54 protein-coding genes, 1 tRNA gene and 1 pseudogene (1 of these 56 only partly in view) are annotated in these 56,319 nt (G+C 69.1%); 45 read left to right on the forward strand and 11 right to left on the reverse strand.

The window, feature by feature from the left end:
- The 11 genes from BM228_RS00005 to phnE (BM228_RS00055) form a co-directional block, all read left to right on the forward strand.
- Positions 1 to 992, forward strand: a 992-nt coding sequence (locus tag BM228_RS00005; protein ID WP_139234026.1) for an autotransporter outer membrane beta-barrel domain-containing protein, incomplete at its 5' end; no start/stop codon positions are given.
- A 232-nt stretch (positions 993 to 1,224) separates the two neighbouring features.
- A complete protein-coding gene (locus BM228_RS00010; RefSeq protein ID WP_092036007.1) occupies positions 1,225 to 2,373 on the forward strand; it encodes a ceramide glucosyltransferase in 1,149 nt (382 codons plus the stop codon).
- Between the two features lie 25 nt (positions 2,374 to 2,398).
- A complete protein-coding gene (locus BM228_RS00015) occupies positions 2,399 to 3,085 on the forward strand; it encodes a DUF1045 domain-containing protein (RefSeq protein WP_092036009.1) in 687 nt (228 codons plus the stop codon).
- A complete protein-coding gene (locus tag BM228_RS00020; protein WP_092036011.1) occupies positions 3,078 to 3,710 on the forward strand; it encodes a DapH/DapD/GlmU-related protein in 633 nt (210 codons plus the stop codon). Before BM228_RS00015 ends, BM228_RS00020 begins: the two co-directional genes overlap by 8 nt.
- A gap of 122 nt (positions 3,711 to 3,832) precedes the next feature.
- On the forward strand, positions 3,833 to 4,681 hold the full coding sequence (gene phnC, locus BM228_RS00025; RefSeq protein WP_092036013.1) for a phosphonate ABC transporter ATP-binding protein: 849 nt from the start codon (positions 3,833 to 3,835) through the stop codon (positions 4,679 to 4,681).
- A 121-nt stretch (positions 4,682 to 4,802) separates the two neighbouring features.
- Positions 4,803 to 5,732, forward strand: a complete 930-nt coding sequence (phnD, locus tag BM228_RS00030) for a phosphonate ABC transporter substrate-binding protein (RefSeq protein WP_092036015.1) — start codon at positions 4,803 to 4,805, stop codon at positions 5,730 to 5,732.
- A 131-nt stretch (positions 5,733 to 5,863) separates the two neighbouring features.
- Positions 5,864 to 6,793 carry a phosphonate ABC transporter substrate-binding protein gene (gene phnD / locus BM228_RS00035; RefSeq protein WP_092036017.1) on the forward strand — a complete coding sequence of 310 codons (930 nt, stop codon included), beginning with the start codon at positions 5,864 to 5,866 and terminating at the stop codon, positions 6,791 to 6,793.
- A gap of 87 nt (positions 6,794 to 6,880) precedes the next feature.
- Positions 6,881 to 7,807, forward strand: a complete 927-nt coding sequence (gene phnD / locus BM228_RS00040) for a phosphonate ABC transporter substrate-binding protein (RefSeq protein ID WP_092036019.1) — start codon at positions 6,881 to 6,883, stop codon at positions 7,805 to 7,807.
- Between the two features lie 135 nt (positions 7,808 to 7,942).
- The gene (gene phnD / locus BM228_RS00045; protein WP_092036021.1) at positions 7,943 to 8,869 is read left to right on the forward strand and encodes a phosphonate ABC transporter substrate-binding protein; all 927 of its coding nucleotides are present in this window, start codon (positions 7,943 to 7,945) and stop codon (positions 8,867 to 8,869) included.
- A 7-nt stretch (positions 8,870 to 8,876) separates the two neighbouring features.
- Entirely contained in the window at positions 8,877 to 9,767 is an 891-nt protein-coding gene (gene phnE / locus BM228_RS00050; RefSeq protein ID WP_092036023.1) for a phosphonate ABC transporter, permease protein PhnE, read from the forward strand.
- Entirely contained in the window at positions 9,764 to 10,633 is an 870-nt protein-coding gene (gene phnE / locus BM228_RS00055; protein ID WP_092036025.1) for a phosphonate ABC transporter, permease protein PhnE, read from the forward strand. Before phnE (BM228_RS00050) ends, phnE (BM228_RS00055) begins: the two co-directional genes overlap by 4 nt.
- Before the next feature lie 6 nt (positions 10,634 to 10,639).
- On the opposite strand, the gene phnF is transcribed toward phnE (BM228_RS00055), so the two are convergent.
- On the reverse strand, positions 10,640 to 11,383 hold the full coding sequence (phnF, locus tag BM228_RS00060; RefSeq protein ID WP_092036027.1) for a phosphonate metabolism transcriptional regulator PhnF: 744 nt from the start codon (positions 11,381 to 11,383) through the stop codon (positions 10,640 to 10,642).
- Between the two features lie 79 nt (positions 11,384 to 11,462).
- Here phnF and phnG point away from each other — a divergent pair, with 79 nt between their 5' ends.
- The 9 genes and pseudogenes from phnG to phnN all read left to right on the forward strand — a co-directional run bounded on the left by phnG (position 11,463) and on the right by phnN (position 18,411).
- Positions 11,463 to 11,930, forward strand: a complete 468-nt coding sequence (gene phnG / locus BM228_RS00065; RefSeq protein WP_092036029.1) for a phosphonate C-P lyase system protein PhnG — start codon at positions 11,463 to 11,465, stop codon at positions 11,928 to 11,930.
- A 2-nt stretch (positions 11,931 to 11,932) separates the two neighbouring features.
- On the forward strand, positions 11,933 to 12,526 hold the full coding sequence (phnH, locus tag BM228_RS00070) for a phosphonate C-P lyase system protein PhnH (protein ID WP_092036031.1): 594 nt from the start codon (positions 11,933 to 11,935) through the stop codon (positions 12,524 to 12,526).
- Positions 12,527 to 12,581: 55 nt separating this feature from the next.
- A complete protein-coding gene (locus tag BM228_RS00075; protein ID WP_092036032.1) occupies positions 12,582 to 13,682 on the forward strand; it encodes a carbon-phosphorus lyase complex subunit in 1,101 nt (366 codons plus the stop codon).
- A 155-nt stretch (positions 13,683 to 13,837) separates the two neighbouring features.
- Positions 13,838 to 14,689: pseudogene (locus tag BM228_RS00080) on the forward strand (alpha-D-ribose 1-methylphosphonate 5-phosphate C-P-lyase PhnJ); the annotation flags it as partial.
- Positions 14,686 to 15,162 carry a GNAT family N-acetyltransferase gene (locus BM228_RS00085; RefSeq protein WP_092036033.1) on the forward strand — a complete coding sequence of 159 codons (477 nt, stop codon included), beginning with the start codon at positions 14,686 to 14,688 and terminating at the stop codon, positions 15,160 to 15,162. The pseudogene BM228_RS00080 and the gene BM228_RS00085, both read left to right, overlap by 4 nt.
- Entirely contained in the window at positions 15,159 to 15,932 is a 774-nt protein-coding gene (phnK, locus tag BM228_RS00090) for a phosphonate C-P lyase system protein PhnK (protein WP_092036035.1), read from the forward strand. The genes BM228_RS00085 and phnK overlap by 4 nt, the downstream gene beginning before the upstream one ends.
- Entirely contained in the window at positions 15,929 to 16,633 is a 705-nt protein-coding gene (gene phnL, locus BM228_RS00095) for a phosphonate C-P lyase system protein PhnL (protein WP_092036037.1), read from the forward strand. The genes phnK and phnL overlap by 4 nt, the downstream gene beginning before the upstream one ends.
- A 111-nt stretch (positions 16,634 to 16,744) precedes the next feature.
- On the forward strand, positions 16,745 to 17,881 hold the full coding sequence (locus tag BM228_RS00100; protein ID WP_092036039.1) for an alpha-D-ribose 1-methylphosphonate 5-triphosphate diphosphatase: 1,137 nt from the start codon (positions 16,745 to 16,747) through the stop codon (positions 17,879 to 17,881).
- Positions 17,881 to 18,411: a phosphonate metabolism protein/1,5-bisphosphokinase (PRPP-forming) PhnN gene (phnN, locus tag BM228_RS00105; protein ID WP_092036041.1), complete on the forward strand. Its 531-nt coding sequence runs from the start codon at positions 17,881 to 17,883 to the stop codon at positions 18,409 to 18,411. The genes BM228_RS00100 and phnN overlap by 1 nt, the downstream gene beginning before the upstream one ends.
- Positions 18,412 to 18,552: 141 nt before the next feature.
- Here phnN and BM228_RS00110 read toward each other — a convergent pair whose 3' ends face one another.
- Positions 18,553 to 19,416, reverse strand: a complete 864-nt coding sequence (locus tag BM228_RS00110; protein ID WP_092036043.1) for an outer membrane protein — start codon at positions 19,414 to 19,416, stop codon at positions 18,553 to 18,555.
- A gap of 311 nt (positions 19,417 to 19,727) precedes the next feature.
- On the opposite strand from BM228_RS00110, the gene tuf reads away from it, so the two are divergent.
- The 13 genes from tuf to rpoC all read left to right on the forward strand — a co-directional run bounded on the left by tuf (position 19,728) and on the right by rpoC (position 36,318).
- Positions 19,728 to 20,918, forward strand: a complete 1,191-nt coding sequence (gene tuf / locus BM228_RS00115) for an elongation factor Tu (protein ID WP_092036688.1) — start codon at positions 19,728 to 19,730, stop codon at positions 20,916 to 20,918.
- Between the two features lie 224 nt (positions 20,919 to 21,142).
- Positions 21,143 to 21,219, forward strand: a tRNA-Trp gene (locus tag BM228_RS00120).
- 184 nt (positions 21,220 to 21,403) lie between these two features.
- Positions 21,404 to 21,700 (forward strand): preprotein translocase subunit SecE, encoded by a 297-nt coding sequence (secE, locus tag BM228_RS00125; protein ID WP_092036045.1) that lies wholly within the window; start codon positions 21,404 to 21,406, stop codon positions 21,698 to 21,700.
- 54 nt (positions 21,701 to 21,754) lie between these two features.
- Complete coding sequence (gene nusG / locus BM228_RS00130; RefSeq protein WP_007566056.1) at positions 21,755 to 22,288, forward strand: transcription termination/antitermination protein NusG; 534 nt, start codon at positions 21,755 to 21,757, stop codon at positions 22,286 to 22,288.
- Positions 22,289 to 22,512: 224 nt separating this feature from the next.
- On the forward strand, positions 22,513 to 22,962 hold the full coding sequence (gene rplK, locus BM228_RS00135) for a 50S ribosomal protein L11 (protein WP_007566054.1): 450 nt from the start codon (positions 22,513 to 22,515) through the stop codon (positions 22,960 to 22,962).
- Positions 22,963 to 22,973: 11 nt separating this feature from the next.
- Entirely contained in the window at positions 22,974 to 23,672 is a 699-nt protein-coding gene (rplA, locus tag BM228_RS00140) for a 50S ribosomal protein L1 (protein ID WP_058194670.1), read from the forward strand.
- 169 nt (positions 23,673 to 23,841) lie between these two features.
- Complete coding sequence (locus BM228_RS00145) at positions 23,842 to 25,485, forward strand: B12-binding domain-containing radical SAM protein (RefSeq protein ID WP_092036047.1); 1,644 nt, start codon at positions 23,842 to 23,844, stop codon at positions 25,483 to 25,485.
- Between the two features lie 39 nt (positions 25,486 to 25,524).
- Complete coding sequence (locus BM228_RS00150) at positions 25,525 to 25,794, forward strand: type II toxin-antitoxin system ParD family antitoxin (protein ID WP_092036049.1); 270 nt, start codon at positions 25,525 to 25,527, stop codon at positions 25,792 to 25,794.
- Positions 25,784 to 26,098, forward strand: a complete 315-nt coding sequence (locus BM228_RS00155; protein WP_208611962.1) for a type II toxin-antitoxin system RelE/ParE family toxin — start codon at positions 25,784 to 25,786, stop codon at positions 26,096 to 26,098. Before BM228_RS00150 ends, BM228_RS00155 begins: the two co-directional genes overlap by 11 nt.
- A gap of 522 nt (positions 26,099 to 26,620) precedes the next feature.
- Positions 26,621 to 27,139: a 50S ribosomal protein L10 gene (gene rplJ, locus BM228_RS00160; protein ID WP_092036053.1), complete on the forward strand. Its 519-nt coding sequence runs from the start codon at positions 26,621 to 26,623 to the stop codon at positions 27,137 to 27,139.
- Between the two features lie 50 nt (positions 27,140 to 27,189).
- The gene (rplL, locus tag BM228_RS00165; protein WP_092036055.1) at positions 27,190 to 27,567 is read left to right on the forward strand and encodes a 50S ribosomal protein L7/L12; all 378 of its coding nucleotides are present in this window, start codon (positions 27,190 to 27,192) and stop codon (positions 27,565 to 27,567) included.
- 245 nt (positions 27,568 to 27,812) lie between these two features.
- Entirely contained in the window at positions 27,813 to 31,937 is a 4,125-nt protein-coding gene (gene rpoB / locus BM228_RS00170; RefSeq protein WP_092036056.1) for a DNA-directed RNA polymerase subunit beta, read from the forward strand.
- 172 nt (positions 31,938 to 32,109) lie between these two features.
- A complete protein-coding gene (gene rpoC, locus BM228_RS00175) occupies positions 32,110 to 36,318 on the forward strand; it encodes a DNA-directed RNA polymerase subunit beta' (protein WP_092036689.1) in 4,209 nt (1,402 codons plus the stop codon).
- 67 nt (positions 36,319 to 36,385) lie between these two features.
- Here the strand turns inward: rpoC and BM228_RS00180 are convergent, their stop codons facing one another.
- Positions 36,386 to 36,919 (reverse strand): helix-turn-helix domain-containing protein, encoded by a 534-nt coding sequence (locus BM228_RS00180; RefSeq protein WP_167367622.1) that lies wholly within the window; start codon positions 36,917 to 36,919, stop codon positions 36,386 to 36,388.
- A gap of 115 nt (positions 36,920 to 37,034) precedes the next feature.
- On the opposite strand from BM228_RS00180, the gene BM228_RS35225 reads away from it, so the two are divergent.
- The 6 genes from BM228_RS35225 (at position 37,035) to acuI (ending at position 42,141) form a co-directional block, all read left to right on the forward strand.
- Positions 37,035 to 37,241: a type 1 glutamine amidotransferase family protein gene (locus tag BM228_RS35225; RefSeq protein WP_244536970.1), complete on the forward strand. Its 207-nt coding sequence runs from the start codon at positions 37,035 to 37,037 to the stop codon at positions 37,239 to 37,241.
- Positions 37,187 to 37,735: a glutamine amidotransferase-related protein gene (locus tag BM228_RS00185; RefSeq protein WP_244536971.1), complete on the forward strand. Its 549-nt coding sequence runs from the start codon at positions 37,187 to 37,189 to the stop codon at positions 37,733 to 37,735. The genes BM228_RS35225 and BM228_RS00185 overlap by 55 nt, the downstream gene beginning before the upstream one ends.
- Positions 37,732 to 38,442 (forward strand): MOSC domain-containing protein, encoded by a 711-nt coding sequence (locus BM228_RS00190; RefSeq protein ID WP_092036060.1) that lies wholly within the window; start codon positions 37,732 to 37,734, stop codon positions 38,440 to 38,442. Before BM228_RS00185 ends, BM228_RS00190 begins: the two co-directional genes overlap by 4 nt.
- 227 nt (positions 38,443 to 38,669) lie before the next feature.
- On the forward strand, positions 38,670 to 39,770 hold the full coding sequence (locus tag BM228_RS00195; protein ID WP_092036691.1) for a cell wall hydrolase: 1,101 nt from the start codon (positions 38,670 to 38,672) through the stop codon (positions 39,768 to 39,770).
- A gap of 730 nt (positions 39,771 to 40,500) precedes the next feature.
- Positions 40,501 to 41,091 carry a hypothetical protein gene (locus BM228_RS00200; protein WP_092036062.1) on the forward strand — a complete coding sequence of 197 codons (591 nt, stop codon included), beginning with the start codon at positions 40,501 to 40,503 and terminating at the stop codon, positions 41,089 to 41,091.
- A gap of 63 nt (positions 41,092 to 41,154) precedes the next feature.
- A complete protein-coding gene (acuI, locus tag BM228_RS00205; RefSeq protein ID WP_092036064.1) occupies positions 41,155 to 42,141 on the forward strand; it encodes an acrylyl-CoA reductase (NADPH) in 987 nt (328 codons plus the stop codon).
- Here the strand turns inward: acuI and BM228_RS00210 are convergent.
- A complete protein-coding gene (locus BM228_RS00210; RefSeq protein WP_092036066.1) occupies positions 42,138 to 42,947 on the reverse strand; it encodes a class I SAM-dependent methyltransferase in 810 nt (269 codons plus the stop codon). The genes acuI and BM228_RS00210 overlap by 4 nt on opposite strands.
- Before the next feature lie 191 nt (positions 42,948 to 43,138).
- Between BM228_RS00210 and greA the strand changes: the two genes are divergently transcribed.
- Positions 43,139 to 43,615: a transcription elongation factor GreA gene (greA, locus tag BM228_RS00215; protein ID WP_092036069.1), complete on the forward strand. Its 477-nt coding sequence runs from the start codon at positions 43,139 to 43,141 to the stop codon at positions 43,613 to 43,615.
- A gap of 5 nt (positions 43,616 to 43,620) precedes the next feature.
- On the opposite strand, the gene BM228_RS00220 is transcribed toward greA, so the two are convergent.
- A complete protein-coding gene (locus BM228_RS00220) occupies positions 43,621 to 44,541 on the reverse strand; it encodes a LysR family transcriptional regulator (RefSeq protein ID WP_092036071.1) in 921 nt (306 codons plus the stop codon).
- 91 nt (positions 44,542 to 44,632) lie between these two features.
- On the opposite strand from BM228_RS00220, the gene wrbA reads away from it, so the two are divergent.
- On the forward strand, positions 44,633 to 45,229 hold the full coding sequence (gene wrbA, locus BM228_RS00225) for an NAD(P)H:quinone oxidoreductase (protein ID WP_092036073.1): 597 nt from the start codon (positions 44,633 to 44,635) through the stop codon (positions 45,227 to 45,229).
- Between the two features lie 140 nt (positions 45,230 to 45,369).
- Here the strand turns inward: wrbA and BM228_RS00230 are convergent, their stop codons facing one another.
- Positions 45,370 to 46,368 carry an L-threonylcarbamoyladenylate synthase gene (locus BM228_RS00230; protein ID WP_092036075.1) on the reverse strand — a complete coding sequence of 333 codons (999 nt, stop codon included), beginning with the start codon at positions 46,366 to 46,368 and terminating at the stop codon, positions 45,370 to 45,372.
- A 137-nt stretch (positions 46,369 to 46,505) separates the two neighbouring features.
- On the opposite strand from BM228_RS00230, the gene BM228_RS00235 reads away from it, so the two are divergent.
- The 4 genes from BM228_RS00235 to BM228_RS00250 all read left to right on the forward strand — a co-directional run bounded on the left by BM228_RS00235 (position 46,506) and on the right by BM228_RS00250 (position 51,708).
- On the forward strand, positions 46,506 to 48,245 hold the full coding sequence (locus tag BM228_RS00235; RefSeq protein ID WP_092036077.1) for an acyl-CoA dehydrogenase family protein: 1,740 nt from the start codon (positions 46,506 to 46,508) through the stop codon (positions 48,243 to 48,245).
- Between the two features lie 10 nt (positions 48,246 to 48,255).
- Entirely contained in the window at positions 48,256 to 49,023 is a 768-nt protein-coding gene (locus BM228_RS00240; RefSeq protein WP_092036079.1) for an enoyl-CoA hydratase-related protein, read from the forward strand.
- A gap of 32 nt (positions 49,024 to 49,055) precedes the next feature.
- Complete coding sequence (locus BM228_RS00245) at positions 49,056 to 49,862, forward strand: SDR family NAD(P)-dependent oxidoreductase (protein ID WP_092036081.1); 807 nt, start codon at positions 49,056 to 49,058, stop codon at positions 49,860 to 49,862.
- Between the two features lie 157 nt (positions 49,863 to 50,019).
- Positions 50,020 to 51,708, forward strand: coding sequence for a B12-binding domain-containing radical SAM protein (locus BM228_RS00250; protein WP_092036083.1), 1,689 nt, complete (start codon positions 50,020 to 50,022; stop codon positions 51,706 to 51,708).
- A gap of 13 nt (positions 51,709 to 51,721) precedes the next feature.
- Here BM228_RS00250 and BM228_RS00255 read toward each other — a convergent pair whose 3' ends face one another.
- From BM228_RS00255 to BM228_RS00275, 5 genes are all read right to left on the reverse strand, one after another.
- Positions 51,722 to 53,407: a methyl-accepting chemotaxis protein gene (locus BM228_RS00255; RefSeq protein WP_092036693.1), complete on the reverse strand. Its 1,686-nt coding sequence runs from the start codon at positions 53,405 to 53,407 to the stop codon at positions 51,722 to 51,724.
- A 95-nt stretch (positions 53,408 to 53,502) separates the two neighbouring features.
- Positions 53,503 to 54,507 (reverse strand): magnesium transporter CorA family protein, encoded by a 1,005-nt coding sequence (locus tag BM228_RS00260; RefSeq protein ID WP_092036085.1) that lies wholly within the window; start codon positions 54,505 to 54,507, stop codon positions 53,503 to 53,505.
- Between the two features lie 164 nt (positions 54,508 to 54,671).
- Entirely contained in the window at positions 54,672 to 54,944 is a 273-nt protein-coding gene (locus tag BM228_RS00265; protein ID WP_244536972.1) for a hypothetical protein, read from the reverse strand.
- 81 nt (positions 54,945 to 55,025) lie between these two features.
- A complete protein-coding gene (locus BM228_RS00270) occupies positions 55,026 to 56,264 on the reverse strand; it encodes a class I SAM-dependent RNA methyltransferase (RefSeq protein ID WP_092036090.1) in 1,239 nt (412 codons plus the stop codon).
- On the reverse strand, positions 56,261 to 56,319 hold the 3' end of the coding sequence (locus tag BM228_RS00275) for a TlyA family RNA methyltransferase (protein ID WP_244536973.1). Its footprint extends 724 nt past the window's final position; 59 of the gene's 783 nt are visible here — the last part of the coding sequence; its start codon lies off the right edge, out of view; the stop codon is at positions 56,261 to 56,263. Before BM228_RS00275 ends, BM228_RS00270 begins: the two co-directional genes overlap by 4 nt.

Genomic DNA, 56,319 nt, shown 5'->3' on the forward strand with positions numbered 1-56,319 from the left:
CCGCGGGCCTCGACGGCACCCGCGTGCCGGCGGCCTACGCTGCCGACCTGCCCGGCCGGGCGCCGGTGGTGGCGAGCGTGCCGGTCCAGACCCTGGACCCGCAGGTGTTCGGGCTCTGGGGCCAGGGCTTCGGCGCCTTCGGCACGGCGGGCGGGGGCGGCAACGCCTTCGACCTCGACCGGCAGATCGCCGGCTTCGCGCTCGGCGCCGATCTCCGGCTGCCAGGCGGGTTCAAGCTCGGCGTGGTCGGCGGCTACACCGAAACCTTCCTCGACAGCGCCGGCCGGCAGGGCGGCGGGGCGCGTGCGGAGAGCGCGACGCTCAAGAGCGGCTTCGGCGGCGTCTACGGCGGCTACGAGTTCGGCCCGGTCTCGGTGCGGCTCGGCGCGCTCTACGCCGACACCGACACCCGCACCCGGCGCAGCGTGCTCTACGGGTTGTCCGACAGCCCGACCGGCCATGGCGGCGGCCACACCGTCCAGGGGTTTGGCGAGATCGGCTACCGGTTCACCCTGAGCGCGCCGGCCGCGCTCGTGTCGAAGGACGGCCCGGCGCTGCAGGTGGCGTCCTCGTACATCGAGCCGTTCGTGGGGGCGGCCTATATCGGCATCCGGCGGGACGGGTTCGCCGAGACCGGGGGCGCGGCGGCTCTGGTGAGCTACGCGCGCGACTATGACCTCGGCGCGGTGACCGCGGGGGTTCGGGCGCAGACCAGCCTGGATCTGGGCCTGGGGCTTCCGGTGAAGGCCTACGGCCTCCTCGGCTACCGGCGGGCGTTCGGGGACGTGGTGCCGACGGCGCTGCTGAGCTTCGGCACCGGGCCGGCTTTCCTGAGCGCGGGCGTGCCGATCGACCGGGACGCGCTGGTGGCGGGCGCCGGGCTCGACCTGCGGGTGGCGCCGAACGCGACGCTGGGCGTGGCCTATACCGGCCAGGTCGGCGCTCGCGCCCAGGACCAGGCCGTGAAGGGCAACTTCACCCTCCGGTTCTGAGGGAAGCGTTGTCACACGACTGACGCCGTCCGGCCGCTAGAGCCGCGCCCGACCGGGTGCGGCTCTAGCGCATCGTCCCGAAAGGTGGTTCCCGCCTTTCGGAAAAGATGATGCAAAAACAAAAGCTTAGCGCTCCGTCCTGGTTCCGATATCCTGGACGAAGCGCTAAGTCGTTGATACGACGCGCGCGCGGGCGCGCCGGGCCGATCACGAGCGTGAACGAGGGATCCGCATGATTGACCCCACGGTGTCGGCCCTGTCCCTCGGCGCGCTCCTGGCCCTGGTCCAGATCGCCAGCATCGTGATCGCGGGCCGGCGCATCGGCAGGGTCCACGGCGCGTCCACCTTCCCGGCCGGCGCCCCCGTCTCCCTGGTCCGCCCGCTCCACGGGATCGAGGCGTTCAGCGACGAGATGCTGGCCCGCAGCTTCCGCCTCGCCTATCCGGCCTACGAGCTGATCTTCTGCGTGGCCGACCCGGACGATCCGATCGTGCCCCGGGTGCAGCGCCTGATCGCCGCCCACCCGCAGGTGCCGGCCCGGCTGATCCTCGGCGACGAGCGTATCAGCGACAATCCGAAGCTCAACAACTGCCTGCGCGGCTGGCGCGCCGCCGCGCATGATTGGGTCGTGCTCGCCGATTCCAACGTCGCCATGCCGCCGGACTACCTCCAGCGGCTTCAGGCGTCCTGGCGGGACGAGACCGGCCTCGTCTGCTCGACCCCGGCGGGCGCCCGGCCGGGCAGCTTCATGGCCGAGGTCGAATGCGCCTTCCTCAACACCCTGCAGGCGCGCTGGCAATACGCGGCGGAGGCGTTCGGCCTGGGCTTCGCGCAGGGCAAGAGCATGCTCTGGCACAAGCCCTTCCTGGAGGCCCGGGGCGGCCTGCAGGCCCTGGCTTCCGAGATCGCCGAGGACGCCGCTGCCACCAAGCTGGTGCGGGCGGCGGGCAAGCGCGTCCATCTCGTGGCGAGCCCGTTCGAGCAGCCCCTCGGGCCGCGCGGCTTCCGCGAGGTCTGGGCGCGGCAACTGCGCTGGGCCCGGCTGCGGCGAGTGACCTTCCCTCTGTTCTTCGTCCCCGAGATCGGCAGCGGCGTCCTGCTGCCGGCGCTCCTCGTGGCGCTCTGGGCCGGCAGCCTCGCCGGCCTCGCGGGCGCTGTCGTGCTTGCCGGGCTGTGCTATGGCGCCGAAGACCGGCTCGCGGTTCGCGCGGGCTGGCATCGCGGGCCGCGGATGTGGGCGGCGTTCCTGGTGCGCGACGCGCTGATCCCGGCGATCTGGCTCGGCGCTTGGGTGCAGAGCGCCATCGTCTGGCGCGGCAACGCCATGGATGTGCGCCCGCACCGGGCGAGCGTCGACCGCGCCAGCGCGCCGACGGCGTGACCGGGCGGAGGCCGGAGACCGGGACATGACGCGCCGCTACGCCCTCTACTGGCTCCCAGCACCCGGCTCGGGACTGGCGGCCTTCGGCAATGCCGTGCTCGGTTACGACAATGCCGCCGGCGCCCCGGTCCCTCATCCGGATGGGCTCGGCGACCTCGCCGCCGTCACGGGCGGCGCCCGGATCTACGGATTCCACGCCACCCTCAAGGCGCCGATGCGCCTCGCGCCGGCGGCTGAGGAGGCCGACCTTCTCGCCATGGCCCGGGATCTCGCGGCCGGGCACCCGCCGGTGACGCTCGGTTCCTTGACGGTCGCCGCGCTCGGGCCGTTCCTCGCCCTGGTGCCGGAGGCACCGCCGCCGGAGCTCGGCCTGCTCGCCGCCGAATGCGTCGCCGCCCTCGACCCGCTGCGGGCGCCGCTCTCGGAGGCCGAGCGCGCCAAGCGCCGCCCGGAGCGGCTCGAGCCCCGCGGCCGCGCGCTGCTGGCCCGCTGGGGCTACCCGTATGTCTTCGAGGCCTTCCGGTTCCACATGACGCTGACCGACGCCCTGCCGGAGCCCGACCGCGCCGCCTGGCTGCGCCGCCTGACCGAGGCCTACGCGGCCTCCGGGCCGGAGCCCGTGGTGATCGACGCCGTGTGTCTGCTGTCTCAGGACGGGGCCGAGCCGTTCCGGCTCCTGGCGCGCTTGCCCTTCGGGACCGCCCATGGCTGAGCGGCATCTCGGCCTCACGCCGGCGGTCGACCCGAGCGCCCGGATCGTCGACTGCCACCTCGGCCGCTACACCGAGATCGGCGCCCGCACGCGCCTGACCGAGACCGTCCTCGACGATTATTCCTACATCGCCCAGGACGGCGAGGTGATCTACACCACCATCGGCAAGTTCTGCTCGATCGCGTCCCATGTGCGGATCAACCCGGGCAACCATCCGATGGAGCGCGCGAGCCAGGCGCATTTCACCTATCGGGCCCATGCCTACTGGCCCGAGGAAGCGGACGAGAATTCCTTCTTCGAGCGCCGCCGGGCCAGCCCGGTGACCATCGGCCACGACGTCTGGATCGGCCACGGTGCGGTGATCCTGCCCGGCCGCACCATCGGCACCGGCGCGGTGGTCGGGGCGGGGGCGATCGTCACACGGGATGTCCCGGCCTACACAATCGTCGTCGGCAACCCGGCCCGGCCGGTGCGGCGCCGCTTTCCGGAGCCGATCGCCGAGCGCCTGGAACGCCTCGCCTGGTGGGACTTGGACCACGAGCGCCTGCGCCGGGCGCTGCCGGATTTCCGTGCGCTGTCGATCGAGGATTTTCTGGACCGGTACACGAGCTGGGCCGGGACCTAAACAGAAACCGGCTGCGGGGCTGTCGATCTGCTGCGCCGACTAAAGACTTCGAATCGTATTCGTCATCCAATCGTCGTGGAACGGGCGTTTAGCTGCGGCCATTCCGCAGCGGATGGATGTTTATGCTCGTCGTCGAGGACCTCACGCGTCAGTACAGCGGTCGCCGGGCCGTGGATGGTGTCTCGCTGCAGATCGAGCGCGGCAGCTTCGTCGGCGTGATCGGCCGCTCCGGAGCGGGAAAATCGACGCTTCTGCGACTCATCAACCGTCTCGCCGACCCGAGTTCGGGCCGCATCCTCTATGATGGGCGCGATGTCACCAGCCTGACGGGCCGGCCGCTGCGAGAATGGCGCACCCGCTGCGCGATGATCTTCCAGCAGTTCAACCTGGTCGGTCGCCTCGACGTGATGACCAACGTGCTGATGGGCCGCCTCAGCCACGTGCCGACCCATCGCTCCCTGCTCCGGATGTGGTCCGACGAAGACCGGGCCATGGCGCTCGCCGCCCTGGAGAGCTTCGATATGGGCGAGTTCGCCGGCCAGCGGGCCGACGGCCTGTCGGGCGGGCAGCAGCAGCGCGTCGCCATCGCCCGGGCCCTCGTGCAGGAACCCGAGATCCTGCTGGCCGACGAGCCCGTGGCTTCGCTCGATCCGCGCAATACCCGTCTGGTGATGGATGCGCTGGCCGCCGTGAACCGGCGCTACGGCATCACTGTCCTGTGCAACCTGCACTCCCTCGATCTCGCCCGCGCCTATTGCGATCGTCTCGTCGGGCTCGCTGCCGGCCGGGTGGTGTTCGAGGGCGGCCCGTTCGACCTCACCGAGGAGGTGGCGCGCCGCCTCTACGGCCTGGAGGCCGGCGAGGTGCTGGACGATTCCGCGGAGCGCGAGGCGGAGCAGCGCGCGGCCTTGCCGGGGCTGCCGGATCTCGTGCCGGCCGAGCCCGTCCGCGAGGCCGCCATCGGTGCCTGAGCCGGGATTGTCGGCGTGCGGGGCTCGCCGCTCCAGCAACGACGGACGGGAAACACTGTGCCGGACCGGCGATGGGGCTGATGGCCGACCCACCGCAAGAGAGTGACTTTAGGACGACCCGATGATTACCCGACGCATCCTCGCCACCGCAGCCGCAGCCCTCGCCCTCCTCGGCTTGCCGGCCGCCGCCCAGGATTGGAAGGCCACGTATCCCGAACTGACCCTGGCCGTGGTCCCGAACGAAGATGCCAGCAGCACCCATGACCGCTTCGCGCCCTTGGCGGCCTACCTGACCCGGACCGTCGGCGTGCCGGTGAAGCTGCGGGTGGTCGGCGACTACGCCGGGGTGATCGAGGGTCAGCGAGCCGGCAGCATCCACATCGCGTTCCACGGGCCGGCCTCCTTCGCCCGCGCCGTCATGACCGGGGTGAAGGTCGAGCCCATCGTGAATTCGAAGCACGAGACCGGCCTCGCTGGCAATTACTCGGTGCTCTACGTGCCGGCCTCGAGCCCGTACAAGACCGTGGCGGACCTCAAGGGTAAGACTCTCGCTCTCGTCGATCCGAACTCCACCACCGGTAATCAGGCGCCGCGCTACTTCCTGAAGCGGGCCGGCTTCGACGTGGACAAGCACTTCGGCAGAGTTCTCTTCGCCGGAAGCCACGAGAAGGCCATTCTGGCGCTGACCCAGGGCACCGTGGATGCGGCCGCAAATCTATGGAATTCCGAGACGGACAGCAACGTCACGCGCATGATCACCAAGGGCATGTTGAAGAAGCCCGACGGCACGCCGATGCAACGATCGGATTTCCGCGTGGTGTTCAAGTCCGAATTCCTGCCGGAAGGACCTTACGCCGTGCTGGCGAGCTTGCCAGATGACCTGAAAATCAAGATCCGCAACGCGTTCTTTGACCTGCCCCAGAACGACAAGGCGACGTTCGATCGTCTCTCCGACGGCAAGGATCTCGATCTCACCCCAGTAAAGCTCGAGGACTATCAGTTCGTCATCAAGATGCTGAAGCTGAACGAACCGGAGCGCAAGCACATTTGAGCTTGGCCTTAATCGACGGGGTGCCGAGACGCGAACGGCCCTGCCTCCGACAGCCTGTCTTCGCGTCGAGGCCGTCTCACGCACCGGGCACCCCGCCGATCTTCCGCACCGCACCGACGAAGGACCGCCCGATGATCACCCGACGCACCATCGCCGCCGCGGCGGCGGGGCTCATCCTCCTGACCCTGCCGGCGGTCGCCGAGGACTGGAAGGCCCGGTATCCCGAACTGACCCTGGCCGTGGTCCCGAACGAGAACGCGGCCGGCACGCTCGATCGGTTCACGCCGCTCGCCGCGTATCTCGCGACGCGTGTCGGCGTGCCGGTGAAGTTGCGGGTGGTGAGCGACTACGCCGGGGTCATCGAGGGCCAGCGCGACCGCACCATCCATATCGCGTTCTACGGCGCCGCTTCGTTCTCCCGGGCCGTGATGACCGGGGTGAAGATCCAGCCGATCGTCACCCAGATCCACCAGCCCGGCGTCTCGGGCTACCACTCGGTGATCTACGTGCTGGCCGCCGGCCCGTATGCCTCGCTCGACGATCTCAAGGGCAAGACCCTCGCCCTAGTCGATCCGGACTCGACCTCGGGCAACCAGGCGCCGCGCTTCTTCCTGAAGCGGGCCGGCTACGACGTGGACACGCATTTCGGCAAGACCTTCTTCGCCGGCAGCCACGAGAGCGCCGTGCTGGCCCTGACCGAGGGCAGGGCGGACGCCGCCGCCAACCTGTGGAACGCCGAGACCGACACGATGGTCACCCGCATGGCCGTCAAGGGCTTGCTGAAGAAGCCCGACGGCACGCCGATGCAGCAATCGGACTTCCGGGTGGTGTTCAAATCCGATTTCCTGCCGGAGGGGCCGTTCGCCATGCTGGCGAGCCTGCCCGAAGACCTGAAAGCCGAGATCCGCCGCGCCTTCCTCGACCTGCCGAAGGCCGACAAGGCGGTGTTCGACCGGCTCTCCGACGGCAAGGATCTCGGGCTCACCCCGGTGACGCTCAAGGACTACCAGCCGGTCATCGACATGCTGAAGGCCAACGACGAGCCGCGCAAGCGCACCTGAACTGGGCCTTGCCCGATGGCGGCGGCTCGCCGCCTCCGACCCGCAAGCCGGCCGAACCGGCACGCCATACAGAGGAAGCACCACACCATGATCACCCGCCGCACCCTCGCCGCCGCCGCGGCCCTCGCCCTCCTCGGACTGCCGGCCGCCGCCCAGGACTGGAAGGCCAAGTATCCGGAGCTGACCCTGGCGGTCATTCCGATGGAGAATGCCAGCGGCACAACCGACCGCTACGCTCCCCTGGCGAACTACCTGACCAAGACGGTCGGCGTGCCGGTGAAACTGCGGGTCGCCAGCGACTATGCGGCGGTGATCGAGGGCCAGCGGGCCGGCAACATCCACGTCGCGTTCTACGGGCCGGCCTCCTTTGCCCGCGCCGTGATGACCGGGGTGAAGGTCGAGCCGATCGTGAACCCGAAGCACGAGACCGGCGTCTCGGGCTACCACTCGGTGATCTACGTACTGAATTCCAGCCCCTACAAGACCGTGGCGGACCTCAAGGGTAAGACCCTTGCCCTGGTCGATCCGAATTCCACCTCGGGTAACCAGGCGCCGCGCTACTTCCTGAAGCGGGCCGGCTACGACGTCGACAAGTTCTTCGGCAAGGCCGTCTTCGCGGGAAGCCACGAGAACGCCGTCTTGGCGCTGACCCAGGGGACGGCCGACGCGGCCGCGAACTTCTGGAACTCCGAGACGGACAGCAACCTCACGCGCATGCTCACCAAGGGCATCGTCAAGTCCGCCGACGGCACGCCGATGAAGCAGTCGGACTTCCGGATCGTGTTCAAGTCCGACTTCCTGCCGGAAGGTCCCTGGGCTGTGCTGGCGAGCCTGCCGGACGACCTGAAGGCCAAGATCCGGCAGGCCTTCGTCGACCTGCCGAAGGCCGACAAGACGGCGTTCGACCGGCTCTCGGACGGCAAGGATCTCGGCCTCACCCCGGTGACGCTCAAGGATTACCAGCCGATCATCGACATGCTCAAATCCAACGACGAAGAGCGCAAGAAGTCCTGATCCGAAGACCCGCGTCGCCTCTGCGCGAGCCGGCTTCCGCCGCGCGTATCCGTCCCGGCCCTGCAGTCTGACCGGCCGGGACGGGCATAGCCGGCCGCGCGTGCCGCCGGCCCGCTCCGATCGAAAGACGATGGCATGATCCCCCGACGTACCCTGCTCGCCGCCGCGGCGCTCGCCCTCCTCGGCCTGCCGGCCGCCGCCCAGGACTGGAAGGCCAAGTATCCGGAGCTGAGCCTGGGCGTGATCCCGATGGAGAACGCCTCCGGCACCACCGATCGCTATGCGCCGCTCACGAGCTACCTGGCCAAGGCCCTCGGCGTGCCGGTGAAGCTGCGGGTTGCGAGCGACTACGCCGCGGTGATCGAGGGCCAGCGGGCCGGCAACATCCAGCTCGCCTATTACGGTGCCGCCTCGTACGCCCGCGCCGTGATGACCGGCGTGAAGATCGAGCCGCTCGTGAGCCCGAAGCACGAAACCGGGACCGCGGGCTACTACTCGGTGGTCTACGTGCTGGCCTCGAGCCCGTACAAGGGCGTCGAAGACCTCAAGGGCAAGAGCCTCGCCCTGGTCGACCCGAACTCCACCTCCGGCAACCAGGCACCGCGTTTCTTCCTGAATAAAGTCGGCTACGACGTCGACACGTTCTTCGGCAAGACGTTCTACGCCGGCAGCCACGAGAACGCTGTGCTGTCGCTGATCCAGGGGACCGCCGACGCGGCCGCGAATGCCTGGAATTCCGAGACCGACAGCCACCTGACCCGCATGCTCACCAAGGGCATGCTCAAGAAGGTGGACGGCACGCCGATGCAGAAGGCGGATTTCCGGGTGGTGTTCAAGTCAGACGCCCTGCCCGGGGATGCCTACGCCGTGCTGTCCACCCTGCCGGCCGACCTGAAGGCCAGCATCCGCGAGGCCCTTATCGCCCTGCCGACGGCCGACAAGGCCGCCTTCGACCGGCTGTCCGACGGCAAGGATCTCGATCTCACGCCGGCGACGGCGGCGGATTACGAGCCGGTCATCGGCATGCTCAAGTTCAATGATGCACAGCGCAAGAGATCCTGATCCGGGCATGCGGACCTTGCGCGGCCTGACACCCCTGCCGCCGGAGCGGGCAGCCGCCCTCTCCGGCCTGTACGCGGCGGCGAGCCGTAGCGCGCGCCGCCGCACGCTCGCGAGTTTTGCCGTCTTGGCCGTGCTGGCACTCCTCGCAGGGCTCGCCGCGGAGGTGCGGCCGCTAGTCTTCGCGGAAAATATCGGCAAGTTCACCGCCTATCTCGAGCAGATCTGGCCGCCGATCGGCCTCGATCACCCGCTGGAGGACGTGCGCGCCTGGTACTGGGGCCTGCCCGGCTGGCTCGCCCTGCTCGGCGAGACCCTGCTGATGGCCTATCTCGGCACCCTGCTCGGGGCGGTCGCGGGCTTCGCCCTCAGCTTCGTCGCCGCCGCCAACCTGGTGCGGTCGCCCGTGGTGCGCTTCCTCGCCAAGCGCTTCCTGGAGGTGTGCCGCACGATTCCGGACGTGGTGTTCGCGCTGCTGTTCGTAATCGCCTTCGGCCTCGGTCCGATGGTCGGCGTGCTGGCCCTGGCGGTCCACACGACGGGCGCGCTGGGGAAACTCTTCTCCGAGGTGGTCGAGAATATCGACATGCGCCCGGTCGAGGGCCTGTCGGCCTCGGGTGCGAGCTGGATCGAGACCGTACGCTTCGCCGTGCTGCCGCAGGTCCTGTCGAACTTCGCCTCCTACGCGCTGCTGCGCTTCGAGATCAACGTGCGCGGGGCGGCGGTGCTGGGCTTCGTCGGCGCCGGCGGCATCGGGCAGGAGTTCCTGGCTGCGATCCGCAGCTTCTACTACGCGGATGTCAGCGCGATCCTCGGGCTGATCATCCTCACCGTCGTCTGTATCGACCTCGCCACCGAGCAAGTCCGGTACCGGCTGACCGGCACCGAGGAAGCCCGATGAGCAGCCCCCGCTCCGAGACCCTGCGGGCGGAGGCCCGGGCCGATCTCGCCCGCCTGCGCGCCCGCTATCCGGCGCAGTTCCGGACGGATCGGGCCGCGCGCCTGCACGCCGGATTGATCCTCGGCGGCCTGATCGGGCTTGCAGGCTTCGGCGTCTGGCAATTCGAGATGTCGCCGGCGCGGATCCTCAACGGGCTCGGGCGGCTCGGCTCCTTCGCGCTGCTGATGCTGCCACCCTCGCCCGAGGGCCATCTCGGCACCTTCGTGCACGCGCTGGGCGAGACGCTGGGCATCGCCTTCCTGGGCACCCTCACGGCGGCGATCCTGGCCTTTCCGGTGGCGCTGCTCGCCGCCCGCAACGTCGTGCCCAACCCGTTCGCACATTTCGCCGTGCGCCGGAGCCTCGACGTGATGCGCTCGGTCGACGTGCTGATCTGGGCGCTGATCTGGATCAACGTCGTCGGCCTCGGCCCGTTCGCGGGCATGCTCGCCATCGCGAGCGCGGATTTCGGGGCGTTCGGCAAGCTGTTCTCGGAGGCGATCGAGACCTGCGACCGGCGGCCGGGCGAGGGCGTCGTCGCCTCGGGGGGCTCGGCCCTGCACCGCATCCGCTTCGGGCTGATCCCCGGGGTGCTGCCGGTCCTGGCGAGCCAGGTGCTGTACTTCTTCGAATCGAACACCCGCTCGGCCACGATCATCGGCATCGTCGGGGCGGGGGGCATCGGCCAGTACCTCACCGAGCTGATCCGCGTCCTGGAGCTGAAGCAGGTCGCCTTCCTGGTCCTGATGATCCTCGCCACCGTGGCGGCGATCGACTGGGTCTCGACCCGCCTGCGCCGGGCGATCATCGGCCCGGCGGCGCGCTGAGCGACCTCAGCCGCCGATCACCAGCTCGACCCGGTCGGCGGCGAACAGGGTGCGGTTCGCCTGGATGGGCACACCCGCGGAGTCGATGTTGACGCTCGACACCACCATGACCACCCGCCCCGGGGCGATGTCGAGGCGCTCCGCCTCCTGGGCGTCGGCTGGCCGGGCGCGGATCCGCGTCGAGAGCCGGGTGTAATCGTGGACCCCGCAGGCCGCGAAGGCGCGGGTGATCGAGCCGCGCTCGGCATAGGCCGCGGCGAAGCCGGAAAAGCGGGGCAAGGGCAGCCAGGTTTGCGCGGTCGAGATCGGGGCATCGTCCGCCCGGTGGGTCGTCAGCAATTCGACAATCGGCGCGCCCGGCTCGATCGCCAGTGCCGCCGCCTGCTTAGGGCCGGCCGGGACTGTGGCGGAGGCGAGCAGATCGCCCCAGGCTTCGCGCCCCGCCCCGGTGACGATCTCGGAGAAGCGGGTGCGCGGGCCGATCGGGTAGGCCAGGGGCGCCTCTTCCACGAAGGTGCCGCGCCCCTGGCTGGCGCGCACCAGGCCGCTCTCCGCCAGGGCGGCGAGCGCCCGCCGCACCGTGTGCCGGTTGACGGCGAAGCGCGCGGCCAAAGCCGCCTCGGTGGGCATCTGCTGGCCCGGGGCGTAGCGCCCCGCCGCGATGTCGGCGGTCAGCGCGTCGGCGATCTGCCGCCACGCCGTCAGCCCCTCGCCCCGGACGAGGCCCGGCGCCTGCTCCTGTGCATCCATGCTGTCATCCAAACTTCATTTGCGCCCGGTGCGCTAGTTGTCTACACGACTAGACAATAGCGCGACAGAGGGATTCGCGATGGCGACGAGCCCGCATCACCTGAGACCCGAGGAGGTCGCGGCCCGGCAGGCCGTGATGGCGCTCTGCGCCGATGCCAGCCGGGACGACCTGGACGCCGCTCTGCAGGCGCTCGAAGCCCCGGCTGCGGAGGATCTGCGCCCGCCGGAGACCGGGCTGGTGATGGCCACGGGCCGGATCGGCGGCGATGGCCGCCCGTTCAACCTCGGTGAGGTCAGCGTGACCCGGGCGGCGATCCGGCTGCCGGACGGGGCCACCGGCTTCGCCTACCATCTCGGCCGCGACCGGACGAAGGCGCGGCTCGCCGCCACCCTCGACGCCCTCTGGCAGGACCCGGCCCGGCGCGCCCGGGTCGAGGACGCACTGCAGCCCGCCGCCGAGAAGGCCAAAGCGGCCCGCTATCGGGCGGCCCGACGCACCGCCGCCACCCGCGTCGACTTCCTGACGCTGGCCCGCGGGGAGGATTGAGCATGCTCGCACCCGGATTCGCCGATCCGGTCCACGACGCGCAGGGCACGTTCCGCGCGGTGATGGATGCCTTGGCCCGCCCCGGCCTGCCCCAGCGCCTCGAGGCCGGGCTGAACCCTCCGGCGCCGTTGACCCCGGAACTCGCCGCCATCGCGCTGGCGCTCACCGATGCCGACACGCCGGTCTGGCTCGATGCCGGCCTCGCGGCCGTGCCCGAGGTCGCCGCCTATCTGCGCTTCCACACCGGGGCGCCGCTCACCGACAGCCCGGCCCAGGCGGCCTTCGCGCTCATCCGCGATCCGGCGCGCTGCCCGCCGCTCGCCCGGTTCGCGCAAGGTACGCCGGCTTATCCCGACACCGCGACCACGCTGGTGTTCGCCCTCGATGCGCTCACGAGCGGGGAGGGGCTTCGCCTCACCGGCCCCGGCATCGACGGCACGGCGCGGATCGCCCTCGCGCCCCAGCCGGACAGCTTCGTCGCGCAGCTCGCCGCCAACCGCTCGGGCTTCCCCCTTGGGCTCGACCTGATCCTCACCGCCCCCGGCCGCGTCGCTGGGCTCCCCCGCTCCACCGCCGTCACCGAGGGCCGAGCGTGATGCGGAAAAGTGGAATCCGGTTTTCCGAGATCATCACGCGGTCAGGGAGATAACCATGTACGTGGCCGTGAAGGGCGGCGAGGCCGCCATCGACAACGCCCACCGACTGCTGGCCGAAGCCCGCCGGGGCGACCCGGCCGTGCCGGAACTCACCGTCGCGCAGATCCGCGAGCAGATGGCGCTCCTTGTCGACCGGGTGATGGCCGAGGGCTCGCTCTACGATCCCGACCTCGCGGCGCTGGCCCTCAAGCAGGCCCGCGGCGACGTGGTCGAGGCGGTTTTTTTGGTCCGCGCCTACCGGACGACGCTGCCGCGCTTCGGCGCCTCCGCCCCCGTCGATACCGGCGCCATGGCGGTGGCCCGCCGGGTCTCGGCGACCTTCAAGGACCTGCCCGGCGGCCAGGTGCTCGGACCGACCTTCGACTACACCCACCGGCTGATCGATTTTGCCCTCGCCGCCGAGGGCGAGACCGAGCCCGCCGCCGAGGCCGAGCCCCGCGACGATGCCGGCACCTGCCCGCGGGTCACTGACCTGCTCGCCCAGGACGGCCTGATCGAGCCCTCGCCCCCGGATGACGGCGCCCCCGTGGGCGACCTCACTCGGGAGCCGGTGGATTACCCGGCCGACCGGGCCCTGCGCCTCCAGGCCCTGGCCCGGGGCGACGAGGGCTTCGTCCTCGGCCTCGGCTACTCGACTCAGCGCGGCTACGGCCGCACCCACCCGTTCGTGGGCGAGATCCGGGTCGGCGAGGTGGCGGTGGACTTCGTGCCCGAGGAGCTGGGCTTCCCGGTGCCGCTGGGCCGGATCCGCCTCACCGAGTGCCAGATGGTCAACCAGTTCAAGGGCTCCGGGACGGCGCCGCCGCAGTTCACCCGGGGCTACGGGCTCACCTTCGGGCAGAGCGAGCGCAAGGCGATGGCCATGGCCCTGGTCGACCGGGCGCTGCGGGCGGAGGAGCTCGGCGAGCCTGTGGCGAGCCCGGCCCAGGACCAGGAATTCGTGCTGGCCCATTGCGACAGCCTCCAGGCCACCGGCTTCGTCGAGCACCTGAAGCTGCCCCACTACGTCGACTTCCAGGCGGAGCTGGAGCTGGTCCGGCGCCTGCGCGCCGAGTTTTTTCGAGACTCAGACAGCGTGCAGGAGGCGGCCGAATGAGCGCGACAGGCACACACGAGCTGTTCCCCTCCCCCTTGCGGGGAGGGGGCAGGGGTGGGGGTGGTGCAGAAGGCACCACTGAGCCCCGTTCGGCACCACCCCCACCTCCGGCTCCTCCCCGCAAGGGGGAGGAGAGAGGGCGTACACCCTCCGAAGCCGGCTACAATTTCGCCTATCTGGACGAGGGCACGAAGCGGATGATCCGCCGGGCGATCCTCAAGGCGATCGCGGTGCCGGGCTACCAGGTGCCGTTCGCCTCCCGAGAGATGCCGATGCCCTACGGCTGGGGCACCGGCGGCGTGCAGGTCACGGCGGCGGTCCTGGGACGCGCGGACGTGCTCAAGGTGATCGACCAGGGGGCCGACGACACCACCAATGCGGTCTCGATCCGGCGCTTCTTCGCCCGCACCTCGGGGGTCGCCACCACCACCCGCACCACCGAGGCCACGATCATCCAGACCCGGCACCGCATCCCGGAGACGCCCCTGCGGGAGGGCCAAATTCTGGTCTACCAAGTGCCGATCCCCGAGCCCCTGCGCTTCCTCGAACCGCGCGAGACCGAGACCCGCCAGCTCCACGCGCTGGCCGAGTACGGGTCCATGCACGTGAAGCTCTACGAGGATATCAGCCGCCACGGGCACATCGCCACCACCTACGCCTACCCGGTGGAGGTCGCCGGCCGCTACGTGATGGACCCGTCGCCGACGCCGAAATTCGACAACCCCAAGATGGACCACAGCCCGGCGCTCCAGCTGTTCGGGGCGGGGCGCGAGCGGCGCATCTACGCGGTGCCGCCCTACACGTCGGTGCGCAGCCTCGATTTCGAGGACCACCCGTTCCGGGTGCAGCGCTTCGAACACCCCTGCGCCCTGTGCGGTGCCGAGGGCGTCTATCTCGACGAGATGCTGCTCGACGATGCCGGGCGGCGGATGTTCGTCTGCTCGGACACCGACCATTGCGAGGGGCGCCGCGCGGACGGCCATGTCGGCACGGGAGAGGCGGTATGACCGGTCTCACGGTCCGCCGGGCCGGAAGGCCCGACCTCCCCGCAATCCTCCCTCTCTACGCCGAGCTGAATGGCGGACGGGTGGCGACCCTTGGGCAAGCCGAGGCGCTCCTCGACCGCATGGTCACGGCCTATCCCGATTACGGGCTGTACGTCGCCGAGGTCGATGGCGCGATCGTCGGCACCTTCTGCCTCGTCATCCTCGACAACATCGCCCATTGGGGCATGCCGTCGGCCCTCGTCGAGAGCGTCGTGGTCTCGTCCGAATATCGCGGCGGCGGTCTCGGCCGGGCGATGATGCGGGAGGCGTTCCGCCTCGCCCAGGCCCGGGGCTGCTACAAGCTCGCCCTGTCCTCGAATGTCGACGCCAAGCCGGCGCACGCCTTCTACGAGAGCCTCGGCTTCGAGCGCTACGGTTACAGCTTCCGCCTTGATCCGCCCTTCGTGCCAGACGCCGCAGAGGTGACCCGATGAGCGAGCCCCTGCTTCAGGTCCGCGGCCTGACCAAGCGCTACGGCACGCGCCTCGCCTGCGCCGACGTGTCGTTCGACATCGATCCCGGCGAGGTACTGGCGATCGTGGGCGAGTCCGGCTCGGGCAAGTCGACGCTGCTCTCCCTCGTCGCCACCGAGCTCGCCCCGGATGCCGGGACGGTCTCCTACCGGATGCGCGACGACGTGCTGCGGGACCTCGCCGGTCTGAGCGAGGCCGAGCGCCGGGCGCTGATGCGCACCGATTGGGGCTTCGTGCGCCAGGACGCGGCCCAGGGCCTGCGCATGACGGTCTCGGCCGGCGGCAATGTCGGCGAGCGCCTGATGGGGCTTGGCGAGCGCCATTACGGCCGCATCCGCGGGCAGGCGCTCGACTGGCTCGGCCGGGTCGAGATCGCCGCCGACCGGATCGACGATCCGCCCACGCGCTTCTCCGGCGGCATGCGCCAGCGCCTGCAGATCGCCCGCAACCTCGTCACCGGCCCGCGCCTCGTGCTGATGGATGAGCCGACCTCGGGCCTCGACGTCTCGGTTCAGGCCCGGCTCCTCGACCTGATCCGGCGGCTCTCGGCCGAGCTCGGGCTCGCCGTGATCATCGTCACCCACGACCTCGCGGTGGCCCGCCTGCTGTCGCACCGGATCATGGTCATGCGCGCGGGCCGGGTGATCGAGACCGGCCTGACCGACCGGGTGCTCGACGACCCCGAGCACGCCTACACCCAGCTCCTCGTCTCCTCGGTGCTCGTCGCATGACCGCGCTTCTGACCTTCCAGGATGTGGCCAAGAGCTTCACCCTGCACCTGCGCGGCGGCGTCGTACTTCCCGTGGTGGGGGGCGTCAGCCTCTCGGTGGCGCCGGGCGAGTGCGTGGTGCTCGGCGGCCCCTCGGGAGCGGGCAAGTCCTCGCTCCTGAAAATGGCCTACGGCAACTATCGCTGCGATGCCGGCGCGATCCTGGTCCGCGACGGGGACGCCGTGGTGGACGTGGTGCGGGCCGATCCGCGGGTCATGCTGTCCCTGCGGGCGCGGGTCATCGCCTACGTGTCGCAGTTCCTGCGGGTGATCCCACGCGTGTCGGCCCTCGACGTGGTCGAGGCCGCCGGCCGCGAGGGCGGCTTGTCCGAGGATGAGGCCCGCGCACGGGCAAAAAACCTGCTGGCCCGGCTGAACCTGCCCGAGCGACTCTGGAGCCTGCCGCCCGCGACCTTCTCGGGGGGCGAGCAGCAGCGGGTGAACATCGCCCGGGGGCTGATCGCCGACCGGCCGCTGCTCCTGCTCGACGAGCCCACCGCGTCGCTGGATGCCAGCAACCGCGCCGTGGTGGCCGAGCTCGTCCGCGAGAAGCTGGCCGCCGGCGCCGGCGTGCTCGGCATCTTCCACGACAGCGAGATGCGCGATGCTGTGGCGACGCGAATCGTCGACGTGATGCGCTTCGCGCAAGCCCGGGCAGCCTAGCGCGTCGTGGCGGATATCGGAGCCGGCACGACGCGCTAGACTTTTGATTCCCATCGTCTTTTTCCGAAAGCCGGATGCCACCTTTCGGGACGATGCTCCAGAGGAGTTCCGATGAGCGACCTGATCCTCGAAAACGCGATCCTGGTCCTGCCGGACCGGGTCGAGCACGGCTGGCTCGCCGTGAGCGACGGCCGCATCGCGGAGATCGGCACCGGGCGCGCGCCCGAGCGCGGCCTCGACCTCGGCGGTGACCATCTGATCCCCGGGCTGATCGAGCTGCACACCGACCATCTCGAGAGCCACTTCGCGCCCCGGCCCAAGGTTCGCTGGCATCCCCTCGGCGCGGTGCTGGCCTACGACGCGCAGATCACCGCTTCGGGCATCACCACGGTGTTCGATTCGCTCCGCGCCGGCAGCGACCCCGACGGCAGCGGCCTCGGCTCCGAGCTGACGCAGCTCGCCGCGGCGATCGAGACCGCGCGCGCCAGCAACCTGTTCCGGGCCGAGCACTTCACGCATCTGCGCTGCGAATTGCCCTCCGCGGACGTGCTCGACACGGTGGCGGACTTCAAGGCGCGCTATCCGATCGGCCTTATCTCGCTGATGGATCACACCCCGGGTCAGCGCCAGTTCCGCGACATCGAGAAGTACTACACCTACGCCACGCGGGGCGGCCGCACGCTGGAAGAGGTCCGGGCCAACACCGAGCGCAAGATCCGGGACGGCCAAGCCCTCAACGGCCGCAACCGTCCGGCCCTGGTCCAGTTCGCGCAGGAGATGGGCATTCCCCTGGCGAGCCACGACGACACCACCCTGGCCGATGTCGAGCTCGCGGCCGGCGAGGGGGTTGCGCTAGCCGAGTTCCCGACCACCCTGGAGGCGGCCGAGGCCGCGCATGGGCGCGGGATCACCGTGATGATGGGCGCCCCGAACCTGATCCGCGGCGGCTCGCATTCCGGCAACGTCGCCGCCCTGGCGCTCGCCGAGGCCGGCCATCTCGACATCCTGTCGTCGGATTACGTGCCGGCGAGCCTGCTGATGGCGGCCTTCCTGTTGCCCGAGCAGGCCCCGGCGATCTCACTGCCGCAGGCCCTCGCCACCGTGACGGTCAATCCCGCCCGCGCCGCCGGCCTGACTGACCGCGGCGCCCTGCAGCCGGGCCTGCGGGCCGATCTGGTGCGGGTTCAGCGCGCCGAAGGGGTGCCGGTGGTCCGGAAGGTCTGGCGCGCCGGCCTGCGGGTCGCCTGATGGCGGGCTGCTTGGTCCTCGTGGTCGGCCCGAGCGGGGCCGGCAAGGATACGCTGATCCGGCTGGCCCGGGCGGCGCTCGCGGGCGACCCGCGCTACGTCTTCCCCCGGCGCCTCGTGACCCGGCCGCCCTCCGGCGACGAGGACAATGACGAGATCGACCCGGCCGCCTTCGCGCGCGGCTGCGCGGCCGGCGCCTTCACCCTGCATTGGCGCGCCCACGGGCTCGGCTACGCGATTCCCGCGCAGGCCGCCGATCTCGCCGCCGGCGGGCGTGTGGTCGTCTGCAACGTTTCGCGGCGGATCGTCGAGGAGGCCCGGGGACGCGGCCTGCCGGTCAGCGTCGTCGAGGTTACGGCACCGCCGGAGGTCCTGGCCAGCCGCATCGCCGCCCGGGGCCGGGCGGCGGACGGCGACCTCGTTGCGCGCCTGGCCCGGGAAGCCCGGGTCCGGGCCGACCTCGCCATCCTCAACACCGGCACGCCGGACGAAGCGGCGGCTCGGCTGATCGCGCATCTGCGCGCCTGCTAGGTCCTTTCGCGCGGGCCGAGGGCGGAAGCGGGCATGCCGGTTGTTGCGTCGAAAACAGAAAGGGCGCGTGCCGGTTACGGCTCACGCCCTCGAAGGATAGTCCGGGAGATTCGCTCCCAGGCCGCTTCTGTCGGCTCAGTACTAGAAGCCGCCGAACTTGTAGTTGAAGCCAGCGCGGACGATGCTGCCCTCGGTCCGGAAGCGCGAGATGTACGAGCCGTTGCCGACGCCAGGGATAGCGGCGACGAGCACGTTCTGGGTGCCGAGGTCGTAGTGCAGGTACTCGGCCTTGATGGTCACGGCGTCGTACTTGATGCCGAGATATTTGCCGACGGCGAAATAGTTCAGGAAGCTGTCGGTCGGGATGGCGAACTCGATGCCGCCGCCGTAAGCGAAGCCGGTCTTGAAGTCGTCATAGCGGCCAGCGAACTGCAGGGCACCGCCGGGGGTGTAGAAGTTGGCGTCGTGGAACACGTTGCCGTAGGCGAGACCGCCCATGCCGTAGACCATGACGCGGTCGAACGCGTAGCCGACGCGGCCGGTGAGGGTGCCGAGCCAGTCGAGGCTCTGGCGGAACTGGCTGATGTTCGGCGGGCCGCCGGCCACGTTGCCGGTGCCGAGGACGACACGGTTCTTGGTGATGTCCGTCCAGTCGATGCTGTTGGCGACGCCGACCACGAAGCCGGAGCCCGGCGTGAACTGATAGTTGTAGCCGGCGGTGCCGCCGATGTTGGCGATGCCGTCCTGCGAGGTCGAGGTCAGGAACGGACGGCGGCCGAGCGCCACGTTGGTGGCGTTGCCCGGCAGGACGCCGACGGTGGTGATGCGCTCGCGATCGGTGAAGGTGTAGGCCGACTCGAGACCTGCATAGAAGCCCGTCCAGGTGAAGACCGGCACCGGGGTGAAGACCGGCGGCGGCGCGGCGCGGCGCGGCAGGTCGGCCGCGACGGCGGCCGTCGAGACCAGGGCCGTCGCGGCGCTGGCGAGGAGGAGCTTCTTCATCATGTTTGCGAGACCCGGGTGACCAGTGGTTGTCGCAACTTAAGCTCGGCCGCGTCGGGTCCGCTATGCCCTGCAAGCCACACTGTGTCTCGAAAGTGTCCACCGAAATTGCCGATCATCAATATCCACGGCCTGCAAAGTGGTCGGTCGGCGCTTGACAGGTCGCCTCGCGCCGGGGTGCCCAGCGCGCCGGACCTTGATCGCAAGCGGCCGACCCTCTAAGCGAACCGCGTTTTTCGCCCCTGTTTATGCGTTCGGGGGCGGCCGACCAGGATCCGGGGAACAGCGTGGTCCCCGCCGCAGGAATGGGAATCATGGGCAAGGAAAAGTTCTCCCGCACCAAGCCGCACTGCAACATCGGCACGATTGGTCACGTTGACCACGGCAAGACGTCGCTGACGGCGGCGATCACGAAGGTCCTGGCGGAGACGGGCGGGGCGACGTTCACGGCCTACGACCAGATCGACAAGGCGCCGGAGGAGAAGGCGCGCGGGATCACGATCTCGACGGCGCACGTGGAGTACGAGACGGCCAACCGGCACTACGCCCACGTCGACTGCCCCGGCCACGCCGACTACGTGAAGAACATGATCACCGGCGCCGCCCAGATGGACGGCGCGATCCTGGTGGTGTCGGCGGCCGACGGCCCGATGCCGCAGACCCGCGAGCACATCCTGCTGGCCCGCCAGGTCGGCGTGCCGGCCCTGGTGGTGTTCCTCAACAAGGTCGACATGGTCGACGACGAGGAACTGCTGGAACTGGTCGAGCTGGAGGTGCGCGAGCTCCTGTCGAAGTACGACTTCCCGGGCGACGACATCCCGATCACCAAGGGCTCGGCGCTGATGGCGCTGGAGGACAAGGAGCCGAAGATCGGCAAGGAAGCCGTCCTGAAGCTGATGGAGACGGTGGACAGCTACATCCCGCAGCCGGAGCGCCCGATCGACCTGCCGTTCCTGATGCCGATCGAGGACGTGTTCTCGATCTCGGGCCGCGGCACGGTGGTGACCGGTCGCGTCGAGCGCGGCATCGTCAAGGTCGGCGAGACGGTGGAGATCGTCGGGATCCGGGCGACCACGACCACGACGGTGACCGGCGTGGAGATGTTCCGCAAGCTGCTCGACCAGGGCCAGGCGGGCGACAACGTCGGCGTACTGCTGCGCGGCACCAAGCGCGAGGACGTGGAGCGCGGCCAGGTCGTGTGCAAGCCGGGTTCGGTGAAGCCGCACACCAAGTTCAAGGCCGAAGCCTACATCCTGACCAAGGAGGAGGGTGGCCGCCACACGCCGTTCTTCACCAACTACCGGCCGCAATTCTACTTCCGGACCACGGACGTGACCGGGGTGTGCGAGCTGCCGGAAGGCACCGAAATGGTGATGCCGGGCGACAACGTGACCATGGACGTCACGCTGATCGTGCCGGTGGCCATGGAGGAGAAGCTGCGCTTCGCCATCCGCGAGGGCGGCCGCACCGTCGGCGCCGGCGTCGTCGCCGCCATCAACGACTGAGATCCCGTTGGGCTCGGTGCGTCGCCCGACGCGCCGAGCCGTCAGGTGGGTTCGATCGACTCGCGCCGGTCCCCGTTTCGACGGAGGCCGGCGTCGTCGTGTCGGGACCGCGCACCGAAGCCGTCACGAAGCCGGTTTTTAGCCTGTCGCCCCTTGAAAGCCCTGGCAAAGCTGTCGCAAACCTCTTGCAAGCGCCGCCGCGATCGGGCATTGGGCGGGACGCTAGGAGTGTAGCTCAACTGGTCAGAGCGCCGGTCTCCAAAACCGGAGGTTGCGGGTTCGAGTCCCTCCACTCCTGCCAGACTTCTCACACGGCCCTGCGCGGTCGCCCGGTCGACAAGCCGGCGGAGTTGCGCTAGAGCGGGCGCAATCCGAGATCTGAAGCGACCGTCGGTGCGGGCCCGTCCAGGCCCTCGGCGCCGGATGTTCGCGTTCCCGGAAGCTGGCCCTGCCTCGGGCTCGCGCACGCAAATAACACTGGCGCCATGGCATCGAACGAAGCGACCAAGAAGGTGGATGTGGCGCGCGGCGCAGCCCGCGGACCCGCGAATCCGCCGCCGGCCCGTCCGGCAACGCCCGCCCGGCCGCCGCAGAAGCGCGTGACCCCGGGCGAGTTCTTCTCCCAGGTCCGCGACGAGGCCCGCAAGGTCACCTGGCCGTCCCGCCGGGAGACCACGATCACCACCATCATGGTGTTCGTGATGGTCGTGGTCACGAGCCTGTTCTTCACGGTGGTGGACCAGGCCCTGCGCTTTGCGGTCGGGCTGGTACTCGGCCTCTAAGGGACGCCATCGATCGGGGGAGACCTCGCGGACTTGTCGGAGTTGAACGGAACCGTGTCGAAGCGCTGGTACATTGTCCACGCCTACTCGAACTTCGAGAACAAGGTCGCGCAGTCCATCAAGGACCAGGCGGCCCAGCGCGGGCTGACCGAGCTGTTCGACGAGGTGATGGTCCCGACGGAAAAGGTCGTCGAGGTGCGCCGCGGCCGGAAGGTCGATGCCGAGCGCAAGTTCTTCCCCGGCTACGTGTTGGTGAAGTGCGACCTGACTGACGAGGTCTATCACCTCATCAAGAACACCCCGAAGGTCACGGGCTTCCTCGGGGCCGACAAGTCGAAGCCGGTTCCGATCCCCGACGCCGAGGCGGAGCGGATCAAGGGTCAGGTTGCCGAGGGCGTCGATCGTCCGAAGCCGTCGATCGCGTTCGAGATCGGCGAGACCGTCCGGGTCGCCGACGGCCCGTTCGCGAGCTTCAACGGCACCGTCGAGGAGATCGACGAGGCCCGCTCCCGCCTCAAGGTGGCCGTGTCGATCTTCGGCCGCGCCACCCCGGTGGAGCTGGAATACGCCCAGGTCGAGAAGGCCTAAGGCCTCAAGAAATTCGGCGGCCGGCTTTTTGGCCGCCCACGCTCTTCCGGCCGGCGCTGCGCGTCGGTCGCGAAGCGGCCGTTCCCGCATAGGGGGCGGTCTCACACGCGGGAGATCCGCCCGGCCTCGCCTCCGGGATCCACGGCTCGCACCGCGACCTGCAATCGTCCGACCCGCCCGCGCTTAGGCAGCCCGGCGGCGGACGCAGTTTTGGGAGTTGTCCCATGGCGAAGAAGATCACGGGTTACGTGAAGCTTCAGGTCCCGGCCGGCGCGGCGAACCCGTCGCCCCCGATCGGCCCCGCGCTCGGTCAGCGCGGCCTCAACATCATGGAATTCTGCAAGGCCTTCAACGCGAAGACCGCGCAGATGGAGAAGGGGACCCCGATCCCGGTGATCATCACCGCGTATCAGGACCGCTCCTTCACCTTCGAGATGAAGCAGCCGCCGGTCACCTTCTTCCTGAAGAAGGCCGTCGGCCTGAAGATCGGCAAGAAGCCGGCTTCCGGCTCGAAGACCCCCGGTAAGGGCCCGTCCGTCGGCAAGATCTCCGAGGCGCAGCTGCGCGAGATCGCCGAGAAGAAGATGCCCGACCTCAATTGCGACTCGGTCGAAGCGGCCGTCGCCATGATCCGCGGCTCTGCCCGGGCCATGGGCCTCGAAATCACGGCCTGAGGGAGGACATCATGGCACGCGAAGGAAAGCGCATCCGCGCCGCCCGCGAGGGCATCGAGGTGACCAAGCTCTACCCGCTCGATGAGGCGATCAAGCTGGTCAAGGAGCGGGCGACCGCGAAGTTCGACGAGACCATCGAGGTCTCGATGAACCTCGGCGTCGATCCGCGTCACGCCGACCAGATGGTCCGCGGCGTCTGCAACCTGCCGAACGGCTCCGGCCGGACCGTCCGTGTGGCGGTCTTCGCCCGCGGCGCCAAGGCGGACGACGCCAAGGCGGCGGGTGCCGACATCGTCGGCGCTGAGGATCTCCTAGAGATCGTCCAGAGCGGCAAGATCGAGTTCGATCGGTGCATCGCCACCCCGGACATGATGCCGCTGGTCGGCCGTCTCGGTAAGGTGCTGGGCCCGCGCGGCCTTATGCCGAACCCGAAGGTCGGCACCGTCACCATGGACGTGAAGAGCGCCGTGGCCGGCGCCAAGGGCGGCTCGGTGGAGTTCCGCGTCGAGAAGGCCGGCATCGTCCATGCCGGCGTCGGCAAGGTCTCGTTCGATGCCGACAAGCTCGTCGAGAACATCAAGGCTTTTGCCGACGCGGTCGCTAAGGCGAAGCCCGCGGGCGCCAAGGGCACCTACGTCCAGCGCATCGCCGTCACCTCGACGATGGGCCCGGGCGTGAAGGTCGAGCCGAGCACGGTTCTGACCGCCTGAGGCTAAGCCTCGACTCAACGACGTTGCGAAGCGCCCGGCCGGAAACGGCCGGGCGTTTTTTGTTGCCTGTGCGGAAGGGGCCGACACGCTTCGAGGCGAGCCAATCCATCACATCATTCTCACCATCGAAGGGGGCGCCATTCTCTACGGCTGTGCTAGATAAGCCCCCATGCGCAGCACTGTCTCCGTCACGAACCGCCGACGCATCCTGTGCGTCTTCCCCGCATACACGCCGTCCTTCGGCACCTTCTCGCACGCCTACCCGCTCATGGGGGGCGTCAAGGCGTTCATGCCCCCGCAGGGCCTCCTGGTGATCGCGGCCTACATGCCGGAGAGCTGGGAATACCGCTTCATCGACGAGAACATCCGGCGCGCCTCCGCCCAGGATTTTGCCTGGGCCGATGCGGTGTTCATCTCCGGGATGCACATCCAGGAAGGCCAGATCCACGATATCGGCCGGCGTGCCCATGCGGCCGGCAAGGTCGCGGCCTTGGGCGGCCCCTCGGTGTCCGGCGCTCGGGAAAAGTATCCGGATTTCGACTATCTCCACGTCGGCGAAATCGGCGACGCCACCGACCGGCTGATCGAGCGCCTCGACGCCGACGTCACCCGGCCGCACCAGCAGGTGGTGTTCGAGACCGGTGAGCGCTTGGCGCTCTCCGATTTTCCGGCCCCGGCCTACGAGGCGGCGCCGCTCAAGCGCTACCTGATCGGCTCGCTGCAATTCTCCTCGGGCTGCCCGTATCGCTGCGAGTTCTGCGACATCCCGCAGCTCTACGGGCGCCAGCCCCGGCTGAAGAGCCCCGAGCAGATGTGCGCCGAGCTCGACGCCATCATCAGCCAGCCCGGGCATCCGGCGGTGGTCTACTTCGTCGACGACAACTTCATCGCCAACCGCAAGGCCACCCGCGAGATGCTGCCGCACCTCGTCGCCTGGCAGAAGAAGAACAACTACCCGCTCCAGTTCGCCTGCGAGGCGACCCTGAACATGGCCAAGCAGCCCGAGATCCTCGAGCTGATGCGGGAGGCCAACTTCATGACCGTGTTCGTCGGCATCGAGACGCCGGAGGCGGACGCGCTCAAGGGCATCGACAAGACCCACAACGCCGCCGTGCCGATGTACGAGGCCATCTCGACCCTCAATTCCTACGGGCTCGAAGTCACCTCGGGCATCATCCTGGGGCTCGATACCGACAGCGACAAGTCCGAGCAGAACCTGATCGACTTCATCGACAAGTCGGCGATCCCGGTGCTGACCATCAACCTGCTCCAGGCCCTGCCCAAGACTCCGCTGTGGGATCGGCTGGAGCGCGAGGGCCGGCTGGTCCACGACGCGGCGCTCGAATCGAACGTCCTGTTCAAGCGTCCGCACGACACCGTGGTGGCGAGCTGGCGCCGGGCGATCGCCCATGCCTACGAGCCGGAGCAGCTGTTCGCCCGGTTCAAGCACCAGTGTGAGACCACCTACCCGAATCGGATCGTGACGCCGACCAAGGGCAAGCTGACCTTCACGAACCTGCGCCGCGGCCTGATTCTCGGCTTCAACATCATCACCCGGGTCGGGCTGGTCTCGGACTACCGCAGGCCGTTCTGGAGTGCCGCGGGCTACGCCCTGAAGCGCGGGCAGATCGAGGCGGTGTTCAACATGGGCTTCGTCGCCCACCACCTGATCCGCTTCACCCGCGAGGCCCTGCGCGGCGAGCACAACGCCTCGTTCTATGCCGCGAAGGCTGCCGAGGCGGAGGATGCGAGGCGGCGCACGTGGTGGGAGAATGCCTGGCGCAAGCTGGCGCCCGAACGCGAGGCGGCTTAGCTTCACGCGTCACAGCCTCCGCAGCATGGAAGCGTGGTCATGGCCGATATCGATTTGAGCCCGGATCTCGACCGCTTCGTCGAGAAACAGGTGAGGACGGGCCGGTTTCGCGATGCCGCCGAGGTGGTGACGGCTGGATTGCGCCTCCTAGAGCAAAGTCTTGCCGACGAACCTGATCACCGGAAGACCCTGCTGACTGCGATCGTCACGGCCTTCGACGACCCCCGTCCGGGCCTTCCCGCCAAGGAGGTGTTCGAGCGTCTGGAAGACCGGCATGCGCGTCGGAGCAGGGGCGGCCGTGAGCCTTGAGGTCACGCTGCAGGCCGGCGCGGTAGCCGATCTCGATGACCTCTACGACCATATCGCGCAGGACAGCCCTGAACGGGCGATCGGTTTCATCCGTCGGATTCGTGGGCGCTGCGAGCGGCTGTCTGCGATGCCAAGGGCCGGCCGGGCTCGCAACGATCTGCGAATCGGCCTTCGGCTCGTCGCCTTCGAACGCCGTGTCGTGATCGCCTATGCACTGCGGGAAGACCGAATTGACATCCTGCGTATCCTCTATCGCGGGCGCGACGTCGATACGCTGCTTGGTGAGGCCGAAGGCGACGATTGATCGATGCCCAATGTCCCAAGCCGATCTCTCTCGCGGGCCCTTGCCTGCGGCGGAAAAGTCGCGCTTCGGCTCTTGGCAGGCGGCTTGCTAGCCTCTATACACCGCGCCTTACGCATTTCATCCTCACGGAAGGAGACGGCCAATCGGCCGGTTTCCGCATGAAATGTCGCCCGGGCGACCGGGTGGCAAAGGTCGGCAGGATCCAGAGGGCGATGAGCCCCGCGGAGCCTTGTCCGGCCATGTCCTGTCCGAGACTGCAGGTGCCGGTTCGCTGGCTTAATCCGAGACCAGCCTGCACAGACGGGGAAGACCGAACTTAGGAAAAGCCTCGCCTCGGCAAACGCCGCGGAGGGGTGTCGGTTTGAACCAACTCACCCGAAGCGACCCTCAGGGGCCCGTGCGGGGACAGGGCCGCGAAGCGTCGTTCGGACGTTCCCGGTCTTTTGAAGGCCGAGACCACGTCCGGGCGGCATGTGCAACCGGCGGACCCGAGATCGGGTTCCGCCAACCGGAGAGAGCCCAGTGGACCGGACAGCAAAAGCTGACCTCGTCTCGACGCTCAACGGCGTGTTCAATCAGAGCGCCGTCGTCGTCGTGGCCCACTACAAGGGCCTCACGGTGGCCGACATGCAGAAGCTGCGTTCGCAGATGAAGCAGGCCGGCGCCACCGTGAAGGTCGCCAAGAACAGCCTCGCCGGCATCGCACTCGATGGTACGGACGTCGCCTCCATCAAGCCGCTCCTGAAGGGCCCGACCCTGCTCGCCTATTCGGGCGATCCGGTCGCAGCCGCCAAGATCGCGGTGGATTTCGCCAAGACGAACGACAAGCTCGTGATTCTCGGCGGCGCGATGGGGAAGACAACCCTGAACCCGGACGGCGTGAAGGCCCTCGCCTCGCTCCCGTCCCTCGACGAACTGCGCGCCAAGATCGTGGGCCTCGTACAGGCGCCCGCGACCAAGATCGCTCAGGTCGTCAATGCGCCGGCGGCCAAGCTCGCCCGCGTGTTCGGGGCCTATGCCACCAAGGACGAGGCCGCCTGAGGCCCTTCAAAAACCATTCGTTCGAACCGATATCTGTAGAGGAATAGAAAATGGCTGATCTTGCCAAGCTCGTCGACGACCTGTCCTCGCTGACCGTGCTCGAGGCCGCCGACCTGGCCAAGCTGCTCGAAGAGAAGTGGGGCGTCTCGGCTGCCGCCGCCGTCTCCGTCGCTGCCGGCCCGGCCGCCGGTGGCGCTGCCGCCGCCGTCGAGGAGCAGACCGAGTTCACCGTCGTCCTGGCCGCGGCCGGCGACAAGAAGATCGAGGTCATTAAGGAGGTCCGCGCGATCACCGGCCTCGGCCTCAAGGAGGCCAAGGACCTGGTCGAGGGCGCTCCGAAGCCGGTCAAGGAAGGCGTCGCCAAGGACGAGGCCGAGAAGCTCAAGGCTCAGCTCGAGAAGGCTGGCGCCAAGGTCGAGCTCAAGTAAGTCGACGATGGGCCGGCCCCGGCCCATCACCCCACGGAGGTCCGATTCGGGCCTGTCGTGACTGGAGCCCGCGGGTGCAGCACCCGCGGGCTTTAGGCCGCTTCGGCGGACGGCTCCGGACGGGAGCCTAGAGAGATTCGGTTCGGTGGCGCGGTCCGGCGGGGCGCGCGTTACGGCCCGGCGCGGGAGGTCCCTTTCGGGAACGCTTCCCCGGGCGCGAGGCACGCGGGATGGAGCGAGTTCACATGGCCAACACGCTGGTCGGTCGCAAGCGCATTCGGAAGTTCTTCGGCAAGATCAAGGAAGTCGCCGAGATGCCGAACCTCATCGAGGTTCAGAAGGCATCCTACGATCAGTTCCTCATGGTCGACGAGCCGGAGGGCGGCCGCGGCGATGAAGGCCTCCAGAGCGTGTTCAAGTCGGTGTTCCCGATCTCGGACTTCGCCTCGACGGCCCTGCTCGAGTTCGTGCGCTACACGTTCGAGCAGCCGAAATACGACGTGGACGAGTGTCGCCAGCGCGGCATCACCTTCGCGGCCCCGCTGAAGGTGACCCTGCGGCTGATCGTGTTCGATGTCGATCCGGACACCCAGGCCAAGTCGGTCAAGGACATCAAGGAGCAGGACGTCTACATGGGCGACATGCCCCTGATGACGGAGAACGGCACCTTCATCGTCAACGGCACCGAGCGTGTGATCGTCTCGCAGATGCACCGCTCGCCGGGCGTGTTCTTCGATCACGACAAGGGCAAGACCCACTCCTCGGGCAAGCTCCTGTTTGCCGCCCGCATCATCCCGTATCGCGGCTCCTGGCTCGACGTCGAGTTCGACGCCAAGGACATCGTGCACGTCCGCATCGACCGGAAGCGCAAGCTGCCGGCGACCTCGCTGCTCTACGCGCTCGGCCTCGATGGCGAAGAGATCCTGTCGACCTTCTACAACCGCGTGGTCTACGACCGCGACGGCGCCGAGTGGCGCGTGCCGTTCGATCCCGAGCGGATGAAGGGCATGAAGGCCACCGTCGACCTGATCGACGCCGATTCCGGCGAGGTCGTGCTCGAGGCCGGCAAGAAGCTCAACGCCCGCAACGCCCGTCAGATCACCGACAAGGGCACCAAGTTCCTCAAGGCGACCGACGAGGATCTGGTCGGCCAGTACATCGCCGAGGACCTGGTCAACGCCGAGACCGGCGAGATCTGGGCGGAGGCCGGTGAGGAGATTTCCGAGAAGCTCCTGAAGAGCCTGGATGAGGTCGGCATCACCGAGCTCCCGGTGCTCGACATCGACCACGTGAATGTCGGTCCCTACATCCGCAACACGCTCGCGGTGGACAAGAACTCCAACCGCGAAGGCGCGCTGTTCGACATCTACCGGGTCATGCGTCCCGGCGAGCCGCCGACGCTCGACACCGCCGAGGCGATGTTCCACTCGCTGTTCTTCGATTCCGAGCGCTACGACCTCTCCGCGGTTGGCCGCGTGAAGATGAACATGCGCCTCGACCTCGACGCCGCCGACACCGTCCGGACCCTCCGCAAGGAGGACATGCTGGCGGTGGTCAAGGCGCTGGTGGAGCTGCGCGACGGCAAGGGCGAGATCGACGACATCGATCACCTCGGCAACCGCCGGGTGCGCTCGGTCGGCGAGCTCATGGAGAACCAATACCGCCTCGGGCTGCTCCGCATGGAGCGCGCGATCCGCGAGCGCATGAGCCAGGTCGATATCGACACGGTGATGCCGCAGGACCTGATCAACGCCAAGCCGGCGGCGGCGGCGGTGCGCGAGTTCTTCGGCTCGTCGCAGCTCTCGCAGTTCATGGATCAGACCAACCCGCTCTCCGAGGTGACGCACAAGCGCCGCCTCTCGGCGCTCGGCCCAGGCGGTCTGACCCGCGAGCGCGCCGGGTTCGAGGTGCGCGACGTGCACCCGACCCACTATGGCCGCATCTGCCCGATCGAGACGCCGGAAGGCCCGAACATCGGTCTGATCAACTCGCTGGCGACCTTCGCCCGGGTGAACAAGTACGGCTTCATCGAGACCCCGTTCCGCCGCGTGCGCGACGGCGTGGTCACCAATGAGGTCGCCTACCTCTCGGCCATGGAGGAGGCGAAGTACTACGTCGCCCAGGCCAACGCCCAGATGGACGAGAACAAGAAGCTGACGGAAGACCTCGTGGTCTGCCGCCGGGCCGGCGACGTGATCGTCGTGGGGCCTGAGCGCGTCGACCTCATGGACGTCTCGCCCAAGCAGCTCGTCTCGGTGGCCGCGGCGCTGATCCCGTTCCTGGAGAACGACGACGCCAACCGCGCCCTCATGGGCTCGAACATGCAGCGGCAGGCCGTGCCGCTGGTCCGCGCCGATGCGCCGTTCGTCGGCACCGGCATGGAGGCGGTGGTCGCCCGCGATTCCGGCGCGGCCATCGCGGCGCGCCGCTCCGGCATCGTCGATCAGGTGGATGCCACCCGTATCGTCATCCGGGCCACCGAGGAGGCCGACGCCACCAAGCCGGGCGTCGACATCTACCGCCTGCAAAAGTTCCAGCGCTCCAACCAGTCGACCTGCATCACGCAGAAGCCGCTGGTCCGCGTCGGTGAGCCGGTGAAGAAGGGCGAGATCATCGCCGACGGCCCGTCGACGGAGTTCGGCGAGCTGGCGCTTGGCCGGAACGTGCTCGTCGCGTTCATGCCGTGGAACGGCTACAACTTCGAAGATTCGATCCTGCTCTCCGAGCGGATCGTGAAGGATGACGTGTTCACCTCGATCCACATCGAGGAGTTCGAGGTGATGGCTCGCGACACCAAGCTCGGGCCGGAGGAAATCACCCGCGACATCCCGAACGTCTCCGAGGAAGCGCTCAAGAACCTCGACGAGGCCGGCATCGTCTATATCGGTGCCGAGGTGAATGCCGGCGACATCCTGGTTGGCAAGATCACCCCGAAGGGCGAGAGCCCGATGACGCCGGAGGAGAAGCTCCTGCGCGCCATCTTCGGCGAGAAGGCCTCGGACGTGCGCGACACCTCCCTGCGGGTGCCGCCGGGCGTCACCGGCACGATCGTCGAGGTCCGGGTGTTCAACCGCCACGGCGTGGACAAGGACGAGCGCGCCCAGGCGATTGAGCGCGAGGAGATCGAGCGGCTCGCCAAGGACCGCGACGACGAGCAGGCGATCCTCGACCGCAACACCTACGCCCGCCTGGCGGACGTGCTGATCGGCCAGGCGCCGGTGGCCGGCCCGAAGGGCTTCAAGAAGGACACCACGCTCACCCGCGAGCTGATCAACGACTACCCGCGCTCGCAATGGTGGCAGTTCGCCGTCATCGACGACCGTCTCATGACCGAGATGGAAGCGATGCAGAAGCAGTACGACGAGTCGAAGAAGCGCCTGGAGCAGCGCTTCCTCGACAAGGTCGAGAAGCTGCAGCGCGGCGACGAGCTGCCCCCCGGCGTCATGAAGATGGTCAAGGTCTTCGTGGCGGTGAAGCGCAAGATCCAGCCGGGCGACAAGATGGCCGGCCGTCACGGCAACAAGGGTGTCGTGTCGCGGATCGTGCCGATCGAGGACATGCCGTTCCTGGAAGACGGGACCCATGCCGACATCGTTCTCAACCCGCTGGGCGTGCCCTCGCGCATGAACGTTGGCCAGATCCTGGAAACCCATCTGGGCTGGGCGGCTGCGGGCCTGGGTCGCAAGGTCTCCAAGGCGGTGGATGCCTATTTGAAGTCGCATGACATCGCACCGCTGCGTCAGGAGATGGAGGCGATCTACTCGCCGGGCGAGCTCGATGGCCTGACCGACGAGGAGTTGGCCGAGGCCGGCAACAACGTCCGTCGCGGCGTGCCGATGGCCACGCCGGTGTTCAACGGGGCCAAGGAGGCCGACATCGAGCAGATGCTCGAGATGGCCGGCCTCGACCGCTCGGCGCAGTCGACGCTCTACGACGGCCGCACCGGTGAGCCTTTCGACCGCAAGGTGACGATGGGCTACATCTACATGCTGAAGCTGCACCACCTCGTGGACGACAAGATCCACGCCCGGTCGATCGGCCCGTACTCGCTCGTCACCCAGCAGCCGCTGGGCGGCAAGGCGCAGTTCGGCGGTCAGCGCTTCGGCGAGATGGAGGTCTGGGCGCTGGAGGCCTACGGCGCGGCCTACACGCTGCAGGAGATGCTCACGGTGAAGTCGGACGACGTGGCCGGCCGCACCAAGGTCTACGAGGCGATCGTCCGCGGCGACGACACCTTCGAGGCCGGCATCCCCGAATCGTTCAACGTGCTCGTCAAGGAGATGCGCTCGCTCGGCCTCAACGTCGAGCTGACGTCCTCCAAGAAGGCCGCGAACGATCAGCTGGAGCCGCCGGCCGACGCCGCCGAGTAGCGGTCGTCGCACAAACACCTCCCGTGGCGGCTTCGCGCCGCCACGGTCGAGCGGGGAGGGGCGGGGCCTCCGGTGACGACGGTCAGCGGCGCTCGAACGGGGCGCGGCGCCGGATCTTTTTCAGGACACGATGGCCCGGCGCGGGGCGATCGGCGTCAACAAGGAGCGGATCATGAACCAAGAGGTCATGAACCTTTTCAACCAGCAGGCCACGCCGGTCAGCTTCGATCAGATCAAGATTTCGATCTCGTCGCCGGAGAAGATTCTCTCCTGGTCGTACGGTGAGATCAAGAAGCCCGAAACCATCAACTACCGGACCTTTAAGCCCGAGCGGGACGGCCTGTTCTGCGCGCGCATCTTCGGGCCGATCAAGGACTACGAGTGCTTGTGCGGCAAGTACAAGCGCATGAAGTACAAGGGCGTCATCTGTGAGAAGTGCGGCGTCGAGGTCACCCTCGCGCGCGTCCGGCGCGACCGCATGGGCCATATCGAGCTGGCCGCGCCGGTCGCGCATATCTGGTTCCTGAAGTCGCTCCCGAGCCGCATCGGCCTGCTGCTCGACATGGCGCTCAAGGACCTCGAGCGCATCCTGTACTTCGAGTCCTACTGCGTCATCGAGCCGGGCCTCACCCCCCTGAAGGAGCGTCAGCTTCTCTCGGAGGAGGAGTACCTGCGCGCGCAGGAGGAGTATGGCGAGGACAGCTTCACCGCCATGATCGGCGCCGAGGCCATCCGGCGCATCCTCCAGGAGCTCGACCTCGACAAGATCGCCAACGATCTGCGCGAAGAAATCGCCGTCACCACCTCCGAGCTGAAGCCGAAGAAGCTTCTGAAGCGCCTCAAGATCATCGAGGCGTTCCAGATGTCCGGCAACAAGCCGGAGTGGATGATTCTCACCGTCGTCCCGGTGATCCCGCCGGACCTGCGCCCGCTGGTCCCGCTGGATGGCGGCCGCTTCGCGACCTCCGACCTGAACGACCTCTATCGTCGCGTCATCAACCGCAATAACCGCCTGAAGCGGCTGATCGAGCTGCGCGCGCCCGACATCATCATCCGCAACGAGAAGCGGATGCTGCAGGAGGCCGTCGACGCGCTGTTCGACAACGGCCGCCGCGGCCGCGTGATCACGGGTGCCAACAAGCGCCCGCTGAAGTCGCTCGCCGACATGCTGAAGGGCAAGCAGGGCCGGTTCCGCCAGAACCTGCTCGGCAAGCGCGTCGACTATTCCGGCCGTTCGGTCATCGTGGTCGGCCCCGAGCTGAAGCTGCACCAGTGCGGCCTGCCGAAGAAGATGGCGCTCGAGCTGTTCAAGCCGTTCATCTACGCGCGGCTGGACGCCAAGGGCTTCTCGGCCACCGTCAAGCAGGCGAAGAAGCTCGTCGAGAAGGAGAAGCCGGAGGTCTGGGACATCCTCGATGAGGTGATCCGCGAGCACCCGGTGATGCTGAACCGCGCGCCGACGCTCCACCGCCTCGGCATCCAGGCCTTCGAGCCGAAGCTGATCGAGGGCAAGGCGATCCAGCTGCACCCGCTGGTCTGCGCCGCGTTCAACGCCGACTTCGACGGCGACCAGATGGCCGTGCACGTCCCGCTGTCGCTCGAGGCGCAGCTGGAAGCGCGCGTCCTCATGATGTCGACCAACAACATCCTGCACCCGGCCAACGGTCAGCCGATCATCGTGCCGTCGCAGGATATCGTGCTCGGCCTCTACTACCTGTCGATCGTGGCCGAGGGTTCGAAGGGCGCGTTCAATCCGGACAACCCGAAGAACCCGATGCAGGGCGTCTTCGGTGACATGGGCGAGCTGGAGCACGCGCTCGCGGCCAAGACCGTGTCGCTGCACACCAAGATCAAGTGGCGCTGGACCGGTATCGGTCCGGACGGTGAGCCGCTGACCAAGACCTACGACACCACGCCCGGCCGGGTGATCCTGTCCGGCGCGCTGCCGAAGCACGCCAAGGTTCCCTTCGACGTCGTCAACAAGCTGATGACCAAGAAGGAGATCTCGGCGATGATCGACACCGTCTACCGCCACTGCGGTCAGAAGGAGTCGGTGATCTTCTGTGACCGGATCATGGGTCTCGGCTTCAACCACGCGTTCAAGGCCGGCATCTCGTTCGGCAAGGACGACATGGTCGTGCCGGACAACAAGTGGTCGATCGTCGACACCACCCGGACCCTCGTGAAGGACTACGAGCAGCAGTACAACGACGGCCTGATCACCCAGGGCGAGAAGTACAACAAGGTCGTCGACGCCTGGGCGAAGTGCTCGGACAAGCTGGCCGCCGAGATGATGAACCGCATCTCGAGCGTCCAGAAGGACGAGAACGGCGCCGACAAGCAGGTCAACTCGATCTACATGATGAGCCACTCGGGTGCCCGTGGCTCGCCCGCCCAGATGAAGCAGCTCGCCGCCATGCGCGGCCTGATGGCCAAGCCCTCGGGCGAGATCATCGAGACGCCGATCATCTCGAACTTCAAGGAAGGTCTGGACGTGCTGGAGTACTTCAACTCCACGCACGGTGCCCGTAAGGGCCTCGCCGACACCGCCCTGAAGACCGCCAACTCCGGCTACCTGACCCGCCGCCTCGTCGACGTGGCCCAGGACGCGGTGATCCGCGAGGTCGATTGCGGCACGACCAACGGCATCAAGATGCGTGCCATCGTGGATGCCGGCCAGGTCGTGGCGACGTTGGCGACCCGCATTCTCGGTCGTGCCACGGCTGAGGATCTGGTGGCGGCCGACGGCACGGTGATCGTCAAGACCGGCGAGACCATCGAGGAGCGGCATCTGCCGGCCATCCAGGCGGCCGGCATCCAGGAGGTGAAGATCCGCTCCGTGCTGGTCTGCGCCACCAAGAGCGGCGTCTGCGCCACCTGCTACGGGCGCGATCTGGCCCGTGGCACGCCCGTCAACATGGGCGAGGCGGTCGGCGTCATCGCGGCGCAGTCGATCGGTGAGCCGGGTACGCAGCTCACGATGCGCACCTTCCACATCGGTGGTGCGGCCCAGATCGCCGACTCGTCGTTCATCGAGTCGAGCTTCGAGGGCACGATCAAGATCCGCAACCGGGCCATCGCCAAGAACTCGGACGGGGACCTGATCGCCACCGGCCGTAACGTGGCGGTCGTGATCGTCGGGTCGGACGGCGTCGAGCGGGCGGTCCACCGCCTGCAATACGGCGCCAAGCTCCGGGTCGACGAGGGCGACAAGATCAAGCGCGGCCAGCGGATCGCCGAGTGGGACCCCTACACCCGTCCGATCCTCACCGAGGTCGACGGCATCGTGGCCTACGAGGACTTGGTCGATGGTCAGTCCATGACCGAGACCACCGACGAATCGACCGGCATCGCCAAGCGCGTCGTCGTCGATTGGCGCGGTTCGGCCCGGACCTCGGATCTGAAGCCCGCGATGGTCGTGGTCGACAGGGACGGCAAGGCGCTCAAGCTGCCGCGCGGCTCGGACGCCCGCTACTTCCTGCCGGTCGACGCCATCATCGGCTTCGATCCCGGTGCGAAGGTCAATGCCGGCGACATCCTGGCCCGCGTCTCGACCGACTCGGCCAAGACCCGCGACATCACCGGCGGTCTGCCGCGGGTGGCGGAGCTGTTCGAGGCCCGGCGCCCGAAGGACGCGGCGATCATCGCCGAGAAGTCGGGCACCATCGCGTTCGGCCGTGACTACAAGAACAAGCGTCGGCTCACGCTGACGCCGCATGACGGCTCCGAGGCGGTGGAGTACTTGATCCCGAAGGGCAAGCACATCCACCTGCAGGACGGCGACGTGGTGGAACTCGGCGACTACATCGTCGACGGAAACCCGGCGCCGCACGACATCCTGGCGATCAAGGGCGTGGAGGAACTCGCGGCCTACCTCGTCAACGAGATCCAGGAGGTCTACCGGCTCCAGGGCGTGTCGATCAACGACAAGCACATTGAGGTCATCGTCCGGCAGATGCTGCAGAAGGTCGAAGTCACCGACGGTGGCGATTCGGACATCCTCGCGGGTGACCAGATCGATCGCACGGAGCTGACCGAGTACAACGAGAAGCTGCTTGCCGAGGGCAAGAAGCCGATCCAGGGCGTGCCGGTTCTGCTCGGCATCACCAAGGCGTCCTTGCAGACGAAGTCGTTCATCTCGGCGGCCTCGTTCCAGGAGACGACCCGGGTGCTCACCGAGGCGGCGGTCAACGGCAAGGTCGACCATCTGGAAGGCCTCAAGGAGAACGTCATCGTCGGCTCGCTCATCCCGGCGGGCACGGGGTCGATGGTGGCCGACATCCGCGCCGTGGCGCGCCGTCGCGACGCGATGATCCTGCAGCAGAAGCAGGCCGGCAGCGCCGCGGATCCGATCGAGGAGCTGCCCCCCGCCGCCGAGTGATCGGATCGGGAGCGACAGACGCATGAGGGGCGGCCGAGAGGCCGCCCTTTCTTTTTGCCGACTCCGGTCAGCCGGCGACGAAGACCAGCACGGCGGCCTTGCGTCCGCCGAGCCGGCGCAGCCGATGAGGCAGGCCGGCCTCGTAGGTGGCGCAATCGCCCGTCCTCAGCGCGATGAGCCGGTCCGCGACCGCCAGCTCGACCGCGCCCTCCAGCACGTAGGCGATCTCCTGGCCGCCATGGCTCGGCCGATCCTGGGTGAGGAACGCGTCACCCGGCTCGACGATGTAGAGCGCCCCAGCCCGGCCGGCGGCCCCGGGCACGAGGGCCTGCACCCCGTAGGCCGGGTCCTGCACCACGGCCCGGTCTTCCCGCCGCACCACGACCAAGTCGGCGGCGCCGGCCGATTCCCCGAACAGCTCGGCCATCTGAGCGCCCAGCGCTTGCGCGATCGCCTCCAGGGTCCCGACCGAGGGCGCTTTCTCGCCGCGCTCGATCCGGGACAGGTGTCCCTTGTGGATGCCGGCAGCCGCCGCCAACGCTTCGAGGGTCAGGCCGCGGCGGTGGCGGAAGGCGCGGATGCGGCCGGCAAGGATCGACATGGCGCCACCATGCCGCTTGCCCGTTGGACGGGCAACCGTTATGCCCTTGGGCAACAGGTTGTCCGAGTCGGGGCGTCCTTGGACGCGCCTGGCCGATCGCGAGCCGGTCCGGTCTATGCGCGAAGCCGTCGTCATCCGCCACGTGGCGTTCGAGGATCTCGCCGCCTTCGCGGACCCGATCGAGCAAGCCGGCTACACGATCCGCTACCGGGACGCCGGGATTGATGATCTGACGCCGGAAGAGGCGTCGCGCGTTGACCTCCTCGTGTGGTGCTCGGCGGCCCGGTCGGCGCCGACCAGGACGACCTCTACCCGTTCCTGAGCGGCGAGCGCGAAGCCCTGCGGACCCGGCTCGCCGCAGGAGCGCCGACCCTGGGGATCTGTCTCGACGCCCAGCTCATGGCCGCCGCCCTCGGCGCCCGGGTCGCCCCCGGTCTGGGCAAGGAAATAGGCTGGGCGCCGGTGGCGCTGACCGACCGCGGCCGGGCCGGGCCGTTGCGGCATCTCGAAGGCGTGCCGGTCCTGCATTGGCACGGCGACGCCTTCGATCTCCCGCCCGGCGCCGAGCGCCTGGCCGCGACGCCGCTCTGCCCGAACCAGGCCTTCGCGCTCGGCCGCCACGGGTTGGGCTTCCAGTTCCACCCGGAGGCGGACGGGCAGGGTTTCGAGCGCTGGCTGATCGGCCATGCGGTCGAGATCGCGGCGATGCCGGGCGTGTCAGTGCCGGCTTTGCGCGACGATGCGCGCCGTCTCGGTCCGGGCGCTGCCGAGGCGGCCCGGCGCTGCCTCGGCGAATGGCTGGGCGGCCTGGCATGACCGAGACCGTCACGGACGTTGCGATCGACGCGGTGCTGGTCGGGCCAGCCGCGCCGCTGGGCACGACGGGCGTCCGTAGCGGCATCGCCAAGACGCCCCGGGCCCACCCAGCCGCGGTCGGCCTCAATGGGCTCGACGGCGACGAGCAGGCGGATCGGCGCTATCACGGCGGCCCCGAGAAGGCCGTGCACCATTACGCGTTCGATCATTACGCCGGCTGGCGGCGGGACCTGCCGGAGACCGAGCCGTCGCTCCTCGCGCGGCCCGGAGCCTTCGGCGAGAACCTGTCGAGCTCTGGCCTGACCGAACACGACATCTGCGTCGGCGACCTGTGGCGCGTCGGCTCGGCTCTGCTCCAAGTCAGCCAGGCTCGGCAGCCCTGCTGGAAGCTCAATCATCGGTTCGGAGCCCCCGACATGGCCCGCCGGGTCCAGACCAGCGGGCGGACGGGCTGGTACTACCGCGTCGTCGAGCCGGGGATGATCGCGGCGGGTGATCGCCTATGCCTGATCGAACGGCCCCACCCGGCCTGGCCGCTCGCGCGGCTTCTGCGGGCCTTCTACGTGGACCGGCTGGATCGGGACGCCCTCGCGGGTATCGCCGATCTCGACGCGCTGTCGCCGTCCTGGCGGGCGCTGGCGCGGCGGCGTCTCGAACGCGGCGTTGTCGAGGATTGGACGCCCCGCTTGGAGTCGCCCGGCGGCTGAGAATGGCGCAGGCAACTCCTCCGTCTCCTTTCGGACGTGTCCCCGCGGCCCTGCTTAACCTGACCTCAACCATACCGGCCGATAAATCCCGGACCGCACCGGAACCGCCGTGATCGGCGCGCAGGATCGCGGATGGGGCTGATCGGAACGGGTCTGTAGCCGTGCGTGCGAGACGAGGACGACGGGAATCGAGCCTGCGCTGGCTCTCGGCCGCCTTCACGCCCTGGCTGGCGGGGCTGGGCTTGCTGGTTTCGTTCACGGCCGACGCCGGGACCGAGAACGCCATCGGGTCGAGCCGGCTCGGGGCGATCGACGCCTTCACGGTGCCGGCCCTGCCGCCCGGCACGGCGCTGATCGGATCCGCCCTGCGCCGCAGCGCCGACGAGCCGCTTCAGGCGGTGCTCAAGACCGGCGCGCACGTCTTCCCGGTGGTGCAGCGGGACGGCAAAGGTGATCCGTTCCAGCCGCCGGCCGCGAGCTTCGCCCGCCGCGCCGCTGCCCTGCGCGAGACCGGCGCCGCCCTGGTGTTCGGCGACGTCACCGGCAGCGTCAGCGGCGTGCTGAGCGCCGGTTCGGCGGTCTGGGATCCCGAGGCCGAGCCCGAGGCCGGCTTCGTGCCGGTGCCCGATCTCGGCCTGACCACGGGCTCCGGCAGCGCCGCCTCCACGGGTGAGGGCAGCGCTGACCTGACCGAGGACGGCGAGACTGAGCGCCGCTACGATGGCTCGACCCCGCCCGTGCCCCGGGCCGTGGCCCTGTCTTCGACCACGCCGGCGCCGGCCGACGCGATCCCGATCGAGGTGGCAGCCGCGAGCCTGGCGCTCCCCGATTTCGCGATCCGCTCCGATCGCCCGGAGATTCTGCAGTCGGTTCCGGAGGATGCCCGCCGGCGCTACGCCGACCTGATCGATCCGGACTCCCTCGACAAGGAGCAGCGCTGCCTGTCGGAGGCGGTCTATTTCGAGGCCCGCAGCGAGTCCGAAGCGGGCCGGGCCGCCGTGGCCCAGGTGGTGCTCAACCGGGTGAAGAGCGGCCTCTATCCGAGCAGCGTCTGCGGCGTCGTCTACCAGAACCGGCACCATTACATGGGCTGCCAGTTCTCCTTCGCCTGCGAGGGCAAGTCCCTGCGCATCACCGATGCCGGCGCCTGGGAATCGGCGACCCGGATCGCTCGCTCGGTGATCGAGGGCCGGACCTACCTGGCCGAGGTCGGCGCCGCCACCCACTACCACGCCGACTACGTGCGGCCGGGCTGGGCGCGCCGCCTGCGTAAGATGGATGTCATCGGGCGGCACATTTTTTACCAGCTCAAGCCTGGGCAGACCTGAGCGGCCCGCATCGACAAGGGCTTGTCCTGCATTTGCGCCCGTTTGCATTCGTGGGCTTTGGCCCACATACTATGGGCGAGAGCCCGCGGGGGGCCACCCGCGGACCCTCTTGTTGGGTAGCCAGCCAGCTACGTGTTACGCGAGCCCGAGCGTGATGGTCACAGACCATTCACCGCTCGGGTTCCTCGTAACGGTGATCCGCAAGAGCGGAATCATCAGCACATCGCTCACCCCCTTCCCGTCTGCCTACTCGAACGACAGCGGTCGGCTAATCCGCCGTAAGCGCCGGTGGCCCGGTGCCTTCGTGACGGGAGGGTTGCGCCCAACGGCGCTACGGTAGCGGGCGCGTTTGCACGTGTCACTTGTCCAAAGCCGGCAGCCGATATCGAACCCATGTTGTCACGCTGCCGCGGCGGACGGCCGCTCGGTCATCGTGCGCCGGCCGATCCGATCGATTGTGGAATGTTATCCGCGGCATCGGCTCGGAAACCGGATTTGGGTCGATGCTGTCGGTCGTTGGCTTCACATCATCTTGTCCCGAGAATCGGTGGTCGCGTTCCTGGGTCGTTGCTCTAAGTATTCAGTAACTACGCAGTCGGGATCGAGGGTTAATTTTACCTTCATTTCGAACTCTACTTGCGAGTCGGGCAACGACTCTGGTCTGTAGTGCGTCGAGACGAGCGCCGCCTTTGCGCAGCATCTCGCCCGTACCGCGTACCAGAGGACTTCCATGACCGCGCCGGTCGCACGCTCCACCCTTCTCGCCGCCGTCTTCGGCGGCCTGCTGTTCGCCGCCCCCGCGCAGGCCGGCGGCTGCTACGGCTCCGAATGCTACCGCCACGTCACGACGCCGCCGGTCTACGACACCGTGCAGGAGAACGTACTGGTGCGTCCGCCACGCACGGTCTACCGCACCACGCCGCCGGTCTACGACACGGTGTCCGAGCGCGTGATGGTCTCGCCCGGCGGCCGCTTCTGGCAGACAAGCCGCGGTCCCGGCGGCGAGCTGATCGGCTGCTGGGTCACCACGCCGCCGCGCTTCGCATTGCGCACCCGGACCGTGCTGGTGCGGGCCGCCCAGTCGATCCCCGAGACGATCCCGCCGGAATACGCCACCGTCTCCCGGCGCGTCCAAGTGGCCCCGGCCCGGGCCGGCTGGGTGCCGATCGCCGGTGGCTACGGGGGCGGCTACCGCGCCGCGTCCTATGGCGGCCCGCTGGTCGGCTCGATCCCGGACGCCGTGGGCATCACCGGCGCCAGCTCGGCGGATGTCGGTGTCGGCCTCGGCTTCTCCACAGGCAGCCTCTACGACGGCTACTGATCCCGGCCGACTTGATTCCGGACGTCCCGGCGACACCTCTCCACAAAGACATGGGAGGCGGCGATGGGGACGTTCAAGGCCTGGGTGGTCGACAAGGGCGAGGCCGGGCAGAGCCTGGCCTTCCGGGATTTCGACGAATCCGACCTGATGGACGGCGACGTCACCGTCCGGGTGACGCACTCGACCCTGAACTACAAGGACGGGCTCGCGCTCACTGGCACCTCGCCGGTGGTGCGCCGCTTCCCGATGATCCCCGGCATCGATTTCTCCGGGATCGTCGAGACCTCGGACCATCCCGAATACAAGCCCGGCGATCCCGTCGTCCTCACCGGCTGGGGCGTCGGCGAGACGCATCTCGGCGCTTATGCTGAGCGCGCCCGGGTCAAGGGCGACTGGCTGGTGCCGCTGCCCCAGGGGCTCACGCCCGAGCAGGCCATGGCGATCGGCACCGCGGGCTATACCGCGATGCTGTGCCGAATCGCCCTCGACGCCCATGGGGTGACCCCGGAGCAGGGGCCCGTGATCGTCACCGGCGCCTCGGGCGGCGTCGGCTCGGTGGCGGTGGCTTTGCTGGCGCGCGCCGGCTGGCACGTGATCGCCTCCACGGGCCGGGACGGCGAAGCCGATTACCTCAAGGGCCTCGGCGCCGCCGAGATCCTCGACCGGGCGGAGTTGTCCAAGCCCGGCAAGCCGCTTGGCAAGGAGCGCTGGGCGGCCGGCGTCGATGCGGTCGGCTCGACGACCCTGGCCAACGTGCTGGCCCAGACCCGGGCCGACGGCGCGGTCGCCGCCTGCGGGCTGGCCCAGGGCATGGACCTGCCGACCTCCGTGGCGCCGTTCATCCTGCGCGGCGTCTCCCTGCTCGGGATCAACAGCGTCACCACCCCGCAGCCCAAGCGCCGCGAGGCCTGGGCGCGCCTCGCCCGGGAACTCGACCTCGACAAGCTCGCCAGCATGACGAGCCGGGTCCGCCTGGAGGAGGTCGGCCGCCTCGGCGAGGAGATCCTGGCCGGCCGGATCCGCGGCCGGACCGTGGTGGAGGTGGGCTAAATACCTCTCCGGGCCTGGAGCAGGTAGCTCAACGGCAGCAGCCGGCCGGCGGCGAGGGGGTCGTCGGTCGTCTTGCTGATGTTGTCCGGAAATTCCTGAAACCGCTCGATCGCGAGGCCTGCGCCGATCAGGCTCTCGATCACCCGGCTCAGGGGATGCACGTACCAGTAATGCGCGCCCACCGGCGGCGCCGGACCGTCCCCGTACACGATGGCGTTCTCGCCCACGAAGGGCGTATCGCGGAAATAGGAGTGCCGGACGAGGAGCGGCGGCTCCTGCTTCGGTTCGAACAGGTTCGCGATCGGGTGCTCCTCGTGGATGAGGATCCGGCCGCCGGGCCGGAGCAGGCGCGCGGGAACCGCCATGAACCGGGCGAGGTCGGGCATCCAGCCGAGCACGCCGATCGTGATCACCACGAGGTCGAAGCGGCCGTCATACTGCGCGTCGATCGCGTGCACGTCGCCGGCAACGAACTGGCAGGCGCGGCCGGCGATCCGGGCGAGCTCCCGGGCCTGATCCAGGAAGGCTTCAGACTGGTCGAACCCGATGGCCGCCCGGGCACCGAGATTTATCAGGGACACGGTCTCCCGGCCGTTGTTGCAGCACAGCTGCGCCACGGTCTTGCCCCCCAAGCCGATTGCCAGCAGGGCCGCCTGCATCGGTGGGTCGAACCAGGAGAAATCCGGGTTATTGGCGAAGTTATCCGTTAGTCGATCCCACGACGGGTCGCCGCGGTGAAGTGGGGCGGAGGCATCCCAGGCCTTGCGGTTGGCCGCGATGGCATCGTCGAAGGATGGGGATGGCATCGGCTGCTCCGTGAAATCCTGAAAAACTCTTGCTCTTTGCACGATCACGGTGCGATGCGGAACGTGGAAGCTTGAATTTTGCTTGTGAAGCTGCGCTGAATGGCTTCGGTAAAACGCCGCCGTGCCGGCCTGGAGTGAGGCCTTCCGAGGCCGACTGGAACCGTTGCCGTTCCGGCCGCATTGCTTCTTTTATGAGTGTCGCATTCGTCAAAGAACCTGAAGGCGGGGAAGCCTTCGAGAACCTGCCCGATCGCCCGATCTCGCCGCACGCGAACTTCGTCACCCCGGAAGGGCTGGCGCAGATCGAGGCCGAGGTCGCTCGTCTGGAACGGGAACTCTCTACCCTGGACCACGCCGACAAGGCGGAGGATTCCCGGATTGGGCGGGACCTGCGCTACTGGCTGGCGCGCAAGAACACCGCGCAGGTGGTGGAGCCGTTGAGCGGCGACACGGTGCATTTCGGGTCCACCGTCACGATCCTGCGCGAGGACGAGTCCAGCAAGGAAACCCGGCAGACCTTCCGCATCGTTGGTGAGGACGAGGCCGATCCCCACAAGGGCACGATCTCCTACGTGGCGCCGTTGGCTCGGGCGCTCACTGGTAAAAGCGTCGGCGACGTGGTCGAGGTCAACGGCAACGAGGTCGAGATCGTCGAGATCCGCGCCTGAACCGGCTATCGGCCTTCGAAGCGCGGCCGCAGGGGCAGGATCGCCTCGGCGAGATGGTTCATGAAGGCCCGGACCCGCCCGGCATGGCGAAGGTCGGGATGGGTGAGCATCCAGAGGTCGGCGCCGATTTCCGGGTCCGGATCGGAAAGCCGGCGCAAGGTCGGATCGGCATCGCCCTCGAAGCAGGGCAGCGGGCCGATCCCGATACCCGCCGCCACCGCGGCGGTCAGCCCCGTCACCGTGTTGATCCGTAGCTTGATCCGCTCGGCCGGCGCCTGCGCTTCGATGAAGGGCGCGAACAGGCCAGCCGCCACGGCCGAGCCCGGGACGACCCAATCCTCGGTTGCGAGATCGCCGTAGATCCGGTCGGCCCGCCCGTAGACCGCCCAGGCGAGTCCGGTCAGGCGTCGCCCAACCAGAGTCTCGCTCGGTTTCCGGCTCGCGCGGATCACCACGTCGGCGTCCCGGCGTGACAGGTTCAGGGCCTGCTCGGCCAGAATCAGGTCGAGGCGGATCTGCGGATAGCGCGCACAGAACGTCGCCAGGATCGGCATGAGAAGCCCGGTCGCGACATTCACCGGGGCGGTCACGCGCAACTCGCCCGCGAGCGTTTGCCCTTGGCCGGCGACCGTCCGGGCAAATCCGGTCACGTCGGTCTCGATCCGGGCGGCGGCTTCGATCATCGCCAGGCCGGCCGGGGTCGGCACGTAGCCGGTGCGCAGACGCTCGAACAGGCGCATCTCGAGCTGCGCCTCGATCGATTCGAGGCGCCGGAACGCGGTCGAATGGTTGATCCCGAGCTGCGCCGCAGCCGCGGTCAGGCCGCCCCATTCAGCCACCGTCTTCACGAAACGGAACTCGTCCCAATCGAGCAAAGCGCTGGCTTTCTTGCATGACTGCAAGCCCATTCTTGCGCGCGAGGGCATTTTTGCAAGGCGCGAAACGCGCGATGGAGACGCCATCGTGCCGTCGGATGACGCTGACGGCATGCCGCAAACTGAGACGGGAGATCGCGCAATGGCCAAGGTTCTGGTGCTGTACTACTCGACCTACGGACATGTGGAGCAGATGGCCTACGCCGTCGCCGAGGGTGCTCGGGAGGCCGGGGCCGAGGTGGTGGTCAAGCGCGTGCCGGAGTTGGTGCCCGAGGAGGTCGCCCGGCAGAGCCACTTCAAGCTCGATCAGGCCGCACCGATCGCCACGGTCGACGAGCTGCCCCAGTACGACGCGATCATCTTCGGCACGCCGACCCGCTACGGCAACATGGCCTCGCAGATGAAGCAGTTCATCGACCAGACCGGCGGCCTCTGGATGAAGGGCGCTCTGGTCGGCAAGGTCGGCTCGGTCTTCACCTCCACGGCCTCCCAGCATGGCGGCCAGGAGACGACGCTGACGAGCTTCCACACGGTGCTGTTCCACCACGGCATGGTGGTGGTCGGCCTGCCCTATTCGTTCCCGGGTCAGGCGGGCGTCGAGGCAGTGAAGGGCAACACGCCCTACGGCGCCAGCACCATCGCGGATGGCGACGGTTCCCGCCAGCCGAGTGCGGTCGAGCTGGACGGTGCCCGGTTCCAGGGCCGCCACGTCGCCGGGATCGCGGCCAAGCTGGCCTGAGCCCGCAGGACAAGAAAAAAGGCTCGGATTGCTCCGAGCCTTGAAGGAAAAAGGCCATTTGGGGGCTGAGAAGGCCTTCGTGAGCAATGAACGGGTGACGCGAGCGTCTGTTCCACAGCCTCGATAAAAATACTTCCCCCTCAGCGCGGCGCGGCGGCCCGGGCCAACCGGTCCCGGATCGCCTCGCCCAGGCCGTCCGCCGGGATCGGCGCGACCGCGATGGTCTCGGCCCCCGAGGCGTCGAGATCGCGCAAAGCCCCGAACAGCCGGGACGCCGCTTCGGCCAAGTCGGCGGCCGGGCTCAGGTTGAGCACGGCCCGCGCATGTTCATGGCCCTCGGGCCGTCCGGCGCCGAACAGCAGCAAAGCTTCGCCGGGCCCGACCGCGTCCACGTCGAGGCGCACCCGCGCCCGGGGCGCGTAGTGCGAGGCGAGCATGCCGGGGCCGGCCGGCCGGTCGGCATCCGCCGCCTCGGGGTCGGCCGGGTCGAAGCCCAGGACATCGCGCAGCGCCGCCCGGGTGATGCCGCCGGGCCGCAGCAGGCGCGGCACGCCGCCGAGGCAGGCGACCACCGTTGATTCGACCCCCACCGGCGTGTCGCCGCCGTCGAGCAGGGCGGCGATCCGCCCGGCGAGGTCGTCGAGCACGTGATCGGCCCGGGTCGGGCTGACGCGACCCGAGCGGTTGGCCGAGGGCGCCGCCACCGGCCGGCCGACGGCGCTCAACAGAGCGCGGGCGATCGGGTGCCCGGGGACCCGCAGGGCGACGCTCGGCAGCCCGGCCCGGGCGAGGTCGCAGACGCGGGTGCCCGCATGGGCCGGCACGACCAGGGTCAGGGGGCCGGGCCAGAACGCTTCGGCGAGGCGCTGGGCGGAATCGTCGAAGGTGCCCTCAGCCAGGGCGGCGTCCCCGTCGGCCAGATGGGCGATCAGCGGATTGAAGCGCGGCCGTTCCTTGGCGGCGAAGATCCGTGCCACCGCGGCCGGGTCGGTAGCGTCGGCCCCGAGCCCGTAGACCGTCTCGGTGGGGAAGGCCACGAGTTCGCCCGCCCGCAGGAGCGCGGCGGCCTGCGCGAGGCCGTCCGCGTCGGGATCGAGCCGCCGGGTCGCGGCCGGGACCGTTGACCCGGGATCATTCATGCGGGAAGCCGTCGTGCGAGATGATGGCGGCGCGCCCGTCGCGCGCCTATCCTGGGGCCGCCGTAGCCCCGGTGCCCGGGCGCGGTCAAACCCGCCCCGGGATATCAAGCGGGCGGGCCGAGAGGAGCGACCACCCGATGAGCTACCGCGCCCCCGTCCCCGAGATGCTGTTCACCCTCCGGCACGTGACCGGGCTCGACGGGGTCGACCCGGAAGACGCCGAGGCGATCCTGACCGAGGCTGGGCGGATCGCCGCCGGGGTGATCGCGCCCCTGAACCGGGTCGGCGACCGGCACGGCACCCCGTTCGCGGATGGGCGCGTCACCACGTCGCCCGGCTGGCGCGAGGCCTACAGGACCTTCACCGAAGGCGGCTGGAACGGTCTCTCGGCCGCGGCCGACCATGGCGGCCAGGGCCTGCCGAAGCTGGTCGAGGCTGCCTGCACCGAGATGTGGAACGGCGCCAACCTCGCCTTCGGCCTCTGCCCGTTGCTGACCCAGGGCGGCATCGAGGCGCTCGCGGCCCACGGCTCCGACGACCTGAAGGCGCGCTATCTCGAAAAGCTCGTCACGGGCGAATGGCCCGCGACCATGAACCTGACGGAGCCGCAGGCGGGCTCCGACCTCGCGCTGCTGCGCACGCGCGCCGAGCCCGCCGGCGACGGCACCTACCGCATCACCGGATCCAAGATCTACATCACCTACGGCGAGCATGATCTGGCGGATAACATCGTCCACCTCGTGCTGGCGCGCCTACCCGACGCGCCCGCCGGCACCCGCGGCATCTCGCTGTTCCTCGTCCCGAAGGTCCTGCCGGACGGGACTGCCAACGACCTGCGTTGCTCCGGCGTCGAGCACAAGCTCGGCATCCACGCCTCGCCGACCTGCTCGATGGCCTTCGGCGACAACGGTGGCGCGGTCGGCTGGCTGATCGGCCAGGAGAACAAGGGGCTGGCCTGCATGTTCACGATGATGAACGCAGCGCGGCTCAATGTCGGCCTGCAGGGCGTCGGCGTCGCCGAGGCCGCGACCCAGCGGGCGCTGGCCTACGCGCAGGAGCGTCGGCAGGGCCGGGCGGTGGGCGCCCCCGAGCCGACGAGCCCGATCGTCGCGCATCCGGACGTGCAGCGCATGCTGCTGACCATGAAGGCCTACACGGCGGCCGCGCGCGGCATCTGCTACCTCACCGCCTCCGCCCTGGACGCGTCGCAGGGCCCGGGAGGGCAGGGGGCGCTCGACCGCGCCTCCCTGCTGACCCCGGTGGCCAAGGCGTTCGCCACGGATCTCGCCAACGAGGTGACCTCGCTCGGCGTGCAGGTTCATGGCGGCATGGGCTTCGTGGAGGAGACCGGGGCGGCCCAGCTGATGCGCGATGCCCGCATCCTCGGCATCTACGAGGGCACCAACGGCATCCAGGCCATCGACCTCACCGCCCGCAAGCTGCCGCTCAACGGCGGCGCCACCGCCCGGTCGCAGATCGCCTGGATGCGCCGGGCCGCGGAGGGCCTGCTCAAGGCGTCCGACCCCGCCTTCGGCCATATGGCGGCGCGGCTGCGCGATGCGATCGGCAGCCTCGACCGGGCGACCAGCCACCAGCTCGCGGCGCTGACCTCGAACCGCCCGAACGCGGCGCTCGCCGGCGCGACCCCGTATCTGCGCCTGTTCGGCCTGGCGCTCGGCGGCGCCTGCCTGGCCCGCGGCGCGCTCGCGGCCTCGGCGGCCCTGAAAGCCGGCGAGACCGACCCGGCCCACGCCGCCCGGATCGCGCTGGCCCGGTTCTACGCCGAAAACCTCCTGCCGGCGGTGAGCGGTTTGGAGCAGTCGGTGGTGGAGGGCGGCGCCTTCACGGACGATGCCGCGTTGGCGCTGGCAGTTTGAGGGAACGGACATGGCCGAGACCGTCACGATCACCGATCTCGAAGGCGGCGTCCGCCTGATCACCCTGAACCGCCCGCAGAAAAAGAACGCGCTCACCGGGGCGATGTACGACGCGATGCGCGAGGCCCTGGCGGGGGCCGATGCGTCCGAAAACATCGGCGCCGTGGTGTTCGGCGGGCAGCCCGGGATGTTCAGCGCCGGCAACGACCTCGCCGACTTCATGGGGGGCGCCGCGGGCGGCTTCAGCGCCTCGCCGGCCCTGGCCTTCATCCGCCAGCTCGCCCGCACCCGCACCCCGATGGTGGCGGCGATCGATGGGATCGCGGTGGGCATCGGGGCGACGCTGAGCCTGCATTGCGATCTCGTCTATGCGAGCCCCGCCGCGCGGCTGCGCATGCCCTTCGTGGAACTCGGCCTCGTGCCGGAGGCGGCGTCGAGCTACCTGCTGCCCCTGCGGGTCGGGCGGCTCAAGGCGACGGAGCTGCTGCTGCTTTCTCAGCCCCTCAACGCCGACGAGGCGTTGGCGCTCGGACTGGTCAACGGCGTGCTCCCGGCCGACATGCTGCTGGAACAGGCCATCGCTCAGGCGGCCAAGCTCGCCGCCCTGCCGCGAGGGGCGCTGGCCGCGTCCCGCGCCCTGATCCGCGGCGACCAGGCCCAGGTCGAGGCGGCGCTGGAGGCGGAGGCGCGGGCCTTCGACGCGCAGCTCCGCTCGCCCGAATCCCAGGAGCGGCTCGCCGCCTTCCTGTCGCGCGCCAAGCCCGCCTCCTCGGCGTGAGCACGCCCGACCTCTCCCAAAAGATCTGCCTGGTGGCCGGGGCCTCGCGGGGCGTCGGGCGGGGCCTGGCCCGGGCGCTCGGCGAGGCCGGGGCGACCGTGATCGTCACCGCCCGCTCCAGCGAGACTGGCCCGCGCACCGAGATGCGGCCCGAATCGATCGAGGACACCGCCCGCCTGGTCGACGCGGCCGGCGGGCGCGGCCACCATTACCTCTGCGACCACCGTTCGGAGCGGGCCACCGACACGCTGGTGCATTGGGTGCTGCGCCGGTTCGGGCGGATCGACGTCGCGGCCTGCAGCGTCTGGGGCGGCAACGAGGGCTATGACGGCGCGCGCTACCCGGACGGGGCCGGCTGGGGCACGCCGTTCTGGCGCCGCTCGGCCGAGCCGTATCTGGGCTTCCTCCAAGCCGGGCCGCTGCCGGCGCTGCTGCTCGCCCGCGCGGTCGCCCCGTCCATGGTGGCGGCGCGGGCCGGCCTGATCGCCCTGGTCTCGTTCGGGACCGAGGATTACCTCGGCGACGTGTTCTACGATTCCGCCAAGGCGGCCACCAACCGGCTGGCGCTCGCCTTCGGACAGGACCTCGCGCCCTACGGCGTGACCGCGCTCGGCCTGTCGCCGGGCTTCGTCGCCACCGAGCGGGCGCGGGATCTCGGGCAGGAGGAGCGGGCCACCGAGGGGCCGCTCTATGCCGGCCGGGCGCTCGCCGCGCTGGCGGCCGATCCGGACATCGCCGCCCGGGCCGGCGCAGTGCTGCATGCGGGCGATCTCGCCCGGATCTACGGCTTCACCGATGCCGACGGCACCCAGCCGGAGCGTTTCCGCGTCGGGCCCTGACCGCGCTCCGAGCCGGCCGTCGCCCCGCTGCCGAAACCGGACCGGATTGCCGCGGGAGCGAAAAACCGCCGTAATTCTCCCGCACGTTAGACCGTAATCGTGCGCTCGGCTCTGCGATTTTAAGCCGGCTCACTTCGGTGCGACGAGGACGACAAGCATGTCGGATGCGAATACGGCCCCGCGCGTGCTGATGGTGTTCCCGAAGTTCTACGAAAACTCGATGTGGAATTTCAAGGAGGCCATGGAACTGCAGGGCGCCCGCGCGCCGGCGCCGCCGCTGGGCCTGATCACCCTAGCCGCGATGCTGCCGCCGGCCTGGCAGGTGAGCCTGGTCAACCGCAACTGCGAAGATCTCACCGACGCGCAGATCCTCGCGGCCGACCTGGTGATGACCGGCGGCATGCTGCCCCAGGAGCCGGACTGCCTCGTCGTCATCGATCGATGCCTGGCGCTGGGCGTACCGGTCTGCGTCGGCGGCCCGGCGCCGACCTCGACCCCGGAGATCTACGACAAGGCCGATTTCCTCGTGCTGGGCGAGGCCGAGGGCATCCTCGCCACCTTCGTGGAGGCCTGGGAGTCCGGGGCGCGCCGCGGCCGGTTCACGGCGGAAAAGTTCAAGGCGGACGTCACCACCAGCCCGATCCCACGCTTCGAGCTGCTGACCTTCAGCCACTACCTGTATATCGGCGTCCAGTTCTCGCGCGGCTGCCCGTTCACCTGCGAGTTCTGCGACATCATCGAGCTCTATGGCCGCGCGCCGCGGACCAAGACCACGCCGCAGATGCTGGCCGAGCTCGACCGGCTCTACGGCCTCGGCTATCGCGGCCATGTCGATTTCGTCGACGACAACCTGATCGGCAACAAGAAGGCGATCAAGCTGTTCCTGCCGCACCTGATCAAGTGGCAGGAGGATCACGGCTACCCGTTCAAGTTCTCCACCGAGGCCTCGCTGAACCTCGCCGATGACGACGAACTGCTCGGGATGATGCGGGACGCGAACTTCTTCGCCCTGTTCACCGGGATCGAGACGCCCGACGAGGCGACGCTGATCCAGACCCAGAAGAAGCAGAACACCAAGCGCTCGATCGCCGACAGCGTGCACAAGCTCTACGAGCACGGCATGTTCGTCACGGCGGGCTTCATCGTCGGCTTCGACACCGAGAAGGACAGCATCAGCAAGGCGATGTCCCTGTGCATCAGCCAGACCGGCATCCCGATCGCGATGGTCGGCCTGCTCTACGCGATGCCGAACACCCAGCTCTCGCGCCGCCTGCGCAAGGAGGGCCGCCTGTTCGAGAACTTCGCCTACACCACCGCCGAGCAGGGCGACCATTGCACGCAAGGGCTCAACTTCGTGACCCTGCGCCCGCAGCAGGACGTGCTCGCCGATTACCGGGACGTGCTGGCGGAGATCTACGACCCGCCGAACTTCTTCGCCCGCATCCGCGAGATTGGACGTCGGGTGAAGCGCCCGAAATTCGCCGCCCACAAGGTCAACTGGCGGCACGTCGCGCGCGATCTGACGTCGCTGCTCCGGGTCTGCTGGCGGATGACCGTGCGGCGGCCGGAACTCGCCAAGCATTTCTGGAGCGTGTTCTTCCAGACCGCCCGGACTAATCCGGCGGCCCTGGAAGCGGTGGTCACCAACATGGTGATCTACCTGCACGTTTACCCGTTCTCGCGCTACGTGATCCGCGAGATCAACGGCCGGATCGCCGAGCTGGAGGCCGGCCGCTGGGTGATGCCGCCGGTCCTGGCTCCCGACACCGAGGGATGCGGCAAGGCCGCGCCGGTGGGCAAGGTGGTCGCCCGGGCCGAGGTCAAGCACCTCGCCGCGGTGGCCTGAGCGGCGGCCGGGTTCAGGCAGCCCGCACCGTCTGCAGGAAGTCGCCGATCTCCCGGCGCAGGGCCTCGGATTGCGCCGAGAGGCTCGCCGCCGAGGCGAGCATCCGTGTGGCGGCCGTGCCGGTCTCGTCGGCGGCCCGGGCGACGTCGTCGATCGTACCGGTGACCGAGCCGGTCCCGGTGGCCGCCTCGGCGATGTTGCGGGCGATCTCCTGGGTCGCGGCGCCCTGCTGCTCGACGGCGGCCGCGATGGTGGCCGCCACCCCGTCGATCTCGCGGATCCGGCCGGTGATGCCGTCGATGGCGCCAACGGTCTGACCGGTTGCCCCCTGGATCCGGCCGACCTGACCGGTGATCTCGTCGGTGGCCTTGGCGGTCTGCGCGGCGAGCGCCTTCACCTCGGAGGCGACCACGGCGAAGCCCCGCCCGGCCTCACCGGCGCGGGCCGCCTCGATCGTGGCGTTCAGGGCGAGCAGGTTGGTCTGGCCGGCAATGTCGGAGATCAGCCGCACCACGTCGCCGATCCGGCCCGCGGCCTCGCTCAGCTCCTGGACCAGCCCCGCGGTCTGTCCGGCCTGGGCGACCGCGCCCCGGGCGAGGTCGGCGGAGCCGTCCACCTGCCGGCCGATCTCCTGGACCGAGGCGCCGAGCTCCTCGGCCGCCACCGCCACCGTGCCGACATGAGCGGCGGCCTCCTGCGCGGCGCTCGCCACCGCGGCCGAGCGCTCGGCCGTGCGCGTCGCCGTGCTGGTCATGGCCTCGGCATGGGCCCGCAGGTCGAGGGCCGCCTCCGTCACCGCGGCGAGCACGCCGCCGATGGCGGCCTCGAAGCCATCGGCCATCTCTTCGACGGCGCGCCGCCTCTGCGCCTCGGCGCCGGCCCGGGCGAGCGCCGTCTCCTCCTCCAGCGTGCGGGTGCGGATGAGGTTGTCCTTGAACACCTGCACCGCCGCCGCCATGGCGCCGATCTCGTCCCGGCGCCCGGTCTCAGGGATCGCCACGGTCGCGTCGCCCTCGGCCAGGCGAGCCATGGCGCCGGTCATGCGCTGGATCGGGCGGGCGATGCCGAACAGGGCGAACAGCATCGCCGCGGCGGCCACCAGCAGGCCGAAGGCGGTGGCGGCGAGGGCGGTGTGCTTGGCCGACGTGGCGTTGTCGGCGGTACCTGCGACGTTCGCATCGGTCTGCGACCGGGCGAGCGCGATCGCCTCGGTGAGGCTGCCGACCGCCGCCTCGCTCTGGGCGCCGGTCTCCGGATCGAGGACCAGCTTGAGGGCGCCGTTCGTGTCGCCGGCGATCATCAGCTCAACCACCTGGAGCTGGACGTTCTGGTAGGCGTTCCAGGCGGTGGTAAAGCGCTCGTAGGTCTCCCGCTCCCGGGGCGTCGACAGGCGGTCCTGATAGGCTTGGCGTAGTTCGGAGAGGGCACCGAGGCCGTCGGTGAGCGCGGTCTGATTCTTGTCGAGGGTCGCGAAATCCGGCGATCCGACGACCAGCCGGTAGAGCTTCAGCCGCACGTCGCGCACCGCCATGCCGATGGCCTCGGCCTGATTCTGGGCGGGCAGCCAGACCTGAGAGACCGCCTTGGCGTCCCGCTCGATCTCGGACAGCCGGACGACGCTGACGACACCCTGGCCGGCGGCGGCGAGGGCGAGCAGACCGATGGCGCCGCACAGGACCATCTTCAGTGAGAATCGCATCGGGGCTTCCGTCGTCGCGGCCGGGCGGCGCTTCAACCTCGATGATCTCTATGATATTTCTTAACGTTCCGCTGCGCGTCGACAGCTATTCGTGACTACAGCCACTTCTTCCAGCGGAAGAAAACGTAGGGCAGGACCGCGGCGACGAACATCATCACCACCGCCATCGGGTAGCCGTACGGAAGTTCTAGTTCAGGCATGGACTTGAAATTCATGCCGTAGATCGAGGCGATCAGTGTCGGCGGCATGAATACGACGGCCATGACCGAGAACAGCTTGATGATGTTGTTCTGCTCAAGGTTGACCAGCCCGAGCGTGGCATCCAGCAGAAATTGAATTTTCGTGGAGAGGAAGGTCGCGTGCTCTTCCAGCGATTGAAGATCGCGCAGGGTCGAGCGGACATCCTCTCGCAGGTCGCGGGGCGCCTTGTTGGTCCGATAGGTCGCCGACAACGAAAGCAGGATTCGCTCCATCGAGACCAGACTCTCGCGCTGCTTCGAGATCAGGTCGCCGTGTCGTCCGAGCGCCCGCAACGTGTCCTGAAGGGCCGTGTTGCGTGCCGACGGATCGGCCTGCACTTCAAAGATCTTGCCCGACAGGCGGTCGATGCGCTCGCCCTGGAGCTGCAGCACGTCCGCCGCCCGGTCGATCACCGCCTCGATCAGCCCGGCCAGGATGGTCTCGCCGGAGGGGGAGACGGAACTGCCGTTGCCCATCGTGCGGCCGGCGCGCTGCGTGTACATCCGGAAGGCCTGCGGCTCCTCGTAACGCACGGTGACGAGGCGGCTGCCGCGCAGGATGAAGGTGATGCCGGCGAGCCCCGGCTCCTCGGCATCGCTCACCTTCGAGAGCACGCGCCCGGTCATGTAGCGGGCGCCCTCCTCGACGTAGAGCAATTCCGAGGGCTCGATGTCCTTCATCTCCTCGCGGGTCGGAACCTCGATGCCGGCGAAGGCCTCGACCTTGAGCTCCTCCTCGCGGCTCGGACGGATCAGGTCCAGCCAGACGGTGTCCTCGGGGATCGTATCCTGAAGGTCGACGATTCGGCGCTCAAGCAGCGAGGATCCGGCGCCGGTTGCGGGCTGGTGGATGAAAATCACGAAGGGGTCTCGGGTGCGAAACGGTCACTGGGCGGCGCAAGGTCCGGTCCGCATCCGGCACGGCGGCTCCGAGCGCAAGCTGTGCCGTGGGTGTGGCGTTGTTTTCTGACGCTTCCGTGACATCGCGGCCCGCCTCGGCGGTTTCACGCGGCCGGCTTCGGCGTTCAGTTGCAGCCTTCGCAGATGCTGTTGTCGATCTTGTCGGTCAGTTCACGTTCGCGCCGCTGCTCCTGGCGCGAGGGCACCTCGCCGGGGCCGAGCGACGTGCCCGGCGGCTTGGTCACGCCGAGCCGGTTGGTGTTCGGCGCCGTGATCGTCGAGGTCGGCCCGCCGCCGGTGCCGGTCTGATCGGGGGCGCGGGGCTGGGCCGCCAGCGTTGCGGGAAGGGCGACGCTCAGCGCGGCGAGGGCGAGCAAGCGGATCGAGGCTGTGGTCATGACACCTCCAGTCATCGGAAGAAGGTCAGATTCCCCAGCAAGTTGCAAGCCTCCAAGATTCAAGTCGTCAAGTTTCAAGCCTCAGCGACGGCGGGGGGCCTCGCGCCGGAACACGCCGACCATCTCGACATGGTCCGAGTGCCGGAACTGATCGACCGGTGTCACCGATTCGAGCCGGAAGCCGCCTTCCGTGAGCGTCGCCGCGTCCCGGGCGAAGGTGCCGGTATCGCAGGCAACGCCGATCGCCACCGGCACCCGCGAGGCGGCGATCTGCCGGGCCTGAGCCTCGGCGCCGGCCCGGGGCGGGTCGAACACCACCGCGTCGAGACCGTCCAGTTCCGTGGGCAGCAGCGGTCGGCGGAACAGGTCCCGGCGTTCGGTGGTGATCTGGCGCAGGCCCGTGGCGGCCCGGGCGGACCGATCGAGGCCGGCCAGCGCGGCCGCATCCGCCTCGACGGCGTGGACCGCGGCGTTGCGGGCCATCGCCAGGGCGAGGGGGCCGCAGCCGGAGAACAGGTCCGCGACCCGCCGCGGGCGGCGGCCCAGGGCCGCGAGGGTCAGGTCGGTGAGCACCTGCTGTCCGGCGGCTGTCGCCTGGAGGAAGCCCCCCGGCGCCGGGTAGAGGCGGCTCTCGCCGGACGTTACCGAGACCGGCTCGGCCTCCATCAGGCGCTCGCCGTGGAGCGACAGGCGGGCGAGGCCGAGTTCGCCCGCGATCCGCACCAGCGCGGAGGCGACGCCGCCGCTCACCGGCCCGTGGCCGCGCAGGTCGATGTCGAGGCCTTGGTCGGTGGCGGTGACGGCCACGTCGAGGGGCTTGCGGCCGTGGCCCAGCGGCGCCGCGAGGCGGCGCGCTACGGCAGGGGCCGGATGCAGCGCCGGCACGGTGATCGGGCAATGGTCGATCGGCACCAGCGCGTGGCTGCGCGCCGCCATCAGCCCGGCCTCGCCTTGTCCGTCGATCTCCCGGACATGCAGGGTGATGCGGCGCCGCCCAGCTCCATGGGCGTCGATGGCGGCCTCGGGCTCGACCACGAGCCGGGCCTGCGACAGGGCCTGGGCGACGAGGCCGCGCTTCCAGGACAATTCCGCCGCCGGGGCGAGGTGCTGCGTCCGGCAACCGCCGCAGCGCATGTAGTAGGGGCAGAACGGCTCGACCCGGTCGGGCGAGGCCTGCTCGATGCCCAGCAACTCGGCGCGCTTGCCCTCCCGGCGGATCGTCACCCGCTCCCCGGGCAGCGTGTAGGGGACGAGGAGGCCGTCCTCGGCGATGCCGTCGCCGCGGGCGCCGAGGTCCCGGATCGTGACCGTTTCGCTCATGGTAGGGTTGCGCCGATCAAGAATTCGGAATTGCCGTCGCCACCCGGCACGGGCG

Origin of the sequence: Methylobacterium pseudosasicola (assembly GCF_900114535.1) — a bacterium.
Taxonomy (GTDB): Bacteria; Pseudomonadota; Alphaproteobacteria; order Rhizobiales; family Beijerinckiaceae; genus Methylobacterium; species Methylobacterium pseudosasicola.

Coding starts and splice junctions, on each gene's coding strand:
- BM228_RS00010 (WP_092036007.1), top strand. CDS start 1,225: ATGATTGACCCCACGGTGTCGGCCCTGTCCCTCGGCGCGCTCCTGGCC.
- BM228_RS00015 (WP_092036009.1), top strand. CDS start 2,399: ATGACGCGCCGCTACGCCCTCTACTGGCTCCCAGCACCCGGCTCGGGA.
- BM228_RS00020 (WP_092036011.1), top strand. CDS start 3,078: ATGGCTGAGCGGCATCTCGGCCTCACGCCGGCGGTCGACCCGAGCGCC.
- phnC (WP_092036013.1), top strand. CDS start 3,833: ATGCTCGTCGTCGAGGACCTCACGCGTCAGTACAGCGGTCGCCGGGCC.
- phnD (WP_092036015.1), top strand. CDS start 4,803: ATGATTACCCGACGCATCCTCGCCACCGCAGCCGCAGCCCTCGCCCTC.
- phnD (WP_092036017.1), top strand. CDS start 5,864: ATGATCACCCGACGCACCATCGCCGCCGCGGCGGCGGGGCTCATCCTC.
- phnD (WP_092036019.1), top strand. CDS start 6,881: ATGATCACCCGCCGCACCCTCGCCGCCGCCGCGGCCCTCGCCCTCCTC.
- phnD (WP_092036021.1), top strand. CDS start 7,943: ATGATCCCCCGACGTACCCTGCTCGCCGCCGCGGCGCTCGCCCTCCTC.
- phnE (WP_092036023.1), top strand. CDS start 8,877: ATGCGGACCTTGCGCGGCCTGACACCCCTGCCGCCGGAGCGGGCAGCC.
- phnE (WP_092036025.1), top strand. CDS start 9,764: ATGAGCAGCCCCCGCTCCGAGACCCTGCGGGCGGAGGCCCGGGCCGAT.
- phnF (WP_092036027.1), bottom strand. CDS start 11,383: ATGGATGCACAGGAGCAGGCGCCGGGCCTCGTCCGGGGCGAGGGGCTG.
- phnG (WP_092036029.1), top strand. CDS start 11,463: ATGGCGACGAGCCCGCATCACCTGAGACCCGAGGAGGTCGCGGCCCGG.
- phnH (WP_092036031.1), top strand. CDS start 11,933: ATGCTCGCACCCGGATTCGCCGATCCGGTCCACGACGCGCAGGGCACG.
- BM228_RS00075 (WP_092036032.1), top strand. CDS start 12,582: ATGTACGTGGCCGTGAAGGGCGGCGAGGCCGCCATCGACAACGCCCAC.
- BM228_RS00085 (WP_092036033.1), top strand. CDS start 14,686: ATGACCGGTCTCACGGTCCGCCGGGCCGGAAGGCCCGACCTCCCCGCA.
- phnK (WP_092036035.1), top strand. CDS start 15,159: ATGAGCGAGCCCCTGCTTCAGGTCCGCGGCCTGACCAAGCGCTACGGC.
- phnL (WP_092036037.1), top strand. CDS start 15,929: ATGACCGCGCTTCTGACCTTCCAGGATGTGGCCAAGAGCTTCACCCTG.
- BM228_RS00100 (WP_092036039.1), top strand. CDS start 16,745: ATGAGCGACCTGATCCTCGAAAACGCGATCCTGGTCCTGCCGGACCGG.
- phnN (WP_092036041.1), top strand. CDS start 17,881: ATGGCGGGCTGCTTGGTCCTCGTGGTCGGCCCGAGCGGGGCCGGCAAG.
- BM228_RS00110 (WP_092036043.1), bottom strand. CDS start 19,416: ATGATGAAGAAGCTCCTCCTCGCCAGCGCCGCGACGGCCCTGGTCTCG.
- tuf (WP_092036688.1), top strand. CDS start 19,728: ATGGGCAAGGAAAAGTTCTCCCGCACCAAGCCGCACTGCAACATCGGC.
- secE (WP_092036045.1), top strand. CDS start 21,404: ATGGCATCGAACGAAGCGACCAAGAAGGTGGATGTGGCGCGCGGCGCA.
- rplK (WP_007566054.1), top strand. CDS start 22,513: ATGGCGAAGAAGATCACGGGTTACGTGAAGCTTCAGGTCCCGGCCGGC.
- rplA (WP_058194670.1), top strand. CDS start 22,974: ATGGCACGCGAAGGAAAGCGCATCCGCGCCGCCCGCGAGGGCATCGAG.
- BM228_RS00145 (WP_092036047.1), top strand. CDS start 23,842: ATGCGCAGCACTGTCTCCGTCACGAACCGCCGACGCATCCTGTGCGTC.
- BM228_RS00150 (WP_092036049.1), top strand. CDS start 25,525: ATGGCCGATATCGATTTGAGCCCGGATCTCGACCGCTTCGTCGAGAAA.
- rplL (WP_092036055.1), top strand. CDS start 27,190: ATGGCTGATCTTGCCAAGCTCGTCGACGACCTGTCCTCGCTGACCGTG.
- rpoB (WP_092036056.1), top strand. CDS start 27,813: ATGGCCAACACGCTGGTCGGTCGCAAGCGCATTCGGAAGTTCTTCGGC.
- rpoC (WP_092036689.1), top strand. CDS start 32,110: ATGAACCAAGAGGTCATGAACCTTTTCAACCAGCAGGCCACGCCGGTC.
- BM228_RS00180 (WP_167367622.1), bottom strand. CDS start 36,919: ATGTCGATCCTTGCCGGCCGCATCCGCGCCTTCCGCCACCGCCGCGGC.
- BM228_RS35225 (WP_244536970.1), top strand. CDS start 37,035: ATGCGCGAAGCCGTCGTCATCCGCCACGTGGCGTTCGAGGATCTCGCC.
- BM228_RS00190 (WP_092036060.1), top strand. CDS start 37,732: ATGACCGAGACCGTCACGGACGTTGCGATCGACGCGGTGCTGGTCGGG.
- BM228_RS00200 (WP_092036062.1), top strand. CDS start 40,501: ATGACCGCGCCGGTCGCACGCTCCACCCTTCTCGCCGCCGTCTTCGGC.
- acuI (WP_092036064.1), top strand. CDS start 41,155: ATGGGGACGTTCAAGGCCTGGGTGGTCGACAAGGGCGAGGCCGGGCAG.
- BM228_RS00210 (WP_092036066.1), bottom strand. CDS start 42,947: ATGCCATCCCCATCCTTCGACGATGCCATCGCGGCCAACCGCAAGGCC.
- greA (WP_092036069.1), top strand. CDS start 43,139: ATGAGTGTCGCATTCGTCAAAGAACCTGAAGGCGGGGAAGCCTTCGAG.
- BM228_RS00220 (WP_092036071.1), bottom strand. CDS start 44,541: ATGCCCTCGCGCGCAAGAATGGGCTTGCAGTCATGCAAGAAAGCCAGC.
- wrbA (WP_092036073.1), top strand. CDS start 44,633: ATGGCCAAGGTTCTGGTGCTGTACTACTCGACCTACGGACATGTGGAG.
- BM228_RS00230 (WP_092036075.1), bottom strand. CDS start 46,368: ATGAATGATCCCGGGTCAACGGTCCCGGCCGCGACCCGGCGGCTCGAT.
- BM228_RS00235 (WP_092036077.1), top strand. CDS start 46,506: ATGAGCTACCGCGCCCCCGTCCCCGAGATGCTGTTCACCCTCCGGCAC.
- BM228_RS00240 (WP_092036079.1), top strand. CDS start 48,256: ATGGCCGAGACCGTCACGATCACCGATCTCGAAGGCGGCGTCCGCCTG.
- BM228_RS00250 (WP_092036083.1), top strand. CDS start 50,020: ATGTCGGATGCGAATACGGCCCCGCGCGTGCTGATGGTGTTCCCGAAG.
- BM228_RS00255 (WP_092036693.1), bottom strand. CDS start 53,407: ATGCGATTCTCACTGAAGATGGTCCTGTGCGGCGCCATCGGTCTGCTC.
- BM228_RS00265 (WP_244536972.1), bottom strand. CDS start 54,944: ATGACCACAGCCTCGATCCGCTTGCTCGCCCTCGCCGCGCTGAGCGTC.
- BM228_RS00270 (WP_092036090.1), bottom strand. CDS start 56,264: ATGAGCGAAACGGTCACGATCCGGGACCTCGGCGCCCGCGGCGACGGC.